Annotated in this window: 55 protein-coding genes and 1 pseudogene (2 of these 56 only partly in view); 27 read left to right on the top strand and 29 right to left on the bottom strand. The window is 56.9% G+C overall.

Annotation, left to right across the window (positions count from 1 at the left end; all coding sequences use genetic code 11):
* The 6 genes from hpaB to yjiA form a co-directional block, all read left to right on the top strand.
* Nucleotides 1-1089, top strand: partial view of a 4-hydroxyphenylacetate 3-monooxygenase, oxygenase component gene (gene hpaB / locus IMQ56_RS12710; protein WP_010427196.1) — the 3' portion only. The gene continues 474 nt to the left of window position 1, outside the view; the window shows 1089 of its 1563 coding nt (coding positions 475-1563); its start codon lies off the left edge, out of view; the stop codon is at nt 1087-1089.
* A gap of 17 nt (nt 1090-1106) precedes the next feature.
* The gene (locus IMQ56_RS12705) at nt 1107-1616 is read left to right on the top strand and encodes a 4-hydroxyphenylacetate 3-monooxygenase reductase subunit (RefSeq protein ID WP_023303043.1); all 510 of its coding nucleotides are present in this window, start codon (nt 1107-1109) and stop codon (nt 1614-1616) included.
* 120 nt (nt 1617-1736) lie between these two features.
* Complete coding sequence (locus tag IMQ56_RS12700; protein ID WP_017383855.1) at nt 1737-1994, top strand: HTH domain-containing protein; 258 nt, start codon at nt 1737-1739, stop codon at nt 1992-1994.
* 219 nt (nt 1995-2213) lie between these two features.
* On the top strand, nt 2214-4367 hold the full coding sequence (locus IMQ56_RS12695) for a carbon starvation CstA family protein (RefSeq protein WP_003856608.1): 2154 nt from the start codon (nt 2214-2216) through the stop codon (nt 4365-4367).
* Nucleotides 4368-4432: 65 nt separating this feature from the next.
* Nucleotides 4433-4636 (top strand): YbdD/YjiX family protein, encoded by a 204-nt coding sequence (locus IMQ56_RS12690; protein ID WP_003856610.1) that lies wholly within the window; start codon nt 4433-4435, stop codon nt 4634-4636.
* Between the two features lie 10 nt (nt 4637-4646).
* Nucleotides 4647-5600, top strand: a complete 954-nt coding sequence (yjiA, locus tag IMQ56_RS12685) for a GTPase (protein ID WP_196064041.1) — start codon at nt 4647-4649, stop codon at nt 5598-5600.
* A gap of 55 nt (nt 5601-5655) precedes the next feature.
* Here the strand turns inward: yjiA and IMQ56_RS12680 are convergent, their stop codons facing one another.
* Nucleotides 5656-7014 (bottom strand): esterase-like activity of phytase family protein, encoded by a 1359-nt coding sequence (locus IMQ56_RS12680; RefSeq protein ID WP_196064040.1) that lies wholly within the window; start codon nt 7012-7014, stop codon nt 5656-5658.
* A gap of 411 nt (nt 7015-7425) precedes the next feature.
* On the opposite strand from IMQ56_RS12680, the gene IMQ56_RS12675 reads away from it, so the two are divergent.
* Entirely contained in the window at nt 7426-7971 is a 546-nt protein-coding gene (locus tag IMQ56_RS12675) for a YfaZ family outer membrane protein (protein WP_006810254.1), read from the top strand.
* Nucleotides 7972-8148: 177 nt separating this feature from the next.
* On the opposite strand, the gene IMQ56_RS12670 is transcribed toward IMQ56_RS12675, so the two are convergent.
* On the bottom strand, nt 8149-9519 hold the full coding sequence (locus tag IMQ56_RS12670) for an NAD-dependent succinate-semialdehyde dehydrogenase (RefSeq protein WP_015572583.1): 1371 nt from the start codon (nt 9517-9519) through the stop codon (nt 8149-8151).
* Nucleotides 9520-9672: 153 nt separating this feature from the next.
* Here IMQ56_RS12670 and IMQ56_RS12665 point away from each other — a divergent pair, with 153 nt between their 5' ends.
* Together IMQ56_RS12665 and IMQ56_RS12660 are read left to right on the top strand one after the other, a co-directional pair.
* The gene (locus IMQ56_RS12665) at nt 9673-10425 is read left to right on the top strand and encodes an AraC family transcriptional regulator (RefSeq protein WP_017383861.1); all 753 of its coding nucleotides are present in this window, start codon (nt 9673-9675) and stop codon (nt 10423-10425) included.
* 38 nt (nt 10426-10463) lie between these two features.
* Nucleotides 10464-11102, top strand: coding sequence for a LysE family translocator (locus IMQ56_RS12660; protein ID WP_017694569.1), 639 nt, complete (start codon nt 10464-10466; stop codon nt 11100-11102).
* A gap of 28 nt (nt 11103-11130) precedes the next feature.
* Here the strand turns inward: IMQ56_RS12660 and IMQ56_RS12655 are convergent, their stop codons facing one another.
* Both IMQ56_RS12655 and IMQ56_RS12650 read right to left on the bottom strand, forming a co-directional pair.
* Complete coding sequence (locus IMQ56_RS12655; protein ID WP_017694570.1) at nt 11131-11433, bottom strand: BrnA antitoxin family protein; 303 nt, start codon at nt 11431-11433, stop codon at nt 11131-11133.
* Nucleotides 11420-11707 carry a BrnT family toxin gene (locus IMQ56_RS12650; RefSeq protein WP_015572580.1) on the bottom strand — a complete coding sequence of 96 codons (288 nt, stop codon included), beginning with the start codon at nt 11705-11707 and terminating at the stop codon, nt 11420-11422. Before IMQ56_RS12650 ends, IMQ56_RS12655 begins: the two co-directional genes overlap by 14 nt.
* Before the next feature lie 169 nt (nt 11708-11876).
* Here IMQ56_RS12650 and IMQ56_RS12645 point away from each other — a divergent pair, with 169 nt between their 5' ends.
* The gene (locus tag IMQ56_RS12645) at nt 11877-13148 is read left to right on the top strand and encodes a DUF445 domain-containing protein (protein ID WP_045348387.1); all 1272 of its coding nucleotides are present in this window, start codon (nt 11877-11879) and stop codon (nt 13146-13148) included.
* On the opposite strand, the gene IMQ56_RS12640 is transcribed toward IMQ56_RS12645, so the two are convergent.
* The 7 genes from IMQ56_RS12640 to IMQ56_RS12610 form a co-directional block, all read right to left on the bottom strand.
* Nucleotides 13145-14221, bottom strand: a complete 1077-nt coding sequence (locus IMQ56_RS12640) for a DUF2955 domain-containing protein (RefSeq protein ID WP_015572578.1) — start codon at nt 14219-14221, stop codon at nt 13145-13147. The genes IMQ56_RS12645 and IMQ56_RS12640 overlap by 4 nt on opposite strands.
* Nucleotides 14211-15278 (bottom strand): HlyD family secretion protein, encoded by a 1068-nt coding sequence (locus IMQ56_RS12635; RefSeq protein WP_026094404.1) that lies wholly within the window; start codon nt 15276-15278, stop codon nt 14211-14213. Before IMQ56_RS12635 ends, IMQ56_RS12640 begins: the two co-directional genes overlap by 11 nt.
* Entirely contained in the window at nt 15275-15745 is a 471-nt protein-coding gene (locus IMQ56_RS12630; RefSeq protein ID WP_015572576.1) for a MarR family transcriptional regulator, read from the bottom strand. The genes IMQ56_RS12635 and IMQ56_RS12630 overlap by 4 nt, the downstream gene beginning before the upstream one ends.
* A 149-nt stretch (nt 15746-15894) precedes the next feature.
* Nucleotides 15895-16590: a winged helix-turn-helix domain-containing protein gene (locus IMQ56_RS12625; protein WP_196064039.1), complete on the bottom strand. Its 696-nt coding sequence runs from the start codon at nt 16588-16590 to the stop codon at nt 15895-15897.
* Nucleotides 16565-16960, bottom strand: a complete 396-nt coding sequence (locus IMQ56_RS12620) for an amino acid-binding protein (RefSeq protein ID WP_045333469.1) — start codon at nt 16958-16960, stop codon at nt 16565-16567. The genes IMQ56_RS12625 and IMQ56_RS12620 overlap by 26 nt, the downstream gene beginning before the upstream one ends.
* A complete protein-coding gene (locus IMQ56_RS12615; RefSeq protein WP_045333468.1) occupies nt 16953-17276 on the bottom strand; it encodes an antibiotic biosynthesis monooxygenase in 324 nt (107 codons plus the stop codon). The genes IMQ56_RS12620 and IMQ56_RS12615 overlap by 8 nt, the downstream gene beginning before the upstream one ends.
* A gap of 259 nt (nt 17277-17535) precedes the next feature.
* The gene (locus IMQ56_RS12610) at nt 17536-18015 is read right to left on the bottom strand and encodes a carboxymuconolactone decarboxylase family protein (RefSeq protein WP_010427243.1); all 480 of its coding nucleotides are present in this window, start codon (nt 18013-18015) and stop codon (nt 17536-17538) included.
* A gap of 102 nt (nt 18016-18117) precedes the next feature.
* Between IMQ56_RS12610 and IMQ56_RS12605 the strand changes: the two genes are divergently transcribed.
* Complete coding sequence (locus IMQ56_RS12605; protein WP_017694575.1) at nt 18118-19506, top strand: PLP-dependent aminotransferase family protein; 1389 nt, start codon at nt 18118-18120, stop codon at nt 19504-19506.
* Nucleotides 19507-19591: 85 nt separating this feature from the next.
* Here the strand turns inward: IMQ56_RS12605 and IMQ56_RS12600 are convergent, their stop codons facing one another.
* Nucleotides 19592-19753: a DUF1127 domain-containing protein gene (locus tag IMQ56_RS12600; RefSeq protein WP_003863073.1), complete on the bottom strand. Its 162-nt coding sequence runs from the start codon at nt 19751-19753 to the stop codon at nt 19592-19594.
* Nucleotides 19754-19929: 176 nt separating this feature from the next.
* On the opposite strand from IMQ56_RS12600, the gene IMQ56_RS12595 reads away from it, so the two are divergent.
* Nucleotides 19930-21345, top strand: a complete 1416-nt coding sequence (locus IMQ56_RS12595; protein ID WP_032668118.1) for a PLP-dependent aminotransferase family protein — start codon at nt 19930-19932, stop codon at nt 21343-21345.
* Nucleotides 21346-21421: 76 nt separating this feature from the next.
* On the opposite strand, the gene foxA is transcribed toward IMQ56_RS12595, so the two are convergent.
* From foxA to IMQ56_RS12580, 3 genes are all read right to left on the bottom strand, one after another.
* On the bottom strand, nt 21422-23530 hold the full coding sequence (gene foxA / locus IMQ56_RS12590; protein ID WP_103557149.1) for a ferrioxamine B receptor FoxA: 2109 nt from the start codon (nt 23528-23530) through the stop codon (nt 21422-21424).
* 121 nt (nt 23531-23651) lie between these two features.
* Nucleotides 23652-24608, bottom strand: a complete 957-nt coding sequence (locus tag IMQ56_RS12585) for an AraC family transcriptional regulator (protein ID WP_017694577.1) — start codon at nt 24606-24608, stop codon at nt 23652-23654.
* A 135-nt stretch (nt 24609-24743) separates the two neighbouring features.
* A complete protein-coding gene (locus IMQ56_RS12580; RefSeq protein WP_003863067.1) occupies nt 24744-24977 on the bottom strand; it encodes a DUF2171 domain-containing protein in 234 nt (77 codons plus the stop codon).
* A 219-nt stretch (nt 24978-25196) separates the two neighbouring features.
* Here IMQ56_RS12580 and IMQ56_RS12575 point away from each other — a divergent pair, with 219 nt between their 5' ends.
* On the top strand, nt 25197-25382 hold the full coding sequence (locus IMQ56_RS12575) for a hypothetical protein (RefSeq protein ID WP_015572568.1): 186 nt from the start codon (nt 25197-25199) through the stop codon (nt 25380-25382).
* Nucleotides 25383-25420: 38 nt separating this feature from the next.
* On the opposite strand, the gene IMQ56_RS12570 is transcribed toward IMQ56_RS12575, so the two are convergent.
* Nucleotides 25421-26542 (bottom strand): cupin domain-containing protein, encoded by a 1122-nt coding sequence (locus IMQ56_RS12570; RefSeq protein WP_015572567.1) that lies wholly within the window; start codon nt 26540-26542, stop codon nt 25421-25423.
* A gap of 134 nt (nt 26543-26676) precedes the next feature.
* A pseudogene (locus IMQ56_RS12565) lies at nt 26677-27282 on the bottom strand (ATP-dependent Clp protease proteolytic subunit); the annotation flags it as partial.
* Nucleotides 27283-27367: 85 nt separating this feature from the next.
* On the opposite strand from IMQ56_RS12565, the gene IMQ56_RS12560 reads away from it, so the two are divergent.
* Together IMQ56_RS12560 and IMQ56_RS12555 are read left to right on the top strand one after the other, a co-directional pair.
* Nucleotides 27368-27754, top strand: a complete 387-nt coding sequence (locus IMQ56_RS12560) for a VOC family protein (protein ID WP_015572565.1) — start codon at nt 27368-27370, stop codon at nt 27752-27754.
* Between the two features lie 179 nt (nt 27755-27933).
* Nucleotides 27934-28551, top strand: a complete 618-nt coding sequence (locus IMQ56_RS12555; protein ID WP_017383872.1) for a response regulator — start codon at nt 27934-27936, stop codon at nt 28549-28551.
* Between the two features lie 3 nt (nt 28552-28554).
* Here the strand turns inward: IMQ56_RS12555 and IMQ56_RS12550 are convergent, their stop codons facing one another.
* From IMQ56_RS12550 to IMQ56_RS12530, 5 genes are all read right to left on the bottom strand, one after another.
* The gene (locus IMQ56_RS12550) at nt 28555-34140 is read right to left on the bottom strand and encodes an ATP-binding sensor histidine kinase (RefSeq protein WP_196064038.1); all 5586 of its coding nucleotides are present in this window, start codon (nt 34138-34140) and stop codon (nt 28555-28557) included.
* A 9-nt stretch (nt 34141-34149) separates the two neighbouring features.
* Nucleotides 34150-34530, bottom strand: coding sequence for a response regulator (locus tag IMQ56_RS12545; RefSeq protein ID WP_047056636.1), 381 nt, complete (start codon nt 34528-34530; stop codon nt 34150-34152).
* Between the two features lie 23 nt (nt 34531-34553).
* Nucleotides 34554-34814: a XapX domain-containing protein gene (locus tag IMQ56_RS12540; protein WP_003863056.1), complete on the bottom strand. Its 261-nt coding sequence runs from the start codon at nt 34812-34814 to the stop codon at nt 34554-34556.
* Nucleotides 34811-35032 carry a DUF1427 family protein gene (locus tag IMQ56_RS12535; RefSeq protein WP_017383875.1) on the bottom strand — a complete coding sequence of 74 codons (222 nt, stop codon included), beginning with the start codon at nt 35030-35032 and terminating at the stop codon, nt 34811-34813. The genes IMQ56_RS12540 and IMQ56_RS12535 overlap by 4 nt, the downstream gene beginning before the upstream one ends.
* Nucleotides 35033-35093: 61 nt before the next feature.
* Nucleotides 35094-35780 carry a hydrolase gene (locus tag IMQ56_RS12530; protein WP_003863053.1) on the bottom strand — a complete coding sequence of 229 codons (687 nt, stop codon included), beginning with the start codon at nt 35778-35780 and terminating at the stop codon, nt 35094-35096.
* 220 nt (nt 35781-36000) lie between these two features.
* On the opposite strand from IMQ56_RS12530, the gene IMQ56_RS12525 reads away from it, so the two are divergent.
* From IMQ56_RS12525 to IMQ56_RS12510, 4 genes are read left to right on the top strand one after another with little or no spacing between them, the layout of a single operon-like run.
* Complete coding sequence (locus IMQ56_RS12525; RefSeq protein ID WP_047052562.1) at nt 36001-37872, top strand: amidohydrolase; 1872 nt, start codon at nt 36001-36003, stop codon at nt 37870-37872.
* Nucleotides 37872-38279, top strand: a complete 408-nt coding sequence (locus IMQ56_RS12520) for a DoxX family protein (RefSeq protein WP_032652450.1) — start codon at nt 37872-37874, stop codon at nt 38277-38279. The genes IMQ56_RS12525 and IMQ56_RS12520 overlap by 1 nt, the downstream gene beginning before the upstream one ends.
* Nucleotides 38276-39889 carry an MFS transporter gene (locus tag IMQ56_RS12515; RefSeq protein ID WP_063136685.1) on the top strand — a complete coding sequence of 538 codons (1614 nt, stop codon included), beginning with the start codon at nt 38276-38278 and terminating at the stop codon, nt 39887-39889. The genes IMQ56_RS12520 and IMQ56_RS12515 overlap by 4 nt, the downstream gene beginning before the upstream one ends.
* Nucleotides 39890-39919: 30 nt before the next feature.
* The gene (locus IMQ56_RS12510; protein ID WP_063136684.1) at nt 39920-40741 is read left to right on the top strand and encodes an alpha/beta hydrolase; all 822 of its coding nucleotides are present in this window, start codon (nt 39920-39922) and stop codon (nt 40739-40741) included.
* Between the two features lie 39 nt (nt 40742-40780).
* On the opposite strand, the gene IMQ56_RS12505 is transcribed toward IMQ56_RS12510, so the two are convergent.
* Together IMQ56_RS12505 and IMQ56_RS12500 are read right to left on the bottom strand one after the other, a co-directional pair.
* Nucleotides 40781-42175, bottom strand: a complete 1395-nt coding sequence (locus IMQ56_RS12505) for an MFS transporter (protein ID WP_063136683.1) — start codon at nt 42173-42175, stop codon at nt 40781-40783.
* A 45-nt stretch (nt 42176-42220) separates the two neighbouring features.
* Complete coding sequence (locus tag IMQ56_RS12500) at nt 42221-43309, bottom strand: cellulase family glycosylhydrolase (protein ID WP_063136682.1); 1089 nt, start codon at nt 43307-43309, stop codon at nt 42221-42223.
* A gap of 185 nt (nt 43310-43494) precedes the next feature.
* Between IMQ56_RS12500 and IMQ56_RS12495 the strand changes: the two genes are divergently transcribed.
* Nucleotides 43495-44502: a LacI family DNA-binding transcriptional regulator gene (locus tag IMQ56_RS12495; protein ID WP_017383881.1), complete on the top strand. Its 1008-nt coding sequence runs from the start codon at nt 43495-43497 to the stop codon at nt 44500-44502.
* On the opposite strand, the gene fosA is transcribed toward IMQ56_RS12495, so the two are convergent.
* The gene (gene fosA, locus IMQ56_RS12490; RefSeq protein ID WP_196064037.1) at nt 44488-44913 is read right to left on the bottom strand and encodes a FosA/FosA2 family fosfomycin resistance glutathione transferase; all 426 of its coding nucleotides are present in this window, start codon (nt 44911-44913) and stop codon (nt 44488-44490) included. The genes IMQ56_RS12495 and fosA overlap by 15 nt on opposite strands.
* A gap of 199 nt (nt 44914-45112) precedes the next feature.
* Between fosA and trpS the strand changes: the two genes are divergently transcribed.
* Together trpS and IMQ56_RS12480 are read left to right on the top strand one after the other, a co-directional pair.
* The gene (trpS, locus tag IMQ56_RS12485; protein WP_196064036.1) at nt 45113-46117 is read left to right on the top strand and encodes a tryptophan--tRNA ligase; all 1005 of its coding nucleotides are present in this window, start codon (nt 45113-45115) and stop codon (nt 46115-46117) included.
* Between the two features lie 574 nt (nt 46118-46691).
* Nucleotides 46692-47063 carry a hypothetical protein gene (locus tag IMQ56_RS12480; protein ID WP_023295853.1) on the top strand — a complete coding sequence of 124 codons (372 nt, stop codon included), beginning with the start codon at nt 46692-46694 and terminating at the stop codon, nt 47061-47063.
* A 9-nt stretch (nt 47064-47072) separates the two neighbouring features.
* On the opposite strand, the gene IMQ56_RS12475 is transcribed toward IMQ56_RS12480, so the two are convergent.
* The 4 genes from IMQ56_RS12475 to IMQ56_RS12460 form a co-directional block, all read right to left on the bottom strand.
* Entirely contained in the window at nt 47073-47528 is a 456-nt protein-coding gene (locus IMQ56_RS12475) for a hypothetical protein (protein ID WP_196064035.1), read from the bottom strand.
* Between the two features lie 21 nt (nt 47529-47549).
* Complete coding sequence (locus IMQ56_RS12470; RefSeq protein WP_196064034.1) at nt 47550-47813, bottom strand: hypothetical protein; 264 nt, start codon at nt 47811-47813, stop codon at nt 47550-47552.
* On the bottom strand, nt 47788-48318 hold the full coding sequence (locus IMQ56_RS12465) for a DUF2778 domain-containing protein (RefSeq protein ID WP_023295850.1): 531 nt from the start codon (nt 48316-48318) through the stop codon (nt 47788-47790). Before IMQ56_RS12465 ends, IMQ56_RS12470 begins: the two co-directional genes overlap by 26 nt.
* A 164-nt stretch (nt 48319-48482) precedes the next feature.
* Nucleotides 48483-48950, bottom strand: a complete 468-nt coding sequence (locus tag IMQ56_RS12460; protein WP_023295849.1) for a SymE family type I addiction module toxin — start codon at nt 48948-48950, stop codon at nt 48483-48485.
* Nucleotides 48951-49396: 446 nt separating this feature from the next.
* Between IMQ56_RS12460 and IMQ56_RS12455 the strand changes: the two genes are divergently transcribed.
* The 5 genes from IMQ56_RS12455 to dpdF all read left to right on the top strand — a co-directional run.
* Nucleotides 49397-50410: an HNH endonuclease domain-containing protein gene (locus tag IMQ56_RS12455; protein WP_047735134.1), complete on the top strand. Its 1014-nt coding sequence runs from the start codon at nt 49397-49399 to the stop codon at nt 50408-50410.
* Nucleotides 50410-50994: a class I SAM-dependent methyltransferase gene (locus tag IMQ56_RS12450; protein ID WP_045330286.1), complete on the top strand. Its 585-nt coding sequence runs from the start codon at nt 50410-50412 to the stop codon at nt 50992-50994. Before IMQ56_RS12455 ends, IMQ56_RS12450 begins: the two co-directional genes overlap by 1 nt.
* 522 nt (nt 50995-51516) lie before the next feature.
* Nucleotides 51517-51882: a 6-carboxytetrahydropterin synthase QueD gene (gene queD, locus IMQ56_RS12445; RefSeq protein WP_023295845.1), complete on the top strand. Its 366-nt coding sequence runs from the start codon at nt 51517-51519 to the stop codon at nt 51880-51882.
* 425 nt (nt 51883-52307) lie between these two features.
* A complete protein-coding gene (dpdE, locus tag IMQ56_RS12440; protein WP_230326216.1) occupies nt 52308-55421 on the top strand; it encodes a protein DpdE in 3114 nt (1037 codons plus the stop codon).
* Nucleotides 55421-56486, top strand: the beginning of a protein-coding gene (gene dpdF / locus IMQ56_RS12435) for a protein DpdF (protein ID WP_023295843.1). 1415 nt of this gene lie beyond the right edge of the window; 1066 of the gene's 2481 nt are visible here — the first part of the coding sequence; its start codon is at nt 55421-55423; its stop codon lies off the right edge, out of view. The genes dpdE and dpdF overlap by 1 nt, the downstream gene beginning before the upstream one ends.

Below are 56486 nucleotides of genomic sequence, written 5' to 3'. Positions count from 1 at the left end.
AACCCGCCGATCGATCGCCATAAACCGGCGGACGAGGTGAAAGACGTTTACATCAAGCTGGAGAAAGAGACCGACGCCGGGATCATCGTCAGCGGCGCGAAAGTGGTGGCCACCAACTCGGCATTGACCCACTACAACATGATCGGTTTTGGTTCTGCGCAGGTGATGGGCGAAAACCCGGACTTCGCGCTGATGTTCGTCGCGCCGATGGATGCCGAAGGGGTGAAGCTGATCTCCCGCGCCTCTTACGAGATGGTGGCAGGGGCGACAGGCTCTCCGTACGACTACCCGCTCTCCAGCCGCTTTGACGAGAACGACGCCATTCTGGTAATGGATCATGTGCTGATCCCGTGGGAAAACGTGCTGATCTACCGCGATTTCGACCGCTGCCGTCGCTGGACGATGGAAGGTGGCTTCGCCCGCATGTACCCGCTTCAGGCCTGCGTGCGTCTGGCAGTGAAGCTCGACTTCATCACCGCTCTGCTGAAGAAGTCGCTGGAGTGTACCGGCACCCTCGAGTTCCGCGGCGTGCAGGCGGATCTCGGCGAAGTGGTGGCGTGGCGCAACATGTTCTGGGCGCTGAGCGACTCCATGTGCTCCGAAGCCACGCCGTGGGTAAACGGCGCGTATCTGCCTGACCACGCGGCGTTACAGACCTACCGCGTGATGGCGCCAATGGCCTATGCGAAGATCAAGAACATCATCGAACGTAACGTGACCTCCGGGCTGATCTACCTGCCGTCCAGCGCGCGGGACCTGAACAACCCGCAGATCGACCAGTACCTGGCGAAGTACGTGCGCGGCTCCAACGGAATGGATCATGTCGAACGCATCAAGATTCTGAAACTGATGTGGGATGCCATCGGCAGCGAGTTTGGCGGACGTCACGAGCTGTACGAAATCAACTACTCCGGTAGCCAGGATGAGATCCGCCTGCAATGCCTGCGTCAGGCGCAAAGCTCCGGCAACATGGACAAGATGATGGCGATGGTTGACCGCTGCATGTCCGAGTACGACCAGCACGGCTGGACGGTACCGCACCTGCACAACAACACTGATATCAATATGCTGGATAAGCTGCTGAAATAACGCAGCGGGAGGTTTCAATGCAATCTGAAGAACGCCTGCGTTTTCGCGACGCGATGGCCAGCCTGTCGGCGGCGGTGAATGTGATCACTACCGAGGGCGATGCGGGTCGCTGCGGCATTACCGCCACCGCCGTCTGCTCGGTCACGGACACCCCGCCTTCGGTCATGGTCTGCATTAACGCCAGCAGCGCCATGAACCCGGTCTTCCAGGGCAACGGCAAACTGTGCGTCAACGTGCTGAACCACGAGCAGGAGATCATGGCCCGCCACTTTGCCGGGATGACCGGCATGGCAATGGAGGAACGCTTTGCTCTCTCCTGCTGGCAGAAAGGACCGCTGGCGCAGCCGGTGCTGAAAGGCGCCCTGGCAAGCCTGGAAGGTGAGATAACCCAGGTGCAAACCATCGGCACCCATCTGGTCTACCTTGTTGAGATTAAGAACATCATCCTCAGCAGCGAGGGGCACGGCCTGATCTACTTCAAACGCCGTTTCCACCCGGTGATGATGGAGATGGAAGCCGCGATTTGATCCCGTTGCACAAAAAAACGCTAAGGTTTCCGCAAAGGTGCGCCGTTAACTATCCATAAGATAAATTTTCCGGGGCGGCTGGCGACGTCGTCAGCCGCCCCCTTAACGCTGGAAAGTCTTATGGCCCCTTCACCCCGAAGCCGCTCGGCTGAACGTCTGGTTGAAATCATTATTGCCCTGCACCGCAACGGAAGCGTTAATCGCCGCGATCTGATGCAAAAATTTGGCATTACCGAACGCACGGTGTACCGCGATTTACAGGCGCTTTCCCCGATTATTGAACACGACGGCAAAGGGCGCTATCAGCTGCTGCCCGCGTATCAGCCCTGCCGCTGCGTGCACTGCCCTGAAGCGAACGACAAAAGCCCACAGGGCTAAATTATTCTCAGTGATCTCAATCACATATTTTCTCCCACCGGGGGTGAGCCTTAACCACTCACCCTCGCTTTTGACCGCTCACGCATCGCTTTCAACCACTCACCCATTTACCGTGCTTTACACGCGCGAGGATCTGGCACGATCGCTCCAGCATTAATCAATACCTCCTCACAACGAACCCTGACCCTTTTTTCTTTACATAAAAAACCAGGTCTTATTATGGATACTAAAAAACTACTTAAGCACGTGCCCTGGGCCATCCTCGGGATCATCGGTGCTTTCTGTCTGGCGGTTGTCGCATTACGCCGGGGCGAGCACGTCAGCGCCCTGTGGATCGTGGTCGCGTCGGTTTCCGTCTACCTTGTGGCTTATCGCTACTACAGCTTGTACATCGCGCAGAAGGTTATGAAGCTCGACCCGACGCGCGCCACCCCGGCGGTTATTAACAACGACGGCCTGAACTACGTGCCAACCAACCGTTACGTGCTGTTTGGTCACCACTTTGCCGCTATCGCCGGTGCAGGCCCGCTGGTCGGCCCGGTGCTGGCCGCGCAGATGGGCTACCTGCCGGGTACGCTCTGGCTGCTGGCGGGCGTGGTGCTGGCGGGGGCGGTGCAGGACTTTATGGTGCTGTTTATCTCCTCGCGCCGTAACGGTTCGTCGCTGGGCGAGATGATCAAAGAGGAGATGGGCCGCGTGCCAGGCACGATCGCCCTGTTCGGCTGCTTCCTGATCATGATCATCATCCTGGCGGTGCTGGCCCTGATCGTGGTGAAAGCGCTGGCCGAAAGTCCGTGGGGCGTCTTCACCGTCTGCTCTACCGTACCGATTGCGCTGTTCATGGGCATCTACATGCGCTTCCTGCGCCCTGGCCGCGTTGGCGAGGTGTCGGTCATCGGTATCGTGCTGCTGGTCGCCTCCATCTACTTCGGCGGCGTGATTGCGCACGACCCGTACTGGGGTCCGGCGCTGACCTTTAAAGACACCACCATCACCTTCGCGCTGATCGGCTACGCATTCATCTCAGCGCTGCTGCCGGTGTGGCTGATTCTGGCTCCGCGTGACTACCTGGCAACCTTCCTGAAAATCGGCGTTATCGTCGGGCTGGCCATTGGTATTGTGATCATCAACCCGGAGCTGAAAATGCCGGCGGTGACGCAGTACATTGACGGTACCGGTCCGCTGTGGAAAGGCGCCCTGTTCCCGTTCCTGTTTATCACCATTGCCTGCGGTGCCGTGTCTGGCTTCCACGCGCTGATCGCCTCCGGCACCACGCCGAAGCTGATGGCCAACGAAACCGACGCGCGCTTCATCGGTTACGGCGCGATGCTGATGGAATCCTTCGTGGCGATCATGGCGCTGGTTGCGGCGTCGATTATCGAGCCTGGCCTGTACTTTGCGATGAACACCCCGCCGGCGGGTCTCGGCATTACCATGCCAAACCTGCATGAGATGGGCGGCGAAAATACCGCGCTGATCCTGGCACAGCTGAAAGACGCCAGCGCGCACGCGGCGGCGACCGTCAGCTCCTGGGGCTTCGTGATTTCGCCCGAGCAGATCATGCAGACCGCGAAAGACATCGGCGAACCGTCCGTGCTGAACCGCGCAGGTGGTGCGCCAACGCTGGCGGTGGGTATCGCACACGTGTTCCACAAAGTGCTGCCGTGGGCGGACATGGGCTTCTGGTACCACTTCGGTATTCTGTTTGAAGCGCTGTTCATCCTCACCGCGCTGGATGCCGGTACGCGTGCAGGCCGCTTCATGTTGCAGGATCTGCTGGGTAACTTCGTGCCATTCCTGAAGAAAACCGACTCGCTGGTGGCCGGCGTTCTGGGCACTGCGGGCTGCGTAGGCCTGTGGGGTTATCTGCTGTATCAGGGCGTTGTTGACCCGCTGGGCGGCGTGAAGAGCCTGTGGCCGCTGTTCGGTATCTCTAACCAGATGCTGGCGGCTGTGGCCCTGGTGCTGGGTACCGTTGTCCTCGTGAAGATGAAACGCACCAAATACATCTGGGTCACCGTGGTGCCTGCGCTGTGGCTGCTGCTCTGCACTACCTGGGCGCTGGGTCTGAAACTGTTCAGCACCAACCCGCAGCTGGAAGGCTTCTTCTTCATGGCTAACCAGTACAAAGAGAAGATTGCCGCAGGCGGCGCGGATCTGACCGCGCAGCAGATTGCCAACATGAACCATATCGTGGTGAACAACTACACCAACGCGGGTCTGAGCATTCTGTTCCTGGTGGTGGTGTACAGCATTATCTTCTACGGCATCAAAACCTGGATGAAAGTGCGTAACGTTGAGGGCCGTACGGACAAAGAGACCCCGTACGTACCGGTGCCGGAAGGCGGCGTGAAGACCTCCTCACACCATTAATTAAGCATGTTACTGTAGGCCCGGTAAGCGTAGCGCCACCGGGCTTCTTCTATATGGAACCCTCAATGTTTGGTAACTTAGGCGAAGCAAAAAAATACCTCGGTCAGGCGGCGAAAATGCTGATTGGCATTCCGGACTATGACAACTACGTTGAACATATGAAGACCAACCATCCGGATAAGCCGTACATGACCTACACTGAATTCTTCCGCGAGCGTCAGGAAGCGCGCTACGGCGGAAGTGGAGAAGGCGGCGTCCGCTGCTGCTAAAGGAGAAACCATGACCCCGATTGCCGTTACCCTGCTGACCGGTTTCCTCGGCGCCGGTAAAACCACCCTGCTGCGCCACATTCTGAACGAGCAGCACGGCTTCAAAATCGCCGTCATCGAAAACGAATTTGGCGAAGTCTCCGTTGACGATCAGCTGATTGGCGACCGCGCCACCCAGATCAAAACCCTGACCAACGGCTGCATCTGCTGCACCCGCTCTAACGAATTAGAAGACGCCCTGCTGGACCTGCTCGACAGCCGCGATCGCGGTGACATCGACTTCGACCGTCTGGTGATCGAGTGCACCGGCATGGCCGACCCCGGCCCGATTATTCAGACTTTTTTCTCTCATGAGATCATTTGCCAGCGCTACCTGCTGGACGGCGTCATCGCTCTGGTGGATGCGGTCCATGCCGACGAGCAGATGAACCAGTTCACCATCGCCCAGTCCCAGGTTGGCTACGCCGACCGCATCCTGCTGACCAAAACCGACGTGGCGGGTGAAAGCGAAAAACTGCGCGAGCGCCTGACGCGCATCAACTCGCGTGCGCCCATTTACACGGTGACGCATGGCGATATCGATCTCGCCCAGCTGTTCAACACCAACGGCTTTATTCTGGAAGAGAGCGTCACCGCGAAACCGCGCTTCCACTTTATGTCCGACAAGCAAAACGACGTGACGTCGATTGTGGTTGAGCTGGACTACCCGGTGGACATCAGCGAGGTCTCCCGCGTGATGGAGAACCTGCTGCTGTCGTTTGCCGACAAGCTGCTGCGCTATAAAGGGATGCTGTGGATCGACGGCGAGCCGAACCGCCTGCTGTTCCAGGGCGTGCAGCGCCTGTACAGCGCCGACTGGGATCGCCCGTGGGGCGATGAAGCGCCGCACAGCGTGATGGTGTTTATTGGAATACAGCTGCCGGAAGAAGAAATTCGGGCAGCGTTTGCGGGGCTGAAGAAATAACCGCACCGATTATCCCCTCTCCCCCGCGGGGAGAGGGTTAGGGTGAGGGGGAAACTTATTTCAACGCCTCCGGCAGCGTCACAATCCACAGCTCGCTGTCGGACTCCGGTTTCTTCAACGGCTTCACGCTGAGGGTGGTTTCAACCGGTTTGTCATCCAGCTTCAGCGCCCCCTGCGCGTTCACCCGATAATCCTTGAGCTTCTTGCCTTCGACTGGCTTCTGCATCGCCACCTTCACGCCAAAGTCATTATCGTTCGCCACTGCCAGCGTTTTGCTGTCAATCAGCGCCAGCCCTTCGGCCTTTTCCTGCTGCCAGCCCAGCGCACGCAGATCGACCACCTGCGTTTTTTCCGCAAGCGTGATGCCGCGCTGCGCCAGCGTTTTCTCATCATCAAACTCCGGGTATTCGCCCGGCTTGTCGAAGGCCGCCAGATCGCTCGCCTTGCTCAGATCAACCCTGTAGATGAGGTTACGCATTGCGTCATTTTTATCCTCGCCCTGTTCAATCAGCAGGATGGTGTGGTTATCCAGCGCCACGATGTCGCCGATTTTAGCGTCGCTGTTTTTGCTGTAGGCCGCGCTGTCGACAGGGTAGCCGTACATCGCGGTTTTCTCGGTCGCCGGATCGAAGCTCACCAGACGCGTAAACAGCGCCTTTTTTTTGCTCTTCCCGTCGATATCCAGCGTGCTTTGCACGGCGGCGATAATGCGTCCGTCCGGCATGCGGGTCAGCCCTTCAAAGCCCCGGTTTGCCTGACGCCATTTGATAACGTTTGGCAGACCGCCCGCGATGGATTTCTCCCCTTCCGTCGCCTGCGGACCGTGGATCGCGAGGATTTTCCCTTTACTGTCGACGTTAATCAGGAACGGGCCATACTCATCGCACAGCCAGTAACCGCCCTTCCCGTCCGGCGTGATGCCTTCCGTATCCAGCCCGCGGTTATCGCCTTTCAGCACTTTTAAGGTGTCGCTTAGCGCGACTTCATTGGTAGATCCAATCACGCCGCTTTGCAGCGGCAGGCCGTTGATCTCGCCTTTATCGTCATGCAGCGGTCGCGCGTCCACGGCCTCCGCTTTGCCGTTTAGCACACGGATCGTCATCAGCAGCGGGGCGAAATCCGGGGTAGCAAAGATTTTGGCATCGTTTTTCCCCATTTTTGGCGAATCCGCGTTAGGACCGCGATCGGTCACGGTCGCAAACGTCAGCGCATCGCCCTGCTTGCCCGTGAATAACAAACCCGAACCAATCCCCACCGGGAGCCCGTTCGGGAATGCGCTGGCAAACGCACCGCTGTATTTGACATGCGCGCCTTCGGGAAAGCTGACGACGTAGCGCTCCGCGGTTGGCTGTGCCGCCAGGCCAGAGAAAGAGAGCGCACAACCGACTAGCACAGGAATAATTTTTCTTTTCATATTGTTAGCATCCAGTAAGTGAAGCCAACAACGTAATGAAGAAACGTGTCAGAAAAATGACATGTAATGTCAACGAAGCGGCGCGTACGGACGTATATCAATCACCAGAAATGTAAACCTCTGTCTTTATCTGTGTCAGCTGAAATACTTTTGGAAATTATTAGAAACCCAATTAATTCATGGCGAAGGACTATTTGCGCCTCGTTCATTTTACGTTTAGCCAGGAATGTAAACTGTCCCTAAACGCGAATGTATTGGACATTGACGATTTGCCATATAAACAATTCATCAACATTTACCATTCAAAAACCCAACACAAACAGCATATAAATGCGAGACCTATCACATTTGCAGTCATAAACATCGCTTGTTAAGGTGCCCTCAGATTAATTTAATGACGAGGAAACACTCATGAAAAAACTTAACATCCTGATCCTTTCTGCTCTGACCGCCGTATCGGGCTCCGCACTGGCCATGGGTGGCAGCATTGAGCAGGGTAAAAACTTTACTAACCTCAATCTGGAAATGGGGAAATCCTCATCCGGCCTGTATGCGGAGAGCAACTGGCTGAAAAACACCGATGACGGCACCCAGACCGGCGGCGTTGGGGCAGGCTACAACCTGGAAGTGGGTCCGGTGATGCTGAACGCTGGCGCGAAAGCCATCTACATCGGCCCGAAAAAAGGCGATAACGGCGTAGCATTCCCGATTGGCGGCGGCGTTAACGTTGCGCTTACGGACAGCATTCACGTGTTTGGTGAAGGTTATGTAGCGCCAGACGGCCTGAACAACAGCGTGAAGAACTATGTTGAAGCTAACGGCGGCGTAAGCTGGACGCCAGTCAAACCTGTCACGCTGAAAGTGGGCTATCGCCACGTGAGCGTAGACGGTAAAGACGGTCGTCCAAACCACACGCTGATCGACGGTGCATATGTAGGCGGTGGAGTGTCCTTCTAAGCCTGTTTGCGCGTTTCGCCCGGCGGCGCTACGCTTGCACGGGCCTACAATGAAGGGTGCAATGTATTAAAATTATTGCACATTGTAGGCCGGGTAAGCGCAGCGCCACCCGGCAAGAAAGGCGATGCGACCGTTAATAAAAAACCTGCCGGATGGCAGGTTTTTTTTATTACCGCATTACTTGCGAACGACCACCAGCTTCTGGTTCACAAACTCTTTGATCCCCAGGTCCGACAGCTCGCGTCCGTAACCCGAACGTTTTACCCCGCCGAACGGCAGCTCTGCCGCAGTGTCGGTGAGCCAGTTGATGTACACCATCCCGGTCTCAATGCGCGACGCCATTTTCTTCGCGCGCTCGATGTTCTGGCTGAACACCGCGCCGCCCAGACCGTAGTGGGAATCGTTAGCCAGTGCGACCGCTTCGTCGTCGCTTTTCACCACGTAAACCTGCGCTACCGGACCGAAGAACTCCTCGAAGTACGCCGGGTTATCGCGCGAGATATGTGTCAGGATGGTCGGCTCAAAGAAGCTTCCGTCACGCTGAACCGGCTTGCCGCCATGGTGCAGCTTCGCGCCATTTTTCACCGCCTCGTTAACCTGTTTAGTTAGCGTCTCCAGCGCGTCTTTGGACGACAAAGGCCCCAGCGTGGTGCTTTCGTCCAGCGGATCGCCAATTTTCACCTGCTTAAACGCCTCGGTGAATTTGCTCAGGAAGGCGTCTGCAATCTTTTCATGCAGGATAAAGCGCTTCGCCGCGGTACAGACCTGCCCGGCATTGTTCAGCCGCGCGTTAACGCCGATCTTCACGGCTTTATCCAGGTCGGCATCGTCCAGCACCACGAACACGTCGTTCCCGCCCAGTTCCAGGGTCGATTTTTTGATGTGCTTCGCAGCCTGTGCCGCAACCACGCTACCCGCTTTTTCTGAACCGGTCAGCGCCGCCCCCTGTACGCGATTGTCGGCGATAATGTTCGCCACCTGTTCGGACGAGATAAACAGGTTGGTCCACGCCCCTTCCGGCGCGCCCGCTTCACGTACCAGCTGTGCAAAGGTCTCTGCACAGTGCGGCACGATGCTGGCGTGCTTGGCGATCACCGGGTTGCCCGCTGCCAGGTTTGGCGCCAGAACGCGCATCAGCTGATAGTACGGGAAGTTCCATGGCTCGACGGCCATCAGCACGCCGATGGGGTGATGTTCAACCCATGCTTCCCCGAGTTCAGAGTCATACTTCACCGGGGCCAGGAACTGCTTCGCGTTGTCCGCATAGTAGCGGGCGATTTGCGCGCACAGCTTCACTTCGCCGCGGCTTTGTTCGATGAGCTTACCCATCTCCTGACTGGCGATTTTCGCCAGATCCTCCACGCGTTCGTCGATCAGGTCCGCCAGCTTATGCAGCACCGGCAGGCGCTGGCTTATGTCGCCTTTCGCCCAGTCGGAGTGATAGAGCGCATCGGCTGCCTTCAGCGCCGCTTCAACGTCTGCGTCAGTGTGAGAGGGATATTCTTTGATGAGCTGGTTCGTGGCAGGATTTACTGTCTGGTAAGCCATATCGAATCTCCTTGTTTTACCGCTTAGGGTATTAAGGGTAGTCAATCTGACTGGCTTTGAAGGTAAAGTTGGGTATATACGGAGGGTTCTTAACAAGACGCTGCCAGGCGATGCGCAGACATGGTATAAAAAATGCTCATCAATGGAGTTCCTATGACCGATACCCGCCACATCCGCCAGACCTTTAACCGCGCAGCAGGCCTTGAGCTGCGCAGTACGTGGCAAAGCACCCGGGCATATAAACGTCATTGCCATCCACAGCTCTCCATCGGCGCGATTGTGGAAGGCCAGACCTGCTGCGTAAGTCATGGCAATGCGTACGTTCTTGATCCCGGTGATCTTATCATGATCCCGGCTTATGCCCCGCACAGCTGCAACCCCGTTGTCGGGAAGCCGCGCAGTTACCATATGCTCTATATCGACACCGATCTTCCCCTGGCGCTACAGGTTATTCGCGATCCCACGCTCTTTAAGCACTTTCTTGCCGTTGTCGGGACGATGTCCTCCGCATCCGTGGAGACCCTGCTTTCTGCCCTTCCCCGTTGCGCGGGTGAGATGAATGCACCTCGCTCAACCAGCCAGCAGGTTCAGCAGGCGTTACTCTCCGACCTTGCCGCACCGCCTTCCCTTGACGAACTCGCCCAACGATTCTCACTGCGCAAGGAGACGCTGATCCGCACTTTCAGGCAGGATACCGGCCTGACGCCGGGCAGTTTCCTCAACATTTCGCGCGTGGAGTACGCCAAAGCGCGGCTGCGCGCGGGGGATGATATCGCCGACGTGGGCTACCAGAGCGGGTTTGCCGACCAGAGTCATTTTCATAAGACCTTCGTGAATTATACCGCTGCCACGCCGCGCCAGTACGCCACGGGCCGATCAATATCAGACAATAATCAGGATACGTAACGTCGTAAGGTGACCTCAGATTTGTCACTGAGGTCGCTATGGAACTGTTATTTCCCTCCGCCTTTCTTGCCCTGGCGCTGGCGCATTTTGTTGCCCTGTTAAGCCCGGGCCCGGATTTCTTCCTGCTGGTAGGCTACGCCGCCCGCTACCGGCTGCGCGGCAGCGCCGGATTGTGTCTCGGCATCGCAGCAGGTAACGGGTTGTATATATTACTGGTGATTATCGGCTGGAGCGCGCTGCGCCAGTTTGGGTGGCTGTTTACGCTTATCGAACTGTCCGGCGCGCTGTACCTGCTGTGGATTGGCTCGCATCTTGTGCGCAGCCGCCCGCAGCCGCTGGCGCTGGAAGAAACCCGCCAGCGCTGCCCTTCTCTGCGGAAGCAAATCCTGCTGGGGCTGGGTTCGGCGCTGTTAAATCCCAAAAACGCGTTGTTCTACCTGGCGCTAATGACAGCGTTACTCGGGCCGGACGTCACACTGCTTCAGCAGGCGACCTGCGGCGTCTGGATGGTGATGGTGGTGCTGGTATGGGATCTGGCGCTGATATCGCTGATGGGGTTACCGGCGGTTCAGCGAAAGCTCAGCCGTTCGCTCTGGCTGATAGAGCGCACGGCAGGGGTGGTGTTGATGGGGTTTGGTGGGTGGGTGCTGTGGCGGGTAGTGGCAAATATCCTCTGAGAGAAAAGGCAGCCTGACGCTGCCTGTGTTATTTTTTGTTCTGATCGCGCAGCATCGCCTCGCGCAAAATGGCATTAAGCCGCGTCTGGTAACCTTTCCCTGGCCGTTTAAGCCACTCCATCACGTCGGCGTCAATGCGTACTGATGCCTGAGTTTTGAGCGGTCGATAGAATTTTCCCCGCACGGCACCGGCCCAGCGATCATCCTCCGTGGCCGGTATATCGCTGTAATCAATTTCCCTGTCGGGTTTATCCGCCAGCGCTTTGAGTTCAGCCTCCCGGCGGGCACTCACTTCCGGTGCACTACCGCGTTTATGTTTAACGATGCTCATAACGCCTCCTCTCTTTACGATCCGCTTTACGCGCACTGATGATACGTATGATTTCATCCCCGCTTTCAAAACGTACCGTGTGCGCGACCAGAATGACAATAACGCCCTGTACAAGACCAATGGTTTGCCAGCGAAACTCCCCGTTTTCATAACGATCCTGAACAGACAAATGGCAGGGATCGTCAAAAACCAGAACTGCATCTTCAAAACGAATGGCGTGTTTTTGCAGATTGCTTTTCGCCTTATTGCTATCCCACTCATACTCTATAGGCATAGTGTACCCTTCCCTGATTGTATATACAAAAAAGCATATACAAACAGAGCAGTATTTGAACAAAAAAGATAATGTTTTGATTTGATTTCTGAAGGAGCATTCCAGAAAGTGAGATGACTGGCCTCGTGCAGCTTTGCACTTTTCCCCCGTATCCCTCTATCCTTAACCCATGGAAAAACATACCGAACTCAAACGCGCCAAGCTTCTCGCGCTGTCGCTGCTGCTGATTGCCGTCGCAGCGTTTATCACCACTCTGTTCCTGCCGCAAACCTTCTGGGTGCGCGGCGTAAAGGCCATTGCCGAAGCGGCGATGGTCGGCGCGCTGGCGGACTGGTTTGCCGTTGTCGCGCTGTTCCGCCGGGTGCCAATTCCCTTTATCTCGCGCCATACGGCGATTATCCCGCGCAATAAAGACCGCATCGGCGACAATCTCGGCCAGTTCGTGCAGGAAAAGTTTCTCGATACGCAATCCCTTGTCGATCTTATCCGTCGCTACGAGCCCGCACAGATGATTGGGACCTGGTTCAGCCAGCCCGATAACGCCCGGCGCGTGGGGCAGCATCTGGTGCAGGTGATGAGCGGTTTTCTGGAACTTACCGACGATGGACGCATTCAGCGCCTGCTCAAACGCGCCGTGCACAAGGCTATCGACAAAGTCGATCTAACCGAGACCAGCGCCGTCATGCTGGAAAGCATGACCAAAAACAACCGTCACCAGGTGCTGCTGGACGCCATCATCAACCGCCTGATTACCCTGATTCAGCGGGAAAGCACGCGGGAATTTATTGCCGACCAGATCGTCCACTGGCTTAAGACCGAGCATCCGCGCAAGGCGATGGTGCTGCCCACCGAGTGGCTGGGCGATCAAAGCGCGGAGATGGTGTCGAACGCGGTGAACACGCTGCTGGACGATATCAGCCACGACCGCACGCACCAGATCCGTCAGGCGTTTGACCGCGCCACGATCAAGTTCATCGACAATCTGAAAAACGATCCAGAGATGACGGCGAAAGCCGAGAATATCAAACACTACCTGAAGAATGACGAAGCCTTTAACCGCTATCTGGGGGAAATGTGGGCTGACCTGCGCCAGTGGCTGAAAAATGACATGCAGAGCGATGATTCCCGCGTGAAGCAGCGTATCGCCAACGCCGGGCTGTGGTTTGGCGAAACGCTGACCAACGACGCCAGCCTGCGGGCGTCGCTGAATGAGCATCTGGAGCAGGCCGCGCACCGCGTGGCGCCGGATTTCGCCGCGTTCCTGACGCGCCATATCAGCGACACGGTGAAAAGCTGGGATGCCAAAGACATGTCACGCCAGATAGAACTCAATATCGGTAAAGATCTTCAGTTCATTCGCGTTAACGGTACCCTGGTGGGCGGAACAATTGGCCTGATCCTGTTTCTGCTCTCGCAACTGCCCGCCATGCTGGGGCATTAATCTGCTTTTGGCGGCGCGATAACGTAGCGCGTCGCCTCGAAGCGGTTCAGGATCAGGTGCACCAGAAAGACCATCGTCAGCGTGACCACCAGCGCGAAGGTGACGGAGGTGATGCGGTACAGATCGCTGAACACCAGGTCGCTGTCCGGATGCATGTTCTGCCCGAACATAATGCCGATGGTGGTGATACTGGCGAAGCCTACCCCGGCGCCGACCTTCTCCATTACGTGCAGACGCGCGCCAAACGCCAGTCCAAGGCCAATCAGCGGCATCATCAGCAGCATATGGCTGCTGTGATCGTAGAGGATAAGCTGGACGACAAGGATATAGAGACACCCCAGCACCACGCCGACTACGCGCCAGATGGAGCTGATAACCGAGCCGCGATAGTGCATCGGGAACAGGATCAGAATGCCCGCCATCAGCGCCGAAAGCGAATCGCTTAAGTCGCTCATCTGGAACACCACGAAAATCAGCGTCGCCACGGTGCCCGAGAGCAGAGACTCGTGGCGCACGCGGGCGTCATCTTTCTCGATCAGCGGCGGCGGCTTACGCGGCTCCACGTCCGGCAGCAGGTAGTTCATCAGCGCGCTCAGGCACACCGCCATTACGCTCGCTTCGATGTTAGAGAATAAAAGCGTGTGCCAGTTGGTGGTGGGGTAGCTCATAAAGTTGAGCATCACGCTCTGGCAAACCACGCCCATCGAGCCGAACAGGAACAGCGGCCCCTTACTCATAAAGCGAAAACGCATCACGTACAGGGCAAACACCACCAGCGTCATAATGACCGGCCACTGGGACAGATAGCCGATGATAAACACCATTTCGATGCAGTTCAGCGAGGCGCTGAAGATAAACTGCTTCGCCACGTGGCGGTTAAACACCGGCACCAGCGAGAGCAGCATGATCGGATAGACCACAAAAAACACGCCGTAGCTGGTGTTGTAGAAACTCGAAATACTGAGCGCAATCATCCCGGCAAAGACGATACGCAGGGTCTGGCGAAAGTCGTTTGCCGTATAGACGATGTTGCCGTGCGGGGTAAATACCCGCGCCAGGGTGCTAATAGACATAGTGAAGCAGGCTAACCAGATGGATTTGCATCCCGGAGAAGAATCGCGCAAACGGCCCTTCGCTATTGTAGAGCTGCACGGTGGCGCGCGCGCCGGTCGGCAGCGACTTCGGTAAGGCTTCGTCCAGCGCCACGTGAATGCGCATACGCTGGGCATCACGCACCCAGCGGTTGGAGGTTTCCGGTTCAGAAAGTTGACCGTTTACGGCCTCCTGTCCGGCGAGGATCCCCGCGTCGCTGCTGGTGACGTGGGCACGGAAAACTTGCCCCGGGAAGGCGTCGAACACCACGGCGGCGTCGGTCCCCTGGTGGGTATGCCGCAGGCTCTTCTCGCGGAAATCCGCCACGATATCGATCCGGGTGTTCACCAGCGCCAGCGCAGCCGAACCGGACGAGGCGTAAAAACCGGGGCTTAATTGCAGGTTACTGACCGTGCCGTCCGCCTCGGCGTAGACCTTCGTCCAGCCAAGATTCAGCTCCGCTTCATCCAGCGCGTTACGGTATTTTTGCAGCGTCACGTTGCGGTGCTCATCCCGCTCGCCGCGCTGAATGCGCAGGTTATGAATATTCGCCTGAATCGAGCTGACGGACTGCTCGCTGCTCTGCCAGGTGGTACGGACCTTATCCAGATCCGCCTGCGACACGTTCTGCAAGGTACTCAGTTTCTGGTAGCGGTCGAAGGTCACTTTGTCATTACGCGCCGTCAGCACCGCGGTTTTCAGGCTGGCCTGCGCCGCGGCAATCTGCGCGTCCAGCTGATCGTTAGACAGACGCGCCTGTTCCAGCGCAATCTGCGCCGCTTCGACCTTATTGCGAAACGGCGTGGCGTCGAGCTCAAACAGCAGATCGCCTCTCTTAACCTGGCTATTGTTGTGGACATGTACCGCCGCCACATACCCGGAGACGCGGGCAGACACCGGGGTCACCACGCGCATCACGGTGGAGTCCGGCGTCAGCGGGATCCAGATATCCGCGACGATAAAGTAGACAAACATCAGCAGGAAAGAGGCAATACTCACCCTTACCCAGCGGGCAAACTTTTGTTCAGGAGTCATTATTTTTCGGTCTTATTATCTTCTTCGCGGATTGTCCGCAAATTGCAGGCGATTTGATTGAGTGTGGCGCTGAAAATATCGAGATGTTCCGGCGCGATGTTTTGCGATACGCGCGCCTGATACGTCTCAATCACCTGAGAGAGCCTTTCAAGAATGGCTTTTCCCTCAGGCGTCAGCGTCAGCAGCCGGATACGCTTGTCATACGGCGAGACGGTGCGCAGCAGGTAGCCCTGCTTTTCCAGCTGTGTCAGCGTACGCATTAGCGGAGGCAGTTCAATCCCCTGCACTTCCGCCAGCTCGCTGACCGAGACGTTATCCCCGAGTTGATGAAGCTGCATCATCACCGTCCAGCTCGACTGGGTTAACCCGGTGTCGAGAATGGCGTCGTCGATGACTGCGCGCCACTGACGCACGATCATCGCCATCCGCATGCCCATCGGCCTGCGGCTAAACAGATCTTCTTCACTCATGGGGAATCCTCTCGTAGTACGCCATTACGATAATAGTTATCAGGGTAAGTATCAAGAAACGAGAAGTTAAAGCGCAGGAATTGCGAAACGATGTTCTCCCTCTCCCTGTGGGAGAGGGTCGGGGTGAGGGCATCAGCCCGCAACGGCGTTTAGCGGCTAAAATGCTTCCTGACGGCACTTTTCCCCGAAGCCGTCACCACCACCTCCCTGTACCCCGCCACCCGCTGGATCCAACCTTTGCTTTCCATGTGGATGAGCAGCGCCGCGCCGGCCTCTCCCCCCAGATGAAACCGCCGCTCGCTCCAGTCCAGGCAGGCGCAGCACGCCTTGCGACGCGTATTGGGATTTAACGGAATACCAAGCTTCAGAAACTGCTCGCGGCCATGTAGCGTGAGCGCTAAACCGTCTGCCTCAAGCCAGCCTTCCGCCTGCATGAATTCATAGATATGCACCGCCACCGTTCCGGCAAGATGGTCGTAGCAGGTTCGTGCTTCGCGCAGGGCTTTTGGCGCGGAGGTTTCCGGCGGCGTGATGCGGCTCCAGGAGAGCCCCATCATCTGCTCGACAAGCGCCGCCACGTCGTGTCCCGCCAGGCGATAGTAGCGATGCCGCCCCTGAGACAGGCAGGTAATCAACTTTCCCTCCACCAGCCGCGCGAGATGCCCACTGGCGGTCGACGGCGCAACGTCTGCCGCCATGCTCAGCTCTGTAGCCGTCCACGCCCGCCCGTCCATCAGAGCACAGAGCATCTTCACGCGCGACGGATCGGCCATTGCAGCCGCTACAGCGGCAATGGCCTGTTCCAGCATCGCGCTGTTATCAGAGGGTAAGCTCGTCTTTAACATTCGTCGCCCAGGATTCGGTGATCTCTGCGGCCAGCTTATCATCATCCGTCAGCAGAATAAGGTGATTCGCATGGTCGCTGTACTGAGTCAGGATAGACACGCCGCGTGCCGCCAGCGCCGCCGCAATTTCACCCAGCTCGCCAGGACGCTCCTGCTTAAGCTTTCTGATCACCGGCTTTCGCAGCGCCTGCACGGTAAACCCGGCGTCGAGCAGCACACGGTGGGCTTTTTCCCCGTCCTCCACCAGGAAATGGGCATCCGTACCGAAAACGCCGCCCCCCTCCAGCCCCACGCCGTTGCGGCCTAACAGTTGTCCAAAGCTCGCCAGCTCGCCGGGCCTGTCGCTAAAAATCACATGAACGTCATACATCCGCGTGCCCTCCGGTTTCGGAACTGTATTCCCGCACCAGTTGCGCCACGCGAATACGGTAGAAAGAAAAAATCGACGCCCGTCCTTCGGCCTGCGCCGCCTGATGAAAGACGTTCTGCTTCCAGCGGCGGACGGCCTCTTCATCCCGCCACCAGGAAAGGGACAGGATTTTGCCGTCGGTCGTCAGGCTCTGGAACCGTTCGATATCAATAAAGCCGTCGATGTCGGCCAGTAAAGGCTTAAGCTCTGCGGCCAGTTGCAGATAGCGCGCCTGATAAGCGGGTTCGGCTTTGGCTTCGAAAAGGACTGCGATCATGGTTTTCTCTCCGTTGTGATGTTGGGGAGAGAATGCAGAATGAAGAGATACAATGCTTCGGTATGGAGCGAAGTGTTTGCCGGATGGCGCTGCGCTTATCCGGCCTACGGTGTTTTGTAGGCCCGGTAAGCGCAGCGCCACCGGGCTGGTTTTAGCCCACAATCGACCTTGGCTCCATAAACGCCCGAATCCCCCACTCGCCATCGTCACGTCCCGCCAGGCTTACGGGCGCTGGTGGCGATAATCCGCGAGCGCGGGATTACTCCAGGTTAGCCTTGTTCAGCCCATATGCCGCATCCAGCGAGCCCGGCTCCATGCGGGAGGTAATGCCCAGGCGGTTCCAGGCGTTGATCGCTACGATGGCGAAGTTCAGCTCTGAAATTTCCACGTCCGAGAAATGCTCCGCCACGCTGCGGTACAGCGCGTCGCTCACGCCGTGAACGCCAATCTGGGTCAGCGCTTCGGTGAAGGCCAGCGCGGCTTTCTCGCGGGCGCTGAACAGCGGCGACTCCCGCCACGCAGCCAGATGGTACAGGCGCAGCTCGCGCTCGCCGGCAATTTTGGCCTCTTTCGAATGCATATCCAGGCAGAAGGTACAGCCGTTCAGCTGCGAGACGCGAATGTCGATCAGGTGCTTCAGCGCCGGATCAATGGAGGTTTTCGCCACTTCCATGCTCAGGGCGGAAAGCGCGTTGGCGAGTGCAGGTGTGGCTTTGTGGTGGTTTACGCGGGTGCTCATTGTCTTTCCTCTTTTTTGTGCGGTTTTTATCATGCGATGAGGCAAATCTACGTCGTTAATGACATAGTAAAAAGACACAAAAAACCTGAAATGAGGTAGGACATGAAGCCGGGCTATCACGACATTTATACCCGCTATCGCGATAACATCACGCGCGGCGTACTGAAGCCCGGCGACAAAGTGCCTGCCATCCGCGTGCTGGCTGAAGAGCTTAAGGTCGCGCGAAAAACCGTTGAAACAGCCTATGCCATTCTGACGGGGGAAGGATATCTGGTAAGCCAGGGCGCGCGCGGCACGCGGGTGAATCCGGATCTTCTGCTGCCCGCGCAAAACGCTCCGGCAGAACAAGCGACCGGCACGCTGCCGGCGTCGTTGATTAGCCAGCGCGAACGGGCCGGTTTTCTGCGCCCCGGCATTCCCGCGCTCGACAGCTTCCCCTATAAAAAATGGCTGCTGCTGGCAGGCCAGGCGACGCGCGCCATGCGTCAGGATGAAATGCTCAACCCGCCGGTGCTGGGCTGGTATCCGCTGCGCGAGGCAATTGCCCGCTATCTCAATATCTCGCGCGGGTTGTCCTGCACCGCAGAACAGGTGCTGATCACCAGCGGCTACAGCGGCAGCCTGCGCCTGATCCTCGACACGCTCGCCAGCCGCAGCGATAAGGTGGTATTTGAGGATCCGGGCTACTTTATGGGCCAGCAGTTGCTCAAGCGCATTGTGCCCCGCCTGCACACCGTGCCGGTCGATCGCGCAGGGATGGATACGGACTACCTGCTGCGTAATCACCACGATGCCCGCTTCGCCATCGTTACCCCGTCGCACCAGAGCCCGCTGGCGGTGACGCTCTCCCTGCCGCGCAAGCAGCAGCTGCTCGACTGGGCGTCACAAAACGAGGCGTGGATTATCGAAGATGACTATGACGGCGAATTTCACTACACCCGCAAAGTGCTGCCGTCGTTGAAAAGCCTCGACCAGCATGACAGGGTGATCTTTATGGGCACCTTCAGCAAAACCATCATGCCTTCACTGCGCATGGGCTACGTGGTGATGCCCGCCAGCACCGTCGGCGCGTTTACCGACAGCGCGGACATCCTCACCAGCGGCCAGCCGGTCCTGACGCAAAAGATCCTCACAGCCTTTCTCAACGAGGGGCATTTTTTCCGTCATCTGAAAAAGATGCGCGCGCTCTATCAAACCCGCCGCGACTGGATGATTGCCGCCCTGCGTGAGGTCTATGGTGATCTGTTCTTCACCGAGCAAAACGACGGTGGAATGCATATTGTCGCGTTCCTCGCAAAGGGAAGCGCTGACCGGGAGATCGCCCGCTGCTGGCAGGAACAGCAATTGCAGGTTAATGCGCTTTCGGCGTGGTATCGCGGGTCGGGCAAACGCTACGGGCTGGTGATGGGCTATAACAACGTGCGGTCATATCAGGAGGCGGTTGAGCTGCTGGAAAGGCCGAAACGGCAGACGCTTGCGCTGTTGAGCTGAAAACCGCCGGGTGGCGGCTGCGCCTTACCCGGCCTACGGTCTCCTGTAGGCCCGGTAAGCGTAGCGCCACCGGGCAACCCTATGCTCACACATCATATCTCGATAACCCGACGTCCTTGAGCTGCTCGTCGCTCATCTGGCTCAGAATACGGCGGGTACGGTTGATGCGATACCAGTTACGCAGCGTTTTCGCTACCCAGACAAACGCGATAAACGGACGTTTTGAACGATTCTCGTAGAATTCCATGATGCTCTCCTCGCTGTGCCAGTGGAGTTATCATCATGGAAAACGGCCAGTACAATACAGATTCAAAAACTGCTTTTGTTTACCATACAGATCCGCTAAAACGGTATCTGCATGGTGGTTTACCCATCAATCTGTACTGGTTTAATGCTCTGTATGGTGAAAAAAAAGGATACAGCATGACGCGCTATCAACATCTGGCCAACCTCCTGGCGGAACGTATCGAACAAGGGCTGTATCGCAGCGGTGAACGTCTGCCGTCGGTACGCACGCTGAGCCAGGAGCACGGCGTGAGCATCAGCACCATACAGCAGGCCTACCAGATCCTCGAAAACCGCCAGCTGATTACGCCTCAGCCGCGCTCCGGCTATTTTGTCTCGAAACGCAAAGCCCAGCCGCCCGTCCCGGCGATGACGCGCCCGGTACAGCGCCCCGTGGACGTCACCCAGTGGGACGAAGTGATGATGCTGCTGGACGCCCGCGCCGACAAAGAGATGATCTCCTTTGGCGGCGGCTCACCGGACATTAACCAACCGAGCCTGAAGCCGCTGTGGCGTGAGATGAGCCGCATTGCGCAGCATAATCCGGGCGAAATGCTGAGCTATGACGTGCTCGACGGGCGCCTGGAGCTACGCGAGCAAATCGCCCGTCTGATGCTGGATGGCGGCTCCACCGTGGCGGCAAACGAGATTGTCATCACCAACGGCTGCCACGGCGCGCTGTCGATCGCTCTGCTCTCGGTGTGCAAGCCGGGTGACATCGTGGCAGTCGAGTCACCATCGTTTCACGGCACCATGCAGATGCTGCGCGGCTTTAACATCAAGGCCATTGAAATTCCCACCGATCCCGAGACCGGGATCAGCATCGAGGCGTTAGAGCTGGCGCTGGAGCAATGGCCGATCAAGGCGGTGATCCTGGTGCCGAACTGCAATAACCCGCTCGGGTTTATCATGCCGGAGTCTCGCAAGAAGCAGGTCTTAGCCCTGGCACAGCGGCACGATATCGTGATTGTTGAGGATGACATTTACGGCGAGCTGGCGGCGGAGTACCCGCGTCCGCGCACCATTCATTCTATGGACATAGATGGCCGCGTGCTCTTATGCAGCTCGTTTACCAAAACCGTGGCGCCGGGCCTGCGCGTCGGCTGGATCGTGCCGGGGCGCTATTACGACCGGGTGATGCACATGAAGTACGCCGCGGGCGGGTTTAACGTGCCGGGCACGCAGATGGCGGTGGCGGCGTTTATTCGCGACGGCCATTACCATCGCCACGTGCGCCGTATGCGTCAGATTTATCAGCAGAATATGGAAACCTATACCTGCTGGGTGCGGCAGTATTTTCCGGCAGAGATATGCGTCACCCGCCCGCAAGGAAGCTTCCTGCTGTGGGTTGAGCTGCCGGAGACGGTCGATATGGTGTGCGTCAGCAAGCAGCTGTGCCGTCTGAAGATCCAGGCTGCGGCCGGGTCGCTGTTTTCTGCCTCCGGGAAGTACCGCAACTGCCTGCGGATCAACGTGGCGTTGCCGCCGACGGAGAAGAACCGCGAAGCGCTGAGGAAGATGGGCGAGGCAATTGTGATTGCGATGGAGGAGTAGTGCGGCCTGTTGCCCTCACCCCAACCCTCTCCCAAAGGGAGAGGGTGGAAACCGCCACCGGGCAATGGTCAACGACTCAGAACTTCCACGAAACGCTGCCCACAATGCTGCGTTCTGCACCGAAGTAGCAGTAAGAGAGCGAGTTACACGCCGCGACGTAGCTTCTGTCCGTCAGGTTATTGACGTTCAACTGCGCGCTCACGCCCGTGAGCCCCACTTTCGACAGGTCATACCCCACGGTCATATCCACCAGCGTGTACGACGGAAGCGTATGGGTGTTCTGGCGATCGCTGGCGATCCCGTTGACATAGCGCACGCCGGAGCCGACGGTCAGGCCGTCCAGAGGGCCGGTTTTGACGTCGTAACTCAGCCAGGCGCTGGCCATGTTACGCGGGGCATAAACGGCGCGCTTGCCCTCCTCTTCCGGGCTGCTCTTCTTGTAGCGAATATCCGTGTAGGTGTACGCGGCCTGCATACGCAGGCTGTCGGTCAGCTGACCAATCGCCTCCAGTTCAACGCCTTCGGATTCGATTTCACCGATGGAACGGTACGGATCGGTCGGCTCCTCTTTAGTGGCAATGTTCTTCTGGTTAATGCGGAACACCGAGGCGCTGAACTGGCTGTTCATCCCCTCCGGCTCATACTTCACACCCGCTTCCCACTGCTTGCCCTTCATCGGATCCAAAATGTTGCCCTGCTCGTCGGCAAAGCTGGTCGGCGTAAAGGCGGTAGAGTAGCTGACGTACGGCGCGACGCCGTTATCAAACAGATACAGCAGCGCCGCGCGGCTGCTGAAGTTATTTTTATCCAGATCGCTGCGGGTGTGGTTGAAGTTGTCGACGTTCGACACGCTCACCTGGTCGTAACGCCCGCCCAGCGTGAGGCGCCAGCGGTCAATGGACATCTGATCCTGTAGGTAGTAGCCGGTCTGGCGCAGCTTGTGTTTTTCCCTGCTGTACTGGGTGATGTAGTCCGGCTTCGCGCCGTAAACAGGATGGAAAGCGTCAATCGGCGGGAAGCCGCCGTAGTAGCCAGTGACGTTGTTGGTGCGGTCCTGGTAGTCCATGCCGATCAGCACGCGGTGGTTTACCGCCCCGGTATCGAAGCTGCCGTCGACCTGGTTATCCAGGGTGATGGCGTTCATCTTCTCGTCGGAGCCGGAATAGCCGCGGTTCAGCTCGGTGTCATTCAGCCAGCCTGCGGCATACACCTGGTTCAGCTCGACTTTGGTGTGCAGGTAGCGCAGCTTCTGGCGCACGGACCAGCCGCTGTCAAACAGGTGCTCGATGTTATAGCCGACCATGTTTTCCCGACGATCGTACTTGTCGTAATCGTCCTCGCCCTCGAAGAAGGTGTTGGAGATTTTCTTACCGCTGTGCGGTACAACGGTGCCCTCATATGGCAGGCCGGAGTGGCTGCCGCCTTCCGGATCGCGGTGCAGGTAGGCCATCAGATCCAGACGGGTGTTGTCGGTGATACGCCAGGTCAGGCTCGGCATCAGGGCGTAACGCTCTTCCTTCAGCGGATCGAACTGGGAATCGGCATAGCGGGTCATCCCGCTGAGGCGCACCGCCACGCGGTCGTTATCATCAACCGGGCCAGTGACGTCGAACATCGCCCCACGCTGGTTATTGTTACCGGCGAAGAGCTTGATCTCCCCGCCAGGATCGAACGATGGCTTACGGGAGGTGAGCGCCACAATCCCGCCCGGCGATGAGCGACCATAGAGCACGGAGGCCGGACCGCGCACGACTTCGATACTGTCCAGGAACCACGGGTCAACCACCAGCGAGCTGTGGGAGTTGGTGTCGCCCATCATCTTCAGGCCGTCGAGGTAGACGTTATCCAGGCTGCCGTCCGAGAAGCCGCGCAGCACCATGTAGTCAAAGCGGTTTGACGCCCCGATCTGGTTGCTGTAGACCCCCGGCGTGTAGCTCACGGCCTGACGCACGCTGGTTGCGCCCTGCTCTTCGAACTGCTCGCGAGTGACGATAGAGACCGACTGCGGGGTTTCAATATCCGGTGTTTCAAGCTTGGTGGCCGCAGACTGCATCTGCGAGGTCACCACCACGGTGTCAGTTTTTTGGGCATCCTGCGCCAGTAAAGGAAAAGCAACGCTACCGGTAACCCATCCCACCAGCAGTGCCAGACGCGATTTAACAAACATAACCCTCTCCAGAGATATTTCTTATTGTTAATAAGAATTATTACCTTTTTGAGAGTGCAAACGGCTATGCGTGCCGCCAGGTTACGTATGCGCGATGCTAAACCACACGAAATGCATTCGCGCGACAGGAGAAATTACGTTAGCGGAGTTTGCGCACGTCCCCCGGTGAAATCCCGTAATGACGACGAAACGCGGTGGCAAAGTTGGTGGCATGCTGATACCCGCACATCCAAGCCGCCTGCTGCACGCTGTGGCCTTCCAGCAGATAGCGGCGCGCCAGCGCAAGGCGACAGTCGCGAAGGTAATCGAAGAGCGTGCAGCCGTAGCGCTGACGGAACTTGCTGCGCAGGCTGCTTGGGCTCATTGCGGCAAGGGCTGCCAGCTGCGCGAGAGTATGATCCCGTTCAGGAGACTGTTCCAGCAGGCTCCGCACGCGTTCAAGACGCGCATGCTCAGGCCGGCGCGGGCAAGGCTGCTGGCGCTGGTTGAGGCCATGGCCGAGCAGCTGATACATCAGCCCCTCCAGCAACAGCTTGCGTGAGAGCACGCTTCCCCCCTGCCGCTGCGCATGCAGAATACCTGACATCACAAACTCGGGAACCTGCCAGACAAACGCGGGTGCATTCAGGCTTTGCCATTCCAGAAGCAATGACTCAAGCAGGGCTTCACGTCCGGCATCGTGCGGGTAGACGCCAAACGAGAGCGTTTTCAGCGTGCTGTCGGCATCGTGACGCGCGCTCATCACCTGATCTTCACTCAGACGTGAGCTGAACGCCATGCCCGGGCGGACGGGATAATTGATACCATTGAGCGTGAGCGTGACGCACCCTTCCAGCACCACCAGCATATAGAGCGGGCTGCTGTGGCGAGAGGTGGTTTCATAGGGCTGTAATACACGTACGTCGGAGTGGGTCAGCGAAATGCCGGACGAGAGCATCATCTCTTCAACATTCCCCTGCAACACGGGGCTACCGCTGACCTGCGCCTCTTTTAACTGGGGGAAACGGTAGTCGATGCCGTAGCGCTCGCCGAATACCTGAAAATCTTCAACAAAAAATATGCGTTTCGCTGATCTATTTTCACTCTGGAGCATCATTCGGGGCCTGCATTAGGGAAAGGACAGGCAAAACAGTACCATCCATTTGTAATGGCAGCAATCACCGGGCGCAGACACTATTACGCTCCGGACGAAGCCGGAGCGAAGGCATATATTTCCTTGCGAGAAATATATTTATGCTTCCTGCCACTCAGCAAAAACCTCTTTATGGTTTTTGGTCAGGACAACTTTATTATCTTCGACCTTATCAACCCAGCCGAGAGGAATAAAGTGGTGCTTGCCGCCCGATTCCGGATCGCTCTTCGCAAGCTTGATACGCTCACCATCAAGATGGTCCACAACCCCGACGTGCGTTCCGCAGCTGGCGACAACCTGAGTGTGATCCTTAATTGCGCTTTTATCTACCATAATTATTCTCCTGTTTCGGTTATTTGCCTGTTGCACGAAATTAACTGTAGCGCATAAATTCAGGCTTAAACGTCTTATTAGCATTTTGAAACATCATTGACAGAACCGAATATTAAGTCTACTTAACGCCGAAATGAAAAAATAAGAATGAGATGAATTATTACCGACTGATTATTTCCCGTTCATAATTAAATTATCGCAACCAACGAGGAGGTATTTATGACGATTCGCAATAATCGGGCAGAAATTTCACTGGCTCTTGGTGAAGCGGTTTTAGACATCGTGCAAAAAGGCCATGAAGTATCGCGAGAAAATCTTGCCCGGGCGATGAAAATCAAAGCGGAGAAAGAGCGCGACGATGAGCGGCTTCTTAACTACTGGAAGGCCTGTAATATGCTGGTCTGAACCTGGCGGCGTTTAGCCTGACTAAACGCCGCCTGCTGTTACTCGTCGAAGAACCAGTAGCCCTGGTTAATCAAACCGGTCAGCTCTTCCACAAACGCCGGATTATTCAGCGCATCGCCCAGCTCAGCCTGGCCGAGCTCGGTGAAGCGGCACAGCGCGTCCGCCCCGTTCACATCCGCCGTTTCCAGCTGTTCGCTGTTGATAAAGACGCTGCCGTTGATGTTCAGCACGCGCAGCCCGCTCAGGCGGGAGAGCGTTTCGCCCCCTTGCAGCGCGTCGAGCACCTCTTCTGCGGAATACGGCGGCTCGGCGGCGGCAATATCCAGCTCGTGACGCGGCGTGGAGACGAAGCTGCCAAACCATTTCGTAAAATCATCTGGCTTGCTAATCATGTCGATCATCATCTGGCGAATGCGATCGAGCTCGTACTGCTCCACGCGGCCAGGGTGTTCGCGGCAGGTCAGATCCGGATCGCTGTAATGTTCGCCGCCCAGATCGTTCTCCAGCGCGTAGTCGGCAAAGCTGCTGATCAGATCGCGACCGTTCGGCCCGCGGAAACCGACAGAGTAGTTGAGCGCGGTTTCATGGGTGAAGCCGTCATGCGGGAATCCAGGCGGAATGTAAAGGATATCGCCCGGCGCCAGATCTTCGTCGATGATCGGCTCAAACGGATCGACATGCAGCAGGGCCGGATGCGGACAGAACTGACGCATCGGCAGCTTGTCCCCCACGCGCCAGCGGCGGCTGCCCATCCCCTGGATAATAAACACATCGTACTGATCGATATGCGGCCCAACGCCGCCACCCGGGACGGAGAAGGAGATCATCAGGTCATCAAGACGCCAGTCCGGCAGGACGCGGAACGGACGCACCAGCTCTGCCGCGGGCATATGCCAGTGGTTCACCGCCTGCGCCAGCAGGGACCAGCCGGTTTCACCGAGGTTATCGAAATGCTCAAACGGGCCATTGCTCGCCTGCCACTTGCCGTTAGCGTGGCTTACCAGGCGGCTATCGACTTCCGGCTCCATCGCCAGACCCGCCAGCTCATCAGGGGTAATGGGGTCGACAAAATTCGGGAAGGCATTTTTCAGCACAACGGGTTGTTTTTGCCAGTATTTTTCAAGAAATTCCGGCCAGTTCAGGTTCAGTTGATACGCCATGGGTAGCACCAGTGAGAGGGGAGACAGGCGCGATTATAGAAGAGACAGCGAGGGGGGAACTTGTCATGGGTCAATCGAGCGCGCGTAGGTCGGGTAAGGCGAAGCCGTCACCCGACGCACACGCGGGCTTAAACTTAATCCAGGTTCAGCTCGTCATAATGGGTAATCAGTTTACCCACGATGCCGTAGTCCAGCGCTTCCGCCGGTGACATCCAGAAGTTACGGTCGGTGTCTTTCTTCACTTTCTCCAGCGGCTGGCCGGTGGCGTCAGCAATCAGCTTGTTCACGCGCTCCAGCATGCGGATGATCTCGCGCGCTTCGATTTCGATATCCGTTGCCTGACCGCGCACGCCGCCCAGCGGCTGGTGGATCATAAAGCGGGTATTCGGCAGAGCGTAGCGGTGCTCTTTTTTCGCCGCCAGGAAGATGGTGATCCCGGCGCTCGCCACCCAGCCGGTGCCGATCACATGCACTTCCGGACGGATAAACTTAATGAAGTCGTGGATGGTGTCGCCCGCTTCTACGTGGCCGCCCTGACTGTTGATGTACAGCTTGATCGGATCGTTGCTGACGCTTTGCAGCAGGATCATCTGAGTGATGACCTTCTGGGCCAGCTCCTGGTTAATCTCTCCGGAGATGACAATCGAACGGGATTCCAGCAGTTTTTGCTGTAGAGCGCCCGCGCCGTTTGTTCCTTCCGCTTTTTCCTTGTCGCTTTCTTTCAGTGTGTAGTGCATTGTTGTTTCCTCAGCTTGTCGCGCTCAAAACCAGAGTGTAGCCTGTTTTACCGGTGAAAGTCCTCACAGACAAATAACGAGGGATCTTATGAATATTGCACATGTCGCACTCTGGACCCGCAGCCTGGACGCGCAGGTTCAGTTCTGGGAAACGGTGTTTGGCGGCCGCAGTAATGACCGCTACGTCAGCAAAAATCGTCCGGGGTTTAAATCTCACTTTATTACCCTGGATGACGGGCCGACCATCGAGCTGATGACGCTGCCGGGCCTGCCCAGTGCACCTTCGCACCCGGAATTTATCGGCTGGGCGCATATCGCCATCAACGTCGGCAGCAAAGCGCAGGTGGACAGTATGGCAGCGCAGGCGCAGGCAAGCGGCTCCCTGCTCAGCGCCCCGCGTATGACCGGGGACGGTTTCTATGAAGCGGTGATTGCGGACCCGGACGGCAACCGTATTGAGCTTGTCGGTGCATAAAAACAGCGTTTCGTTCCTTCATCGCCTCCGCTCAAGCTCGCTATACTTCATATGGTTATCATATTGCTAAATGATAATGATATTTAATGTGTTAAGATGAAAGTCAGCATAAACAGTCTCTTACGTAGCCATAGTGACTGTTTACATCCTCGACATTTAAATCAACACCGGGGCGGTGAATGGAACACATTGTTTATGTGGTTGATGACGATGACACAGTCAGGCAGTCCGTTGTCAGGCTGCTGGAGTCTGCGGATATACATGCCCTTGGCTTTTCCTCAGCAGAGGCCTTTCTCAGCCATCCCTTTGAGGATCTGCCCTCCTGCGTGATTCTCGATATGCAAATGCCCACGATAACCGGGTTTGATGTCGCAGATGCGCTGAAAGACAGCGGGCGGGAAATACCGATCATCTTTCTCACCGGCCACGGCACCATCCCTATGTCCGTCCGGGCGATCAAAGGCGGGGCCTACGAATTTCTCACTAAGCCCGTTGAATCCAGCGCGCTCATCGGCTCCATCGAATCCGCGCTCAGGCTGGCACAGCACAACGCCGCCCGCGTCAAAGAGCACTACGCCCTGAAACAGCGCCATCTGTCCCTCACGCCGCGCGAGCATGAGGTGCTTGAGCTGGCCGTCAGCGGCAAGCTCAACAAGCAGATCGCCGCCGAGCTGGGCGTCAGTGAGATTACGGTGAAAGTGCACCGCCGCCGGGTGATGGAGAAAATGCAGGTCCGCTCCGTGGCTGAACTGGTCAGGGCCGTCGAGCGCCTGACCAAACATCAGCCAGCGGAATAACCGTTACATCTCCTGTCCGGCAAGCGGCAACGCGAAGGTAAACACCGTGCCGTACGGCTCTCTGCGGCGCGCGCTCAGTTTCCCCCGGTGCCGTTCAATAATGCTGGCGCTGATGGTCAGCCCCATGCCCATTCCCTGCGCTTTGGTCGAATAGAACGAGTCAAAGATCCGCTCGGTGAGCTCCGGCTCAATGCCGCTGCCGGTATCGGCGATCTCAAAGATCACCTTCCCTTCAGCGCAGTTCGCGGTGGCGATCGTGATGCTGCACGGGCGATCCGTCACTTCCGCCATCGCTTCCATCGCATTCATCACCAGGTTAAGCAACACCTGCTGGATCTGCACGCTGTCGCCGATGATAAAGCTGTCGTCAGCGTTCAGAAGATAATCAACGCTTATGTGTCGCAGCTCAAGTTCGCTGCGGGAAAGCATAATGATGTGGTGGATCAGGAAGTGCAGATCGATTCGCGTAAACGTGGGGTCCTGTTTGCGCGTCAGAGACTGAATGCTGCGGATGATCTCCCCTGCCCGCTCGCCCTCGGCGGCGATCTCCTCCAGCCCCTCGCGCACTTTGTCCAGCCGCGCCGGATCGCGGTTGAGCCAGCGCAGGCTCGCGCCGGCGTTCGAGACAATCGACATCAGCGGCTGGTTGATCTCGTGCGCGATCGAGGAGGTCAGTTGCCCGACGGTAGTGGCTCGTGAGACCCGCGCCAGATCCGCCTGCGCCACCCGCATCGCATCCTCCGCCGCCCGCTGGCTGGTGATGTCGGTAATGATGCCGTAATACTCATTCACCTCGCTGCCCACCCCCACCGGATCGCCAATCCCGAGGATGTAACGAACGGAGCCGTCGGTGCGGATGATGCGAAACTCCGCGCGCATCGACAGCCCGTCACGCACGCTCTGATTAACGAGGGTGCTGATCCGGCCATAATCATCCTCATGCACGAAGGTCAAAAACTCCGCCATTGAGATCATCTTTTGCTGCTCCGGCAGGCCAAGGATACGGGCGTATTCTTCGGACATAAACATCAGATCCTGCACCAGTTCCCAGCGCCAGCTGCCGGTATGGCTGATCTGCTCGCCCAGCATCAGTGAGGTCTGGCTGGCGCGCAGCTCTTTCTCCACCCGTCGGCGCTGGATGTTTTCCGCCAGCAGCTCGGCGTAGAGCCGCGCCGTCTCCAGCGAAACCGCCGCCTGCGCACCCAGCAGGCTGACCACGCGCGAATGTTCGGCGGTAAACACCTCCGGCATCAGGCGGTTTTCCAGATACAGAATCCCCACCAGCCGCGCCTGTTTGAACATCGGCACGCACATCACGGCGGCGCCGGACGTCACCAGATACGGATCCTGGCTGAACGGGTGGAACTCCTCCGGTTTGCCGGTGCGGATCTCCTGCCCGGTGCGGATCACCGCGGCCAGCACCGACAGCGGCATGTCCGTCGCCATCGGTGACGCTTTCAGGATGCGCACCCGCACGCCGTCGGTACTGGTCCAGGCGCTGGCTTCAATCTCCGGGATGTGATTATCGCTGACGCGCAGCAGCAGGCCACGCTGCGCCCCGGCCCGTTCAAGCAGCAGCGTCATCAGGTTTTCGATTAAACGTTCAAGGTTGATCTCTTCGGATAAGGCGCGTGAGGCTTTGATGACGCTCTGTAAATCGCGGATCACCTCGTTCTGGGCAAACGCCGCCGTGTCATACGCGCGGCTATGCCCGGAGGCCAGCAGATGGGGGAAATCCTGCTCCAGCTGGCGCACCTTGGCCTGCGCCCCGACGCGCCCCCAGGCGGCAATCGCGCCGCGGAAATGGGCGTCGGAGGCGGTCGGGTAGCCGCAGGCCAGCGAGAAACGCCCGGCCAGCTCGTGCGCCAGGGCATTGATCGGGTTAAACCCGCCCTCCCGCGAGAGTCGCACCGCTTTTTCATACTGCTCCAGCGCGATGCTGTTCATGCCGTCCAGACGGACGATTTCGGCATAAATCAGCGCCTCTTTATCGGCAAACGTGCCCGGATTGATCCGCGCCCAGAGGGCAATTTTGTCGTAATGGTAATGAATACTGCGGCGATAATCCGCCGAAAAGGTTTCCGGCGTGAGCTGGCGGGAGAGCGCCAGCGCGCTGTAAAAATGGTAATCCAGCAGATGAATATGACCCGGCGCGGACCACGCATACCAGCCCGCCATTTCTAAATCCGCCTGTGCGTCGGCGTATTCGCCGCAGGAAAAGTGCGCCATCCCGCGATAGAGCCAGTACCAGAAGAGCATGGTCGAGGTCTGCTCGGGCGCCTGCTCCGGCGGCGCGGGCAGCAGATCGTCAGGCAGCGCCTGGGCGGCGCTCCATGGGCCCGTCACCGGCGTGCGTAAAAACTCCACGTAGCGGCGCTGAATGTGCAGAACGGTTTCAATGTCCTGGTAATCCGTTTTGCGCACAAAGGCCAGACCGCGATCGATGCTGGTCAGCACGCCATCCAGATGGTCGCCCCGGGAGAGGAAGTTAATGATCTGATGACAGGCCGCGAAGCAGGCCATCGTCATGTCGCCGTGGGTCACCGCTGAGGTAAAGCAGGCCTTGGCGCACTCGATAGTGTACGACAGCGGCTGGGTCCAGACGCTGAGCTGGTCGAGCGGCAGCAGAGTTTTGGCTTCATAGGCATCATAGCCGTGGCGGTTCACCAGCTCACGAGCCAGCGTGCCGTACTCAAACCCGAGACGGTATTCGGCGTAGCGGTGGCCAATCAGCACGCCAAACCAGGCCATCGCCGTGGTGGAAGCACCGGTTATGCCGTGATCGAGCGTGAGGTGCATCATTCGGCACAGGAGTAAAAAGTGCAGGCGCGGGCAGGTAAAGCTGGCGAAAATACTGGCGCTGTAAAGCAGGTTCATCACCGCTTCGGTCTCTGCGTTCTCCATCAGCTTAAGCTGAGAAAACGGGTTCTGCGGCGCGTCGGCGGTGCGTTGACAGAACTGCTGCCAGGCCTCGTCACATTCGGCATTTTCCGGGTAGCGGCTGATCTGGATCCCGAACACGCCCAGCCAGCATAACGACGCCTCCAGCGCCAGGCGGATCTCCGACTGGCGCATATAAACTTCCGCCAGCAGGTTGGCGGCCAGCGCTTTCTCCGTCAGCCCGCCCGGTGAACCGAGGATCGCATCGCACAGCGCACGCGTGCGCTCCAGGTGTCCGAGCGCAAACTCACAGCCCGCCTCTTCGATATCCAGCATAAAGTCCGAGACCGGGCCCGCATTCCCCAGCGCTCTGGCGGTCTGGATATAGCTTAAGGCGGAAAGGTAATCGCCGGTACGCTTCGCACGCCGCGCGGCCTGAAGGCTCAGCTCCCGGAATCGCTGCCGCTGGGGTGCAGGCTGGATGCAGTCCAGCGCGGCGCTGACGTGGTGAACCGCGCGGAACAGCAGTTCGTTGCCCGCCGTCTGCCGCGCGGCATCCGCCAGCAGGCTGGCGGTGGTCAGGTGCAGATGGCTTTTCTCGCCCTCATCCAGCAGGGCAAAGGCGGCTTCCTGCACCCGATCGTGGGTAAAAGCGTACTCTTTCTCCGTCAGCACAATCAGCTGAGCGGTCACCGCCGGATGAAGCGCGTAGCGGATTTCCGCCGCCGACCGCCCCACCACGCGGCACAGCATCTCCAGCTCGCCCGTGCAGCCGAGGCAGGCGATGCTGCCCAGCAGGCGGCGCGTCTCGTCGGGCATCTCCTTGAGCTGTTCAAGCACCAGCGTCACCACGTTCTCGGTGTAGTGCCGGGCGCGGATGGCCTGGAGATCGTAATGCCATTTCCCCTGATATTTGTTGTGCACCACCAGTCCGTCATCGACGATGCGGCGGAAAAACTCCTGCACGAACAGCGGGTTGCCGCCGGTTTTTTCATGGATCAGCGTGGCAAGATCGGCGGTACCGGTACTGCGGGCATGAAAAATCCCCCCGAGCCAGCGCGCCACGGCCTTCACCGACAGCGGCTGCGGTACAATCGTCGTGACGTGTTGCGCCGCCTCCGGCAGGCTCGCCAGCGCGGTCTGCAAGGAGGGCTCAGAAAGCGAACTGAGATCGCGGTGCGCCACCACCACCAGCAGCGGGATGGCGCCGCAGGCGCGCAGCAGGTGATCGAGCGTTTGCAGGCTGGCGGCGTCGATCCACTGCACATTATCCAGCAGCAGCACCAGCGGCGCGCCCTGGGTGGCGAAGGTTTTCACCAGCGCCAGCACCATATGGCTGAAGCGCGCCCGCGCGTCGATGGAAAAGGTATCCGCAGAGAAACGCGGTTTGTTCTCAAGGAGTAAATTCAGCTCCGGCACCAGGCTAACGGCCAGCTCCTCGAAGCCTTCCAGCGCGCGCGACAGACGGATTTTCCACGTCGCTACCTCCCCGGCTGGCAGCCCGAGCAGGTGCAGCGTGAGCGTCCGAAACGCCGAACTCAGCACGCCGTAGGGCAGCGTGGGAGAATATTGATCGACCTTGCCCACCGCCAGCAGCACCTTGCGCTGTTGCAGCGATTTCAGCGTGGTGGCGATCACGGAAGATTTGCCGATCCCCGAAGGCCCCCCAATCGTCACCAGTTCCGGCGCACCGCTCTGGCTGACCCGCTCAAACGCGGCGATGACGTCGCTGGCCTGCGGATGCGCAGAGAAAAGCGAATCGGCAAGATGGATCGCCGGAGAGCGATCCTGCTGGCCGGGAATAAAGTCGACGATCTCACCTTCGGCGGTCAGCGTCGCCTGGCAGCGCCTGAGGTCGGCAATCAGCCCGTCGACGGTCTGATAGCGATTCTCCGGATTCTTCTCCAGCAGCTTAAGGATAATGGTCGACAGCATGCCGGGTACGTCCGGGCGCACCCGCCCCGGCGAAAGCGGCTCAGAGGCAATGTGGTAATGCGCCCAGTTGGTCTGGTCATCAGCGCTCAGTTCAAACGGCAATCGCCCGGTCAGAAGTTCATAAAGCACGATACCCAGACTGTAGAGATCGCTCCGGCTGTCGACGGCGCGCCGGGTACGCGTGGTGTGTTCCGGTGACATGTAGGCGGGCGTGCCGCCAGACGCGGCAAGCCGTGACTGGGAGAACGCGTCGGAGGTGCCGCAGGAAAGACCGAAGCTGCACAAACGGCAGGTGGCGTCGTGATGAACGAAGATCGCCCCGGGTTTGATATCGCCGTGGATCAGGTTGTGCAGATGCATCTGGCGCAGGGGACCGCAGATGCGGATCGCCATTTCGATAAAGCGGGCGATCCCGGAGATCGCTTTACCTGCCCGGCACGCCAGCAGTTCAAAGCAGAACGGCGCGTAGACCAGCGCAAAACGTCCTCGGTACTGGGTTGAAGCGACGGGCCGGATAGCCCAGCCGTCATGAAGCCGATCGCGCAGGGCAAACTCGTTTTTCAGCAGCCGCGTGGCCCGCTCCTCTTCTTCATCGCTGACCGCGGTGGCAATAATAAACGAACCGCCGGACTGGGGGTGCCGTCCGTTCATCCAGGCGATGCCGCCCTCCTGCGCCAGCACGGTAAAAATGACATCCTCTTTCAGAACAAAAGCCCGCCCTTCATGGAGACTTCCCCGGGCGGGCCAAAATGCAGGCGACGTATGTTCGTTCATCCGCGATCCTTATTGTCGGCGGGTCAGCTCCCGCTGAATATGATCCAGCAGAATATCGATGTTAATCGGCTTACGCAAAAATGCAGCGGCGCCCAGACTGAGTGCATACCGCTGCATATTTTCATCAGCATGGCCGGAGATAAACAGTACTGGCGGTGGCGGCGTGGCCAGCAACCGCAGCTTCTCAAACAGCTCGATGCCGTTCATGCCGCGCAGCTTGATGTCGGTGATCACCAGCGACGCGCCGGACAGGGCGAGAGGGTGGCTCAAAAAAACCTCTGCCGAATCGAAGGTATCGGTAGCATACCCTTCCGATTGCAGCAGGTTACTGAGCCCGCTGCGAACAGAGCGTTCGTCATCAATGATGGCAATGCGCCACGGCAGCGTCATGCTGTCTTTCCTCAAACAAATCGTTACGCGTCGCGGCTTTCCTTCGCGGGCGCTGGGGGCGCGGTACCGCTGATCTTCGGTACGCATTCATGACGAAACCAGGCCAGGGTCAACGGTTCGCGGCTCACCAGACGCCGTCCGATGGGGATCAGCTGTTCACCCACCAGCATGCCGAACAGGCCAAGCAGCGCGACGACCGGCGGCGCCGGGGAATGCACGTCGAGCAGGGCGTAAAGTACCCCAGCCGCGACCCCGCACACCAGCGAAATAATCCAGGCCTTCATGATGACGCTCCGGACAGGTGCTGAACGTGGGGAACCGTCACCTGCACGCCCGCGGGATTGTCGCGGGATAAAAGATGACGCATCGCCTGTTCCCCCGCCAGCATCCCCAGCAGGCCAATCAGCGCCAGCGCGGGCGGCGCGGGGGAACGCACCTTCAGCACGGCATACATCAGGCCAATCAACACGCCTGCCGCGAGGGATATCAACCCTGTACTCATTGTGAACTCCAGAGAAAAAGGCAGCGGCGAGCCGGATGAGGGACCAGCCCGCCAGCGGGACTTAGCGTGCCGGAACCGGCGCTAAGGTGCGGTGCTCGCTCTTCTGACGAGACGGCGCTTTGTGCACCATGGTGTAGGCGTAATCCACACCCATTCCGTAGGCGCCGGAGTGCTCGCGCACGATATCCATCACCGCGGTGTAGGTCTCTTTGCGCGCCCAGTCACGCTGCCACTCCAGCATCACCTGCTGCCAGGTCACCGGGATCACGCCCGCCTGGATCATGCGCTGCATCGCGAAGTCGTGGGCTTCTTTGGAGGTGCCGCCGGAGGCGTCTGCCACCATATAAATTTCGTAGTCGCCTTCCAGCATCGCGCACAGGGCAAAGCTGTTATTGCACACTTCGGTCCACAGGCCCGCGACAACCACCTTCTTCTTGCCGTTGGCCTTCAGCGCGTCGCGCACCTTCTGGTCGTCCCAGGAGTTCATGGAGGTACGCTCCAGGATGTCCTGGCCCGGGAACACGTCCAGCAGCTCCGGATAGGTATTGCCGGAGAAGCTTTCGGTCTCAACGGTGGTGATGATGGTTGGGATGTTGAACACCTTAGCCGCTTTCGCCAGCGCCACGGTGTTGTTTTTCAGCACCTGGCGGTCAATAGACTGCACGCCGAACGCCATCTGTGGCTGGTGATCGATGAAGATGATCTGACAGTTGGCAGGGGTTAAGACTTCGAGCTTAGAAGTGGTCATAAGAGTATCCAGTGAGGTTAAAGGTTAAAATCGCCGCGAACAGCACGCCGATAAAATCGCGTTCATCCTATGACCCACAGCGCTGTGGTGTAATTATCTCTTCGTATAGTTAACCTTAGGTATAGTTATACTTTGGTATACCTATCCTATTGTATAACTGGATCTTTGCCGAAACCGGTTCCCATAATCCTGACCATTCCCCTCTGAGTCTGGAGCTATTATGGTTACCCTCGGTAAAGCCGATCTCATTCTGGTTAACGGCCAGTTTCACACCGTCGATCGCGAGAATCCTGTCGCGGAAGCCGTTGCCGTGCGCGACGGAAAATTTCTGGAAGTGGGTACCGTCGCCGAGGTGATGCAACACCACTGCGACGGCACTAAGGTGGTCGACTTAAAAGGCCACACCGCCATCCCCGGCCTGAACGACTCGCACCTGCACCTGATCCGCGGCGGCCTGAACTACAACCTCGAGCTGCGCTGGGAAGGCGTGCCGTCCCTGGCCGACGCCCTGCGGATGCTAAAAGAGCAGGCCCTGCGCACGCCGTCGCCCCAGTGGGTGCGCGTGGTGGGCGGCTGGAGCGAGTTCCAGTTCGCCGAGCGCCGCATGCCGACCCTCGACGAAATTAACGACGCCGCGCCTGACACCCCGGTGTTTATCCTCCACCTGTACGACCGCGCCCTGCTCAACCGCGCCGCGCTGAAGGTGGTCGGCTACACCAAAGACACGCCGAACCCGCCGGGCGGGGAGATCCAGCGCGACGCCAACGGCAACCCGACCGGAATGCTTATTGCCCGTCCGAACGCCATGATTTTGTACGCCACGCTGGCGAAAGGGCCGAAGCTGCCGCTGGAGCAGCAGGTCAACTCCACGCGCCAGTTCATGCGCGAGCTGAACCGTCTGGGGCTGACCAGCGCCATCGACGCGGGCGGCGGCTTCCAGAACTACCCGGAAGATTACGAGGTGATTGCCGAGCTGCACGAGAAAAAGCAGATGACCATCCGCATCGCCTACAACCTGTTTACCCAGCGTCCGGGCCACGAGCTGGAAGACTTTGAAAAATGGACCGACATGCTCACGCCGGGCCAGGGCAGCGACTTCTTCCGCCACAACGGCGCGGGCGAGATGCTGGTCTTCTCCGCCGCCGATTTTGAAGACTTCCTCGAGCCGCGTCCGGACCTCGCGCCGGGCATGGAGGACGAACTGGAGCGCGTGGTGCGCCATCTGGTGGAGCACCGCTGGCCGTTCCGCCTGCACGCCACCTATAACGAATCCATCAGCCGCATGCTGGACGTCTTCGAGAAGGTGAACCGTGACATTCCGTTCAACGGGCTGCACTGGTTCTTCGACCACGCCGAAACCGTGTCGCAGGCCAACATTGACCGCATCAAAGCACTCGGCGGCGGCATTGCCGTCCAGCACCGCATGGCCTTCCAGGGCGAGTACTTTGCCGAGCGCTACGGCATCGAAGCCACCCGCCACACGCCGCCGGTGGCGAAAATGCTCGAGACCGGCGTGCCGGTGGGCCTGGGAACGGACGCTACCCGCGTGGCGAGCTACAACCCGTGGACCGCGCTCTACTGGCTGGTCTCCGGCCGCACCGTTGGCGGGATGCAGATGTACGACCACAGCGCCCGTCTGGATCGCGATACCGCCCTGATGCTCTGGACCCAGGGCAGCGCGTGGTTCTCCAGCGAGCAGAATCAGAAGGGGCAGATCAAAGCGGGGCAGCTCGCGGATCTGGCGGTGCTCAGCAAAGATTACTTCCGCGTGCCGGAGGAGGAGATCAAGGGCATCGAGTCCGTCCTCACCGTGGTGAACGGCGATATCGTCTATGCCGCAGGCGCCTTTGGCCCACTCGCGCCGCCCGCCATTCCGGTTCTGCCCGAGTGGTCCCCGGTGGTGAAGGTGCCGGGCCATTACCGCAGCGCGCCGCCGCAGGCCGCACGCGTGGGTATGAGTGTGGCTCACCACTGTAGCGGCCCGTGCGGGGTTCACAGCCACCAGCATGATTTCGCCCGTACGTCAGCGATGCCGGTATCCGACGATAACGCTTTCTGGGGGGCGCTGGGTTGCAGCTGCTTTGCATTCTGATGAAACAAAATGACGTTTCGCCCCGGATCGATCCGGGGTTGTTTTTTCTGCGCCTGACCGGCAGCCTGCTGCTGCTTTACGTGCACGGCCTGCCGAAGGTGCTGCACTTCAGCGAAGAGCTGACGCGCATCGAAGATCCGTTTGGTTTCGGGCCGTATGCCAGCCTGATCCCGGCGATCGTCGCCGAGGTGATCTGCCCGCTGTTTATCATTGCGGGGGTTTACACCCGCCTGGCGTGCCTGCCGATTATCGCCGTGCTGCTGGTGGCGATGCTGGCGGTCCACCCGAACTGGTCGATTGCCGAGGGGCAGTTTGGCTGGCTGCTGCTGATTATCTTCACCACCCTCGCCCTTACCGGGCCGGGCCAGTGGCGAGTGCAGCGTAAAACAACGGAGAGGTTCGCATGACCCAGGTTAACGACGTTCGCGACGCACACGTCGAGCAGACGCCCGCGGTTTCACCCTGGCAGCCGCTGAGCCAGCCGGTGTTCCGCATGCTGTGGATCGCCACGGTGGTCTCTAACGTCGGCTCATGGATGAGCGACGTCGGTATCAACTGGAGCATGCTGACGCTCAGCGCCGATCCGCTGGATATCGCGCTGGTGCAGGCGGCGAGCAGCCTGCCGATGTTCCTTTTCGCCCTGCCGTCCGGGGTGATGGCGGACATCGTTGACCGACGTAAATACCTGCTCTTCTCCCAGCTGTGGGTATTCATTGCCGCCGCCGGGCTGACGCTGCTCTCTTTTACCGGACACGTCACCCCCACCGTTCTGCTGGCGGCGACGTTTCTGCTGAGCGTGGGTGCGGCCATGAGTTCGCCGCCGTTTCAGGCGATTGTCCCTGACCTGGTGAGCAAGCCCGAGCTGGGTTCCGCCGTGGCGCTTAACTCGCTCGGGGTCAATATCAGCCGGGCAATTGGCCCCGCGCTGGGCGGTTTTCTGCTGTCGCTTGCCGGACCGTGGATGGTGTTTGCCCTGAACGCGCTGTCCGTGATGGGCGTGGCGTGGGTGCTGTGGCGCTGGCGTCCGGCGCCGTCCGTGCAGCGTTTGCCACCGGAGCACTTCTTCTCTGCGGTGCGCTCAGGCATTCGCTACGTGCACGCCGCGCCGGTGCTGCGCAACGTGCTGGTGCGCACCGTGGCCTTCTTCGTTTTCGGCAGCGCGGGCTGGGCATTGCTGCCGCTGGTGGCGCGCCGCGAGCTGGGCTTAGGCCCGGCGGGCTATGGCGTGATGCTGGCATGTATCGGCCTTGGCGCCATTGCCGGGGCCATCCTGCTGCCGCGTCTGCGCCAGCGGCTGAACGCCGATCGGCTGATGGTGACCGCCAGCCTGACGTTTGCGATCACCATGCTGGCGCTGGCATTTGTACGTCACTTTTGGCTGCTAAACTTGTTTGAGTTCTTTACCGGCTTCGCGTGGATTGCGGTGCTCTCCACCCTCAACCTTGGCGCGCAGCGCAGCGCCGCACGCTGGGTAAAAGCCCGGGCGCTGGCGGTGTATCTGACGGTCTTTTTCGGTTCGATGACCGCAGGCAGCGCCGTCTGGGGCCAGATCGCCTCGCAGTTCGGCACGCCGGCTTCGCTGGTTCTCGCCACGCTGGGGATGGTGCTGGCGAGCATGACGGTGTTCCGCTGGAAGCTGGAGAAAGATCCGGATTTAAATCTCGACCTGAGCGGGCAGCCGCTGGACGGGGTGGAGATTGAACTCCCGAACGAGCGTGGCCCGGTGCTGGTCTCGCATGAGTACATCATCGACCCGCAGAACGCGAAAGCGTTTTTGCAGGCCGTGCACGAACTACGCCGGGTGCGCCGCCGCGCCGGGGCCATGAGCTGGGCGGTGTACGAAGATATTGAACGTCCGGGTCTGTTTATCGAGACCTTCCTGATGGGTTCCTGGATCGAGCATCTGCGCCAGCAGGAACGCCACACCATGAATGACCTCCTGTTGCAGAGCCGCGTTCTGGCTTTTCATCAGGGCACAACATCACCGGCAATTCGTTATCTGGTCGCGCCGGTCTGAACATAACAATCACCTGTAGAGGAACACACTATGGCAACGTTTAAGGCAAAAGATGGTACGCAGATTTATTACAAAGACTGCGGCGCGGGCAAACCGGTTCTCTTCAGCCACGGCTGGCCGCTGGACGGGGATATGTGGGACAGCCAGCTGAACCACCTGGCCGAGCGCGGCTACCGCACCATCGCCTTTGACCGTCGCGGGTTTGGGCGTTCGGATCAGCCGTGGAACGGCTATGACTACGATACCTTTGCGTCCGACATTAACGACCTGATCACCACGCTGGATCTGCGCGACGTGACGCTGGTAGGCTTCTCCATGGGCGGCGGCGACGTGACGCGTTACATCAACAACTACGGCAGCGAGCGCGTGGCCGGTCTTGCCCTGCTGGGCGCGGTAACACCCATTTTCGGCAAATCCGATAGCTACCCGGAAGGGGTCGATCAGAGCGTGTTCAGCGGGATTCGCGACGGACTGCGTAAAGATCGCGCCCAGTTCATCAGCGATTTCGCTACCCCATTCTACGGCACCAACGCCGGGCAGACCGTTTCTGCCGGTGCCCTGACGCAGACGCTGAACATCGCCCTGCTGGCGTCCCTGAAGGGCACCATTGATTGCGTAACCGCCTTCGCCGAGACCGATTTCCGCCCGGATATGGCGAAAATCGACGTGCCGACGCTGGTGATCCACGGCAGCAACGACCAGGTCGTGCCGTTTGAAACGACCGGCAAGCTGGCGGCAGAGATGATCAAAAACGCCACGCTGAAAGTGTACGACAACGCGCCGCACGGCTTCGCGCTGACCCACCAGGACCAGCTCAACGAAGATCTGCTGGCGTTTGTGAAGTCGCTGTAAGTCATTACGCGAAGCCTGATGGCGCTTCGCTTATCAGGCCTACAAGGGCTGGTCCTGTAGGCCGGGTAAGGCGCAGCCGCCACCCAGCGCTTTCGCAGACGCATTCCGCTCCGCCAGCAGCCGACACACCTCCGCATGCTTCTCTTCGGTAAAGGTAAAGCGCGACATAAACCCCATTCGGATCAGCGAGCCTATCGCTGGTAACAAACAAATGCCGAAGAACAGCCCCGCCAGCACGCTGTCGCTCTGGGCCTGCGCCTGCGGCACATAGTCGATCATTGTCAGAAACACGCCGATGAGCCCGCCGCCCACCGCCACCGACATCTTGCCGGTAAAGGTCTGCCCGGAGAAGGTGATCGCCGCGCAGCGCTTGTGGGTGTGATACTCCGCATACTCGATGGTGTCGGCAATCATCGACGAGGTGAGGATGTTGGTCATCATCACGAACAGCGTGCTCAGGCCGAGCAGGATAAACAGCAACGCCGTGTGCTGATAGCCCGTGAACCACATCACCACGCGCACCGCCACGTCCAGCCCGCAGAGGATCATAAACAGCTTCCGCTTCTGCATCCGGCGGGTCAGCAGCGGGGCGACCAGGCACAGCACCGCCGCCACTATCCCCATTACGCCAATTGCCATTTGCAGGCTGCCGTCGCCCATATTGTTGATAAAGAAGTAGATATAGAGACCGCCCGCCACGTTATGGAACACGCAGAAAAAGAACGACAGCAGGACAATAAACAGCGGCTTGTTCTGGCGCAGGTTGTGGAAGGTGTCGCGCATCGTCACCTTTTCCGGGCTCGGCGGCACGCGCTCTTTGATCTGCATAAAGCCGTTGAGCATCAACGGCAGGCCCACCAGCATCATCACCAGCGCCGCCATAAAGTAGCCTTTATCGTTGCTGTACTGGGCGAAGAACGCTGCCAGCTTTGGGAAGAAGATGTTAGCGCAGGCAATCCCGGCGTTCACTCCGAGCATCGCCGCCGTCACCGCGCGGGTGCGCTGGCCGGAGTCGTTGGTCATCACCGATGACATCGACCAGAACGGGATATCGGAGATGGCGTACAGCGTCCCCCACAGGATATACGTCACCCCGGCGTAGAGGATTTTGGTGGTCATGTCCGCTTCGATTTTATAGAACGCCAGCAGGGTGACCCCGGTGATCAGCAGCGGGGCGATCAGTAAAAAGTGGCGAAACTTGCCGAACCGGCTGTTAATGGTGTCCATAATGCTGGCAAACAGCGGATCGTGAACCGCATCCCACGCACGGGCAATCAGGAAGATGGTGCTTGCCGCCAGCGCCGAGATCCCCAGCACGTCGGTGTAAAAATAGTTAATAAACGAACCCACTAAACCAAAGCTAAAACACTGACCTAAACCATAGCCAAAGTAAGACCACAACTCGCGAGACGGTATCTTCATTGTCATTGCCATAGTGCGTACCTGGTTGCCCGGCGACAGCGCGCCGGGTCATTATTATTAGCCCTGCGGATTCGGGGCGATTTTGCGCAGCTTCTTCATCAGCGCGATTTCAGCGCGTGAGAACGGGATACCGTTCTCCTCAAACACGTCGTGGAACCACAGGCGGCAGTAGTCCGTGGACTCCTTCATCACTACCGGCCACGGCAGCCAGGTCTGGGTTTTACCGCGCACCAGCCCCCACTGATACGGCGCGACCTTCGCCATGTACATCAGCGGGAGCTGCTCTTCGATGGTGCCGCCCACGTGACGCGCCAGCCATTCGGTGCAGAAGATTGGGCGGCCCAGCGCCTGAAGCTGCTGGATAATCGCCGTCATGCGCCCGGTATTGGTGTAGGCGTGGTAGCTCACCACATCTGACAGCGCCAGCGCGGTCTGGTCCAGCGGGTGCTGGTAAAACGTCTCGCCCTCCTCTTCCGCCGGCAGACGCCACGCGCAGATGGTGAGCGGCTGGATCGGGTCTTCCTCACGCCCCCAGCGGAACGCCTGCTTCATCAACTCGTGCGCGCAGGTTTCCAGCTTCTCGTCGTACAACACCTCTTCGGTGCCCGTCGCGAAAATGCCGCGGTTGCCCGGCTCGTTGTAGAGATCCCAGAGCAATACGCGCTTATCCTCGCGGAACTGGCGCACAACGTCGCGGATATAGCGCTCAATCTGTGGCCAGCAGTCGCGATCGCACACCTTATCGCGTCCCGGGCTCGCTGCCGCCTGGCTGTTGTGCTTGCCCGGTACGGGCGGCTTTTGCGGGCCGAGGTACGGCTCGTCGCCGGAGAACCCGCAGTCGTCCATCAGGGTCAGCATGGTGCTGAACCCATGACCGTCGGCAATCGTCAAAAAGCGGTCGATGCGCGCCATCAGCCCGTCGCGGTCGTGCTCCCAGACGATGAACGGCAGGTTGATGCGCAGGGTGTTATAGCCCGCGTCCGCCGCCCAGCCCAGCTCGCGGTCGATGGTGTCGGCATCGAAGGTCTCTTCCTGCCAGATATCGGTCCAGTTCACCGCCGTCGACGGCAGATAGTTAAACCCGCACAGCCAGCCTTTCTGCTGATACCACGCCTGTGCCTGCTCCCTGCTCCACTGCTCTTTCATTACGCATCCTCTTACTGATAATATTTAGCTAATAAATATTAGTTGCAGAATAAATGCGCAAATCGTGGCGCTCAGAAAAGCGACGCCTCTCACAAAGTTCACGCTTCGATGGATGAGAAACGTGATCGACGGCGCGGAAGCGCGCGGTTAGGGTATGATGCAAATTCGCGAAAGGGAGAGGACGGATGAAGCGAAAAACAAAAGTGACGATGAACGATATTGCGCGGGCAGCGGGGGTGTCGCAGGCGACGGTATCGCTGGTGCTCAACCAGTCCCGCAACATCAAGCTCAGCGATGATACCCGCCAGCGGGTGATTAATGTGGCTACCGAGCTCGGCTACGACCGCCTCCCCGCCGTTCACGCCCCGCGCAACCAGGAGGAGATCGCCCTGCTGGTCAGCTCCATGCAGAGCTTCGACCCGTTTATCGACGCCATCAGCCAGGCGCGGGAAGCGGCGTGGCGCAACGAGACCCTGCTCACCGTCTACGACTACGGCGACGACGTGGAGCTGGCCCTGAACATCATCCGCCAGCTGGACAAGCGCAACTGCATCGGGATTATCCTTGCCTCTCCGGTCACGAACGTCGTCGATATGACGGCATTCCAGGACTGCACCCGCATCCCGCTGGTGCTGCTCAACCAGCGCGACCCCGGCTCGCCGCTGCTGCCGTCGTTTATTCCGGACGACTACGCCAACGCTTTCCAGGTTACCAGACACCTCATCGCCTGCGGCGCCACGCGCATCGCCCACATCACCGGCGAGAGCTGGATGGAGGCCTCGCGCCAGCGTCTGGCGGGCTACCAGGCGGCATTACAGCAGGCCGGACTGGCGTGCGACGACGGTCTGGTGCGCCAGACCAACTGGCAGTTCAGCGAGTCCTTTACCGCGACAGCTTCGCTGCTGGAACTGGCCGAGCGCCCGGACGCCATCTTCTGCGCCAGCGACTGGCTGGCGATCGGCTGCTACCAGGCGCTGGCGGTGAACGGCGTGCGCATTCCGCAGGATATGCTGCTGGCGGGCTACGACGACCAGAAGATTTCCGAGCAGCTCACCCCGCCGCTGACCAGCATCCAGCTGCCCTACAGCGAGCTGGGACGGCTGGCGGTGGAGTACCTGTGCAATCAGGAAGATGCCGCCACGCACGTGACGCTGGCGGGCAGGCTGAAGGTGCGCGCCTCAAGCCTCGTCTGAGGTAAACACCATGCCCGCGTAGGGCTTCTCGCGACACGCCGCCAGCCGCGCGGCGAGGCTGCCGACGTGCAGCTCCAGCTTGTGCCCGTCCGGGTCGAGAAAATAGAACGATGCCCCCTCGCTTTTGTTCTGCTTCCAGACGGTGACGCCCGCCTGCTTGAGCCTTTGCGAGAACGGTTCAAAATCTTCTTCCGCCACGGTAAACGCGTAGTGGGTGTAGTCGCTCTCCTGCGGCGGCACGTTCCTGCGCGCCTCGTCGTACGACAGGCAGACCCACAGATCGCCGCAGGTGAGATAGGCCCCGGTATTCCAGCGGGCGTGCAGCGCAAGCCCCAGCAGCTCGTGCCAGAAGGTGACGCTTTTTTGCAGGTCGCTGACCGCGAGGGTCAGGTGGTTGAGTGATTGCAGCATGACGTGCCCTTTTGTTTTTCGCGCCGGACATGGTACGGTAAAGAGATGAACATAAACCACGCCGTGCTCACCGTAAACCGCTGGTGGCTGCCTTCTTAAAGGCGGCACGGAGTAGTTTTCCCCATTTTCAGATAGCCGCCGAAAGGCGGCTTTCTCACATCTAAGACCCCTTTCGGCATTACAACGTTAAGGAGTCTTTATGAACCCGCAAACCATCCTCACCGGCGACCGCCCAACCGGCCCGCTGCACCTTGGCCACTTCGTCGGATCGCTGCGCCAGCGCGTGGCGCTTCAGCAGACGCACAACCAGTTTGTGCTGATTGCTGACCTTCAGGGGCTAACCGACAACGGCAGCAACCCGCAAAAAATTCGCGACAACATCCCCGAAGTGCTGGCCGACTACCTCGCCGCGGGCATTGACCCGAACCAGACCACGATCTGCCTGCAATCCGCCCTGCCCGCCCTTGCCGAGCTGACGATGCTGTATATGAACATCGTCACCGTCGCCCGCGTGGAGCGTAACCCGACGGTGAAAAACGAGATTGCGCAGAAGGGTTTCGCCCGCTCGCTGCCGGTCGGGTTTATGGCCTACCCCATCAGCCAGGCGGCGGACATCACCGCGTTTAAGGCCGAGTGCGTGCCCGTCGGCGACGACCAGCTGCCGATGATTGAGCAGACCAACGAGATTGTGCACAAGATGAACAGCCTGCTGCCCGCCCCGGTGCTGCGCCACTGCAAGGCGATGCTGAGCGACACCAGCCGCCTGCCCGGCATCGACGGCGGCGCCAAGATGTCAAAATCGCTGGGCAACACGCTGCACCTTTCGGCCAGCGAAGAGACGATTCATCGTGCGGTCAGCGCCATGTACACCGACCCGAACCACCTGAAGGTGAGCGACCCGGGGCAGATTGAGGGGAACGTGGTGTTTACGTACCTCGACGCGTTTCATCCGGACAAGGAGAAAGTGGCGGCGATGAAGGCGCATTATCAGGCGGGCGGGCTGGGCGACAGGGTGTGTAAGAACGAGCTGGAGGCGTGTTTGCAGGAGCTGATTGCGCCGATGCGGGAGCGGAGGGCGATGTATATGCAGGACAAGGGAGAGTTGATGGCGATGCTGAAGCGCGGGACCGAACGGGCGCAGGGGGTGACGCAGGCGACGTTGCGGGAGGTGAAGATTGGGTTGGGGGTGCCGGTGTTTAGTTAAAGTAGGTTTAGCGGTGGAGTGCGTGGAATTGGCATGAAGCCGCTAACTTGATCATTACGGAAATCAGCGAGGCGCAATAAATTCTGAAGTGCATTATTAGCCAATGTCGTTTGTCATTCTGTTGAGAGCGCTATATTCATAGACTCTTTATATTTTAAACGTCGCGGCAACTGTTATGAGCAAGTTTATTATTTCCATGCTGAATACATTACTTTGTGTTTTTGTGATTGTGTTATGCCTCATATGCGTGGGTGTCACTGATAACTGGAAAGAATGCACTATAGCTATAATCATCACTTTAGGATGCGCACATTTCATGGCCGTTTTACTGAATCGTGTATTGCCTCATAAGTTATCTATCTTAGAAGGAATACTGGAATTATTGGGAGGACCACTATTAGTTATAGGCGCAATTGTGTGCTTTGATGTATTCGAACCCTGGCCGTTAAAAATCATTGGGATGTTTGCGTGGATTGTTTTGATTTTCTTTGTACCTTCAATGATAAGTCCCAGGCGTTAACTCGGTCTATTAATCAATGTCTGCGTCATTTCTTCACCCACGGAATCCAACATAATGTACCCCACTCTTTCGCAGGTCATTGAGGTTGTACGTCAGTCCTCGGGACATCATCGCAAGCGCATTGATGAGAACACCCTAATCGAAGCCGACCTTGATATATGCGGCATGGATGGCGATGCCCTGATTGAAGACTGCGAGGCAGCGTTTGGCGTTACGCTTGTCACTGAAGAAGATGGTTATGAGAAAACGTTTTCTCTCGCTGAAAATGAGTTTCTTTTTAGCACCGAGGGCATAGATTACTTTTGTATCTGCCGTTTGATTCGCAGGCTACGAGGCATACCCGAACCTGTGATACGCGATTTAACCGTTGGCGAACTCCATGCTGTATTGGTTAGGGCTGTGAAAGAGCAGATAAAGCACGAGTGATTTTTCTTACTACGGGCATGGGATGACATGCCCGTTACCTATCACTTTGGTCAGTTCAATGTCACCCGTAGCGGTATTAAAGTACAGATAGAAAAAATCTGCGTTTAACCGTTCGGGTTTCGACCAGACCTCCTTCACTTCCAGGCTACGCTTTTCCTTCACATACCCTAACGTTTCGAGATAAGCGCGCAACGGCGCAGCACTGGTAGCGCCTTTAAAAATGATACTGTTTGAAGGTTCGTAACCATCGCCCGAATGCGCTTCAAAATAATAGGCGCCCGTTACTTTTGGGGCGTTCTTAATATCCTTATCTGTCAGTATCCGGTAGTGGAAAAAATCGTTTTCCGTATAAACGGTCGTCTCATCCGAATCAGATGCCACAAGCCGTACAAACAACCATCCGAGGATAAAAACGGTGGCAACCGTGAGCGCTGACCACTTCAGGGCGTTTAAAAGGATTGTCATAGAAAATGCCTATGAAATGTCTTATGCCTGCCTCAGATTGCATATCTTTCGGATGATGATCATCAGTAGCGCGGTAACGACGACCATCATCCCACCCAACACCCACAGGAATGATGGGTCTGCTTCACCATCAGCAAACCCCAGACCGGTGCGATTTAAAAAATCATTGCTGGTTTGAGATAAGTAATCGAGCAAGCCTCCCAGAGGAAACAAGACGATAAAGAAGGAAGCAATGAGGCATGCCAGACCAATCAGGATATTATTTTTTAACTTTGCATGAAGCATAATCAGCCCTTCCGGTCACATCAATACGTCCATATGCCATCAACCCTTTACCACCAGGAACACGAATCTTCTTACGTGCCAGCAAAGATTGTCTGACAAGTTGAAAATCAGGGATATTATAGAACGTTATGCATCCCCACGACTCTCCCTCACCATTCGGCCTCAATGGATGAAGTCGAAATGAGCCTCTGTCGACCCCATTCACAAATACGTTATCAGCCATGGTCGAAGCATTAAACAAGCCGAACCATTCAGAATGATCGGTCCCGTTCTTGAAGTCTTTTACAAACCGCTCAACCCGATTAGCAATACTGCCTTCCGGTGCATCAACGATCCAGTACGTACCCACTGGTAACGCAGCATTCCTGATAAAGGCGCACTCAGCAATATTGGTTACAGGTTCAATCCCTGAAAAAACGGGAAACGTCCCAACGCCATAAACGTGTAGTTTCAGCCTTCTTCCATCGGCTGAGACATCGTTGTAATCCATCCTACAAATTTGCATAGCAATCCTCCCTGTCGCTTTGCGGGGAATGTTACAACCGATTTATTGAGTGCACCAGCGGAGTTAGATAATTCATTTAAAAAAGGAGAAATACGGGCATGCGTATTCAAGCCCGTATTAACTTATCCTTTTACAGGAATAATGAAGGGAGAATTTAGATATTATTATTCAGCCAGACCATTTCCGCGCTTCACCATAGGTATATCTCCCGTATCATTCAACGCCCCCGGAAACGTTTTTAACCATTGTGCTATTTTCTGTTTATTTATATTCACCACACTCATACCTTCCAGGCATCCCCATAATTCTCTTGTATGCTGTGGCGTAATCACGATGCAGTCTTTCATGGCGCGGATTTTTACCGGCATGCCGTTGATAAAGCCTGCACGGTTTAACCAGTCGCCGCCCAGAAGAAGGTATTTCATGTCTATGCGCGCATAGAGTTCGCAGCAGGCGGCACTGTCTTGCGGCGTTGCTGCGCGGGGATGAATGGGCGCCGCGTTGGGCTGGTTGCCGTGAAGACGGCGGGCGCTGTTTTTGCGTACCAGCTCGCGGTTTTCAATCATGCCGGTGAAAGCGTCTGATTCTGTTTTGCAAACCGTGAACTCTGGCTTAAAATTCGTCGCAGCCATTTTCAACTCCTCAGTAGTTGGTTGTGGTTAGCGGTATGGGGGTGTTGCAGCACCTTCATATCGCAAATTCCTCGTTAAATTTGTTTGATACTTACTTTGCCGTTCGGCGTAATTTCTGGTGCTCATTATACAGGGCTGAATATAAATACAGCAGTTTGGTTTGGGGTAAATTTGGAATTTGCGAGGGGGATTCAGGAAATAGGGTTTTAATTCGAGAAATAACAACGCTTCGACTGGAAACCTGTTCAACTCGCCTCTTCCAGATATCTGTTCGTCTATAAACCTGCGCTAATGCCGTATCGGTTGTCCCGAGAACTTCCTCTCTGACCTCTCAAAAATTCATCAAACCTATAGATTAACGATTTACATCACCCTGATTTTGTTATGTGATCCTGTTACAGGCTTAAGTAACGCCCTGTCCAGCCAACCGTAACAGGACTTCATCGATGGAATTTTATCAGGCCGATCCGACGCTTGAGAACTACTGGCGTGGTGTGATCCTCTTTGGAAGGAATGTCGCATCTTACAAATTTGCGCTGGCGTCAGCGTTGTATGAAGTGGATAAGACGGGCAGCGATTTGATTACGCTCGACCAGCTTGCCGTGCCGTTTAGCCGTTATCTTTGCGAGCACCTGAAACATGCGCCAAAACAGATCACCTCCCGCAGCAGCCAATTTCTCGAGACCTGTCTGAAGTTTAACAGAGGCGAAATCACCCATGCCCAGCTCATTGAAGCGACGGTGCGCCTCGGCTTTAACAACGTGATCGATGCCTTTCACTACGTGAACCAGGGCGAGATCGATAAACGTTTTTTCCTTGATGAGCGCAAAACCAACAACGGGATTCGCCTGACGGACAACTTCTATTTACTGGGCGAACGCCTGCAGTATAAAAACCTCGCCTTTGAAACCAATGCCCGCTGGAACCTGGTAGAACAGGCCTGGTCGATGGGGATTTCACGTAACCTTGTTGGCGTGGAGTTTGACGAAGATAATCAGCTGTTGTTTACGAGAGTAAATGCGCGTCGCGTAGACATCACCAGCTGCCGCGACAGCCTGAATGGATACCAGAAAGGACGATGTTTTTACTGCTTTAAACCCATCAGTCTGGTACCGGGAGACGCAGAACTGGCGGACGTCGACCACTTTATTCCCTGGGCTGCCCGCCAGGAAGTGAGCAATATTAACGGCGTATGGAACTTAGTGCTGGCCTGCCGGTGTTGTAACCGTGGCGTCGAAGGCAAGTCGGCACGCATTCCCGAGCTCAGGCTCCTGCAACGGTTACACACCCGCAATGAGTATTTTATTCAGAGCAAACTGCCGTTACATGAGACGATTGTTCTACAGACAGGGCAACGTCCTGAAGCACGGAGAAGCTTTCTTCAGCGTAACTGGCAGGCCGCGCTGGACAAACTTATCCATACCTGGAAACCCAACGCGGAAGGCGAGGCAACGTTTTAATGACTCTTCACTATTATCAGAACCACGCACAGGATTTCTTCGATGGCACGGTCAATGTCGATATGACCCCGCTTTACGAGGCCTTTACCCAGCATCTGCCTCATGGTGTCCGGGTTCTGGATGCGGGCTGCGGCTCAGGCCGGGACGCAAAAGCATTTCATGAGATAGGTTATCAGGTGGATGCTTTTGATGCCTCTTCCGCGATGGTGACGCTGGCAAAGCAACATACCGGGTTACCCGTGCAGCTGATGACGTTTTCAGAGCTCGACGGTAAAGCGCAGTACGATGGGATCTGGTGTTGTGCCTCTTTGCTGCATGTCCCCTCTTCTGAGTTGCCTGAAGTGATGCAGAAGCTTGCGGATGCGCTTAAGCCTGGCGGTGTCTGGTACGTGTCCTTTAAGTATGGCAACGGTGAGCGCGTGCAGGGTGAAAGACGGTTTACGGATCTGGATGAAGAGGGGTTGCGGGATTTGCTGAAGACGGTTCCGGGGATGGAGATCGCTTCGCTGTGGGTGACGCAGGATAACCGCCCGGACAGAGATGAGACATGGCTGAATGGAATATTACGAAAAAACGCCGCTTGATTATCAGGCGGTGCTAATCGATACGGAGTAAATTAACTCAGTCATTTATCACCTTGGTCAGCTCAACTTCACCCGTGGTGGCATTGAAGTACAGATAGAAAATGTCCCCTTTTACCTGATAGGGTTTAGACCAGACCTCCTTTTCCCAGGGTCAGTAAAGTCGGCTGGTAATGCTCACAATATGCAGCCGATTACATGGTGAACGTTACTTCCTGAGTTGATGTACTTGAGCCGCCAGCCAACTAGCAACTGTGACCATTTGAAAATCTTGAGGTTTTTCCTTTCCACCATTTTAACACCATTAAGAGGGCATCAAATAAAGTGTTCAACGTTCGGCTGTGGCTACAGATAACCCACAATTTAGCGTCATGCCCATCCCGCCTAAAGGCTCACAATCGAAAACAGTCCGGTATAGCTAGACCGGAATATTTTTGTCTATCAAAAGAGTAGTGGCAGCTAACTCAGAAATGCTAGGAGATCTTGGTTCTTATTGTTACTGTATAACAAAAAAATGAGGTCACTATGAAAACTACGTTATACAAAGATTTCACCTTTGAAGCCGCACACCGTCTTCCGAATGTTCCGGAAGGCCATAAATGCGGTCGCTTACACGGACATTCCTTTGTCGTGCGACTCGAGATAACCGGTGATGTGGATAAGCACACTGGTTGGATTATTGATTTCGCCGAACTAAAAGCGATTTTTAAACCTACTTTGGATAGGCTGGACCATTACTATCTCAATGACATTCCAGGCCTGGAAAACCCTACCAGCGAAGTGCTTGCTGAATGGATTTGGAATCAGATTAAACCTCAACTCCCGACCCTTAGCGCAGTCGTCGTGAAAGAGACATGCTCTGCAGGCTGCATTTATCGCGGCATAAAATAACTTATCTAGATAGCCAAAATTATATTGGCTATCTATTCTTTTAAAATCCCATTGTTATATGTAAGTACTACAGCAAGAATATTTCATATATTGCAATTGATTAATCACCTAGTTCAGATCAATTTAATGAATCTTAAGTTAAACTCGATACTACTAATACGAAAAATAGTAGTTGGAAATGGGGTTTTACGTATAGAAATCAATCACTACAAAGAAAGCTACTCACTTACTGTGTTATTTGTGAATCTACTAAGAACTTTGATTTTTTTCACTTGAATATGGGATTCATCTCAGTATCCTGTCAGTATCGACTGAACTTTTGCTTCTCAATGTGTGTCGTTCAGGCATGGAAACCCCTTACTTCATCCCATGACTGTTCATTTTTCGCACAAATCATACATGCGAAGATAATTTCAAGGATTGTGATGATGAACATATTACCTATAGGGTCGTTGGTTGCTTCCGAGAGTTTTGACGGTATCGGAAAAGTTATCAGCATTGATATTGACGAAAACAATGCAGCAGTTGCTTTTTTTGAGTCACCTGCACACCCCTATACACGTCAGGTTACAATTAGTCTTGAGAAGTTAACGCCGACGATTCCTCATGAAGAGGCTGTCGTCTACTGCCTTGAACCACAAAGTCAACGCTGGACGCGCGCTCGATTTGGTGGGTCGCGACCTAATGGTGATTATTTGGTCATTTTTCGCGAAGATGACGCAACGACGCTGCCTATCGATAAGATCTTTATACTGAACAAAGCACCCGATAAACCTATTAATCCTGCACATTTTCTGGCTTACCAGGCCAATGACGCCCCCTTCTTCTTTCCTCGCCGACACTCCTTCATCAAGACCTACATCCAACAACGCGCTTCCTGCAGGGGTCTAGCATCCATTTCCAGCAGCGCCGTCGAACTGGAACCGCATCAACTGGCCGTTGTACGGCGAGTATTACAAGATAAAACGCCGAAATATATTCTGGCGGATGAAGTGGGTCTTGGGAAAACCATTGAAGCAGGTATGGTTATCCGTGAACATGCCCTGGAAGAAGCGGGGCATGTCAGTATGCTTATCGCCGTGCCAGGCCAACTCGTCAGCCAGTGGCGGGAAGAATTAGGTGAACGTTTTCAGCTAAAACAGTTGCTCGTTGGTGTCTCGGCGATGCTCTCCTTGTTAAAGCAAGATGGCTCTGCACAGGGGATTGTTATCTGTAGTTATTCTGAGGCATGCCTCCTGCTGAGCAGAGGATTCTCACCATCCCTGATTACCATTGATGAAGTCCATCAAATTGCAGACTGGCCGTGGTCTACGGACGAAGACCAGCGTGATGATTTCAAACTGATATCACAAACATGTCAGAAAGCGCATTACGCATTGCTTCTCACTGGTACGCCGCTGCATGGCCATGAGCGCAACTTCCTGTCGATGCTGCACTGCATCAACCCGGAAGCATTCCAGATTGATGAAAACCACCTGCATGCATTCACCGAACTAGTGAAAAACCGTGAAAGCCTTGGCGGTGTTTTCTCTTCTCTAGTTCCATCTGTGTCTAATATTAGTCTTCGCCGTAACCTTGAAGAGGTTCTGGTGCAATTCCCCGACGACCATCAGTTGGCAACGTTATGCCAAGGACTGTTTCCACTGATCGGGAGATTTTCTCAACCAACACCTGAACGTGAAGCGGGTATTAAAGCGATAAGACTACATCTTGGCGAGAATTACCGCATCCACCACCGTCTGCTGAGAAATCGCCGTCAGGTTGCACTGAGTCAGGATGAAAGCAAAAACCTGAATCTGGATCTTCTCTTCCCTGGTCTAAACGGCGTGAGGGAATCTCACTGGCAAACCGAAGGACTAACCTTGGATGAGTTGCTGGAAGAGTATCGCGCTATGGCCGTACTACCGCAAAACCAGCATTGGTCGTTAAAAGAAGCGAACTACATCGCCTGGATTGACGATCTCTTTTCCAGTCCGATTTGTGTTCTGCAGCGGGCAAAAGCCATTCTCACAGAGTCAACGGGACTGCCCAAGGATGAGCAAGCCTTACTGGAACATATCGTCTCGACGGCTAAAAATGAGCAACAAGCTATCGACAATATGTTGGCCGCATCGCTCAATGATTGGCTAAATCAATTTCCAGATGGCAAAGCGATTGTCTTCTGCGATCGTCCTGAACTAGCGCAGCACCTGTCAGTCAAAATGAGCATTCTGCTGGACTACCCAATAGAACGCTATCAGCCAGGCCAGTCACTACAGTTCACTCAGGCACAAAACCCCGTTCGGGTTCTATTGTGCGATAGAAGCGGCGAGGATGGGTTGAATCTCCACGGAGGACGTCGTCTGGCCGTTCATTATGGTTTGCCGCGATCCTGCAGTCGGATTGAGCAACGTCTGGGTCGTCTCAACCGCTATAGCGCCAACCTGCGTGGTATCAAACCGGTTCAAAGCATGATACTAAAAAACCATGTGACCGATAGCTTACGCAATCAGTGGGCCGACATTCTGGTGAACAGCATTGGCGTATTTAACAATACCATCGCCAGTCTGCAGTTCGTACTAGATGATTATATCAGTGATGCCTGGAACAGACTGTTCATCGAAGGCCCACAAGTGCTGGGAAACCTTACGGCAGAATTCTCTGGTGAAAATGGCGTTTTGGTCAGAGAGACCAACAAAATCAACATGCAGGAAAAATTGCTGGCAATGGATGAAGAAGTCTCGCAAGCGGCACTTTTCGCTCAGCAGCTTAGTAATGACGATCTCATTGCAGCAGAACAGTGTAAAGCACTTACGCCGTGGATCTCTCAAGGATTGCGTTTCCGTTCATCAGGAAATGCTGAAGAAGGGATGCGTTTTAGTTTTGAACTAGCTGAACGCAGTACTGGGACGCTGGTAGATTTTAAAACTTTTCTGTCAACCTGCATGCTCAGCTTCGACAAAGAGGGAGGCAATCCACCGTCTACCCATCTAATGAGTGCAGAACGTATCCCTGCCATTGACGGGACAACGGTTTATCCCTTGCGTTACGGCCAACCTTTCGTCGATGCGATCTGGCAGTTACTGAATCAGGACGCGCGGGGCAGTTCGGTGGCGATGCTACGTATGATTAACGCAGAACTAAATGAACCTCGCTATTTCTTTCAGATGAATTGGCTCATTACTGGCTGCGATCCGCTAAGCCCTTACGCCACTCTTCGTCAATGCGATGAACTGGAGCCGCCACGCATTGTTGAGGAGTGGGTAGCTGCAGACGGTTCCCAGGTGACAAATCCACAACTGCTTGGAATGCTGAACAGCGAGTACAGCAAGACCCCTTCTGCCACAAAAAGTTATGTGGACCTCAATCTGCGAGCCACTAGATGGCAAGAAATTGAAGAGCTGATTTCCGCTGATGCGTGGAAAGAACAGGTTGAGCAGGTATATGATAAAGCGCTGCAAAAACAGCGTGATTTGTCTCAAGCCAACGCTTATATCCAGCTGATGTCGGTAAAAGCGATCATTCTTTGCAGTAGCAATATTTTATCTGGAGTCGCCTGATGACGGAACAATGGTCACGTCTGCAGTTTGCGCTAACCACCTATTTTACCGATGACGTTACCTTCAAAGAGGGGATTGAAAATCCCTTCTTCCTGCGGTTAATGAACATCATCATCGACCCTACTGCAGGCCTGAATGATATTTTTGCCGGCTATGCCGATGCCCTTCGCACTGCACAGGTGAACGGCATCGAAGATCCCTGGCTGCCTTCTCCACCGTCGCTGACGGAGACCCCAGACCCACTTTGGGGGCTGGAAAAATCCGTCGTGGGACAGATATTGTCACTCGCTGCTGAAGCGGACCTGACGAGCACCCGGGCCACTTACCAGAGCCGAACCCGACGTAACTTATTGCAGCCGGAAATGGATCCGGCGCTCAAGAACTTGCTGGTCGACACGCCCCATACGCACTACCGTGGCTTCGGACAGCAGGCGGCAATCCGCACGCTGCTCACCTCCGACGTCAACAGCACTCTGGTGGTGAATCTCCCCACCAGCTGCGGTAAAAGCCTTATCACGCAAATCCAGGCCATCAGTGCGCCGTTCGGTTCGTTAACGCTGGTGATTGTCCCAACGGTCGCCCTCGCCATAGAACAAGCGGATTTTATGCGGGACATGCTGCGGCAGGCTGAGCAGGATCACGGAGGAACCTATGCCTGGGTTGGCGGTCAGGATCACACAACGCGCCAGACGCTGAAAGAGCGGTTGAGAAACGGCTCACAGCGCGTGCTCTTTTGTTCGCCGGAGGCGGCAAAATCGTCGCTGGTTCCGGTACTGTTTGACCTGGCGAAAAATAACCTAATAGGTGCCGTCGTTATCGACGAAGCCCATCTAATAGACCAGTGGGGCGCTGAATTCCGCCCTGATTTTCAGCTGATTGCGCCGCTGATTCGTTCATTAAAAGCCCAGCCCGGATGCCGTTTTCGCACCCTGCTGCTCTCCGCCACCTGGAGCCAGAACACCCGTGATGTGATTGTTGAGCAGTTCCGCTCAGATGACAGCGAACTGATTGAGATTACAGCGAACTTCCTGCGTCCCGAACCCGAATACTTCGTACATGCTGAGC

It is taken from the genome of Enterobacter sp. Res13-Sevr-PEC09-46, from assembly GCF_015672585.1.
Lineage (GTDB): Bacteria > Pseudomonadota > Gammaproteobacteria > Enterobacterales > Enterobacteriaceae > Enterobacter > Enterobacter hormaechei_C.
This window is presented reverse-complemented; position numbering and strand designations above follow the sequence as displayed.

Bases quoted from the DNA above. Each gene is read 5' to 3' on its own strand.
- IMQ56_RS12705 (WP_023303043.1), top strand. From the start codon at position 1,107: ATGCAATCTGAAGAACGCCTGCGTTTTCGCGACGCGATGGCCAGCCTG.
- IMQ56_RS12700 (WP_017383855.1), top strand. From the start codon at position 1,737: ATGGCCCCTTCACCCCGAAGCCGCTCGGCTGAACGTCTGGTTGAAATC.
- IMQ56_RS12695 (WP_003856608.1), top strand. From the start codon at position 2,214: ATGGATACTAAAAAACTACTTAAGCACGTGCCCTGGGCCATCCTCGGG.
- IMQ56_RS12690 (WP_003856610.1), top strand. From the start codon at position 4,433: ATGTTTGGTAACTTAGGCGAAGCAAAAAAATACCTCGGTCAGGCGGCG.
- yjiA (WP_196064041.1), top strand. From the start codon at position 4,647: ATGACCCCGATTGCCGTTACCCTGCTGACCGGTTTCCTCGGCGCCGGT.
- IMQ56_RS12680 (WP_196064040.1), bottom strand. From the start codon at position 7,014: ATGAAAAGAAAAATTATTCCTGTGCTAGTCGGTTGTGCGCTCTCTTTC.
- IMQ56_RS12675 (WP_006810254.1), top strand. From the start codon at position 7,426: ATGAAAAAACTTAACATCCTGATCCTTTCTGCTCTGACCGCCGTATCG.
- IMQ56_RS12670 (WP_015572583.1), bottom strand. From the start codon at position 9,519: ATGGCTTACCAGACAGTAAATCCTGCCACGAACCAGCTCATCAAAGAA.
- IMQ56_RS12665 (WP_017383861.1), top strand. From the start codon at position 9,673: ATGACCGATACCCGCCACATCCGCCAGACCTTTAACCGCGCAGCAGGC.
- IMQ56_RS12660 (WP_017694569.1), top strand. From the start codon at position 10,464: ATGGAACTGTTATTTCCCTCCGCCTTTCTTGCCCTGGCGCTGGCGCAT.
- IMQ56_RS12655 (WP_017694570.1), bottom strand. From the start codon at position 11,433: ATGAGCATCGTTAAACATAAACGCGGTAGTGCACCGGAAGTGAGTGCC.
- IMQ56_RS12650 (WP_015572580.1), bottom strand. From the start codon at position 11,707: ATGCCTATAGAGTATGAGTGGGATAGCAATAAGGCGAAAAGCAATCTG.
- IMQ56_RS12645 (WP_045348387.1), top strand. From the start codon at position 11,877: ATGGAAAAACATACCGAACTCAAACGCGCCAAGCTTCTCGCGCTGTCG.
- IMQ56_RS12640 (WP_015572578.1), bottom strand. From the start codon at position 14,221: ATGTCTATTAGCACCCTGGCGCGGGTATTTACCCCGCACGGCAACATC.
- IMQ56_RS12630 (WP_015572576.1), bottom strand. From the start codon at position 15,745: ATGAGTGAAGAAGATCTGTTTAGCCGCAGGCCGATGGGCATGCGGATG.
- IMQ56_RS12625 (WP_196064039.1), bottom strand. From the start codon at position 16,590: ATGTTAAAGACGAGCTTACCCTCTGATAACAGCGCGATGCTGGAACAG.
- IMQ56_RS12620 (WP_045333469.1), bottom strand. From the start codon at position 16,960: ATGTATGACGTTCATGTGATTTTTAGCGACAGGCCCGGCGAGCTGGCG.
- IMQ56_RS12615 (WP_045333468.1), bottom strand. From the start codon at position 17,276: ATGATCGCAGTCCTTTTCGAAGCCAAAGCCGAACCCGCTTATCAGGCG.
- IMQ56_RS12610 (WP_010427243.1), bottom strand. From the start codon at position 18,015: ATGAGCACCCGCGTAAACCACCACAAAGCCACACCTGCACTCGCCAAC.
- IMQ56_RS12605 (WP_017694575.1), top strand. From the start codon at position 18,118: ATGAAGCCGGGCTATCACGACATTTATACCCGCTATCGCGATAACATC.
- IMQ56_RS12600 (WP_003863073.1), bottom strand. From the start codon at position 19,753: ATGGAATTCTACGAGAATCGTTCAAAACGTCCGTTTATCGCGTTTGTC.
- IMQ56_RS12595 (WP_032668118.1), top strand. From the start codon at position 19,930: ATGACGCGCTATCAACATCTGGCCAACCTCCTGGCGGAACGTATCGAA.
- IMQ56_RS12585 (WP_017694577.1), bottom strand. From the start codon at position 24,608: ATGATGCTCCAGAGTGAAAATAGATCAGCGAAACGCATATTTTTTGTT.
- IMQ56_RS12580 (WP_003863067.1), bottom strand. From the start codon at position 24,977: ATGGTAGATAAAAGCGCAATTAAGGATCACACTCAGGTTGTCGCCAGC.
- IMQ56_RS12575 (WP_015572568.1), top strand. From the start codon at position 25,197: ATGACGATTCGCAATAATCGGGCAGAAATTTCACTGGCTCTTGGTGAA.
- IMQ56_RS12570 (WP_015572567.1), bottom strand. From the start codon at position 26,542: ATGGCGTATCAACTGAACCTGAACTGGCCGGAATTTCTTGAAAAATAC.
- IMQ56_RS12560 (WP_015572565.1), top strand. From the start codon at position 27,368: ATGAATATTGCACATGTCGCACTCTGGACCCGCAGCCTGGACGCGCAG.
- IMQ56_RS12555 (WP_017383872.1), top strand. From the start codon at position 27,934: ATGGAACACATTGTTTATGTGGTTGATGACGATGACACAGTCAGGCAG.
- IMQ56_RS12550 (WP_196064038.1), bottom strand. From the start codon at position 34,140: ATGAACGAACATACGTCGCCTGCATTTTGGCCCGCCCGGGGAAGTCTC.
- IMQ56_RS12545 (WP_047056636.1), bottom strand. From the start codon at position 34,530: ATGACGCTGCCGTGGCGCATTGCCATCATTGATGACGAACGCTCTGTT.
- IMQ56_RS12540 (WP_003863056.1), bottom strand. From the start codon at position 34,814: ATGAAGGCCTGGATTATTTCGCTGGTGTGCGGGGTCGCGGCTGGGGTA.
- IMQ56_RS12535 (WP_017383875.1), bottom strand. From the start codon at position 35,032: ATGAGTACAGGGTTGATATCCCTCGCGGCAGGCGTGTTGATTGGCCTG.
- IMQ56_RS12530 (WP_003863053.1), bottom strand. From the start codon at position 35,780: ATGACCACTTCTAAGCTCGAAGTCTTAACCCCTGCCAACTGTCAGATC.
- IMQ56_RS12525 (WP_047052562.1), top strand. From the start codon at position 36,001: ATGGTTACCCTCGGTAAAGCCGATCTCATTCTGGTTAACGGCCAGTTT.
- IMQ56_RS12520 (WP_032652450.1), top strand. From the start codon at position 37,872: ATGAAACAAAATGACGTTTCGCCCCGGATCGATCCGGGGTTGTTTTTT.
- IMQ56_RS12515 (WP_063136685.1), top strand. From the start codon at position 38,276: ATGACCCAGGTTAACGACGTTCGCGACGCACACGTCGAGCAGACGCCC.
- IMQ56_RS12510 (WP_063136684.1), top strand. From the start codon at position 39,920: ATGGCAACGTTTAAGGCAAAAGATGGTACGCAGATTTATTACAAAGAC.
- IMQ56_RS12505 (WP_063136683.1), bottom strand. From the start codon at position 42,175: ATGGCAATGACAATGAAGATACCGTCTCGCGAGTTGTGGTCTTACTTT.
- IMQ56_RS12500 (WP_063136682.1), bottom strand. From the start codon at position 43,309: ATGAAAGAGCAGTGGAGCAGGGAGCAGGCACAGGCGTGGTATCAGCAG.
- IMQ56_RS12495 (WP_017383881.1), top strand. From the start codon at position 43,495: ATGAAGCGAAAAACAAAAGTGACGATGAACGATATTGCGCGGGCAGCG.
- fosA (WP_196064037.1), bottom strand. From the start codon at position 44,913: ATGCTGCAATCACTCAACCACCTGACCCTCGCGGTCAGCGACCTGCAA.
- trpS (WP_196064036.1), top strand. From the start codon at position 45,113: ATGAACCCGCAAACCATCCTCACCGGCGACCGCCCAACCGGCCCGCTG.
- IMQ56_RS12480 (WP_023295853.1), top strand. From the start codon at position 46,692: ATGTACCCCACTCTTTCGCAGGTCATTGAGGTTGTACGTCAGTCCTCG.
- IMQ56_RS12475 (WP_196064035.1), bottom strand. From the start codon at position 47,528: ATGACAATCCTTTTAAACGCCCTGAAGTGGTCAGCGCTCACGGTTGCC.
- IMQ56_RS12470 (WP_196064034.1), bottom strand. From the start codon at position 47,813: ATGCTTCATGCAAAGTTAAAAAATAATATCCTGATTGGTCTGGCATGC.
- IMQ56_RS12465 (WP_023295850.1), bottom strand. From the start codon at position 48,318: ATGCAAATTTGTAGGATGGATTACAACGATGTCTCAGCCGATGGAAGA.
- IMQ56_RS12460 (WP_023295849.1), bottom strand. From the start codon at position 48,950: ATGGCTGCGACGAATTTTAAGCCAGAGTTCACGGTTTGCAAAACAGAA.
- IMQ56_RS12455 (WP_047735134.1), top strand. From the start codon at position 49,397: ATGGAATTTTATCAGGCCGATCCGACGCTTGAGAACTACTGGCGTGGT.
- IMQ56_RS12450 (WP_045330286.1), top strand. From the start codon at position 50,410: ATGACTCTTCACTATTATCAGAACCACGCACAGGATTTCTTCGATGGC.
- queD (WP_023295845.1), top strand. From the start codon at position 51,517: ATGAAAACTACGTTATACAAAGATTTCACCTTTGAAGCCGCACACCGT.
- dpdE (WP_230326216.1), top strand. From the start codon at position 52,308: ATGATGAACATATTACCTATAGGGTCGTTGGTTGCTTCCGAGAGTTTT.